Origin of the sequence: Flavobacterium sp. (genome assembly GCF_046293665.1) — a bacterium.
Classification (GTDB): domain Bacteria; phylum Bacteroidota; class Bacteroidia; order Flavobacteriales; family Flavobacteriaceae; genus Flavobacterium.
Genome location: NZ_JBKBOL010000007.1, coordinates 115,343 through 173,013 on the forward strand (window position 1 = coordinate 115,343; position 57,671 = coordinate 173,013).

Annotated in this window: 52 protein-coding genes and 1 pseudogene (1 of these 53 cut by a window edge); 41 read left to right on the forward strand and 12 right to left on the reverse strand. The window is 36.4% G+C overall.

Annotation, left to right across the window (positions count from 1 at the left end; translation table 11 throughout):
- Positions 1-1,154, forward strand: partial view of a S46 family peptidase gene (locus ACK4R1_RS11045; protein ID WP_409686802.1) — the 3' portion only. Its footprint begins 997 nt before the window's first position; the window shows 1,154 of its 2,151 coding nt (coding positions 998-2,151); its start codon lies beyond the left edge, outside the window; its stop codon occupies positions 1,152-1,154.
- A gap of 56 nt (positions 1,155-1,210) precedes the next feature.
- Here the strand turns inward: ACK4R1_RS11045 and ACK4R1_RS11050 are convergent, their stop codons facing one another.
- From ACK4R1_RS11050 to ACK4R1_RS11060, 3 genes are all read right to left on the reverse strand, one after another.
- A complete protein-coding gene (locus ACK4R1_RS11050; protein WP_409686804.1) occupies positions 1,211-7,705 on the reverse strand; it encodes an MG2 domain-containing protein in 6,495 nt (2,164 codons plus the stop codon).
- Between the two features lie 173 nt (positions 7,706-7,878).
- Positions 7,879-13,599 carry a GEVED domain-containing protein gene (locus ACK4R1_RS11055; RefSeq protein WP_409686805.1) on the reverse strand — a complete coding sequence of 1,907 codons (5,721 nt, stop codon included), beginning with the start codon at positions 13,597-13,599 and terminating at the stop codon, positions 7,879-7,881.
- A 263-nt stretch (positions 13,600-13,862) separates the two neighbouring features.
- Positions 13,863-18,890 carry a T9SS type A sorting domain-containing protein gene (locus ACK4R1_RS11060; RefSeq protein ID WP_409686807.1) on the reverse strand — a complete coding sequence of 1,676 codons (5,028 nt, stop codon included), beginning with the start codon at positions 18,888-18,890 and terminating at the stop codon, positions 13,863-13,865.
- Between the two features lie 374 nt (positions 18,891-19,264).
- On the opposite strand from ACK4R1_RS11060, the gene ACK4R1_RS11065 reads away from it, so the two are divergent.
- A complete protein-coding gene (locus ACK4R1_RS11065) occupies positions 19,265-19,963 on the forward strand; it encodes a tetratricopeptide repeat protein (RefSeq protein WP_409686809.1) in 699 nt (232 codons plus the stop codon).
- 4 nt (positions 19,964-19,967) lie between these two features.
- Entirely contained in the window at positions 19,968-21,323 is a 1,356-nt protein-coding gene (murC, locus tag ACK4R1_RS11070) for a UDP-N-acetylmuramate--L-alanine ligase (RefSeq protein WP_409686811.1), read from the forward strand.
- Positions 21,324-21,407: 84 nt separating this feature from the next.
- Here murC and ACK4R1_RS11075 read toward each other — a convergent pair whose 3' ends face one another.
- Positions 21,408-22,022 carry a DUF1287 domain-containing protein gene (locus ACK4R1_RS11075; protein ID WP_409686813.1) on the reverse strand — a complete coding sequence of 205 codons (615 nt, stop codon included), beginning with the start codon at positions 22,020-22,022 and terminating at the stop codon, positions 21,408-21,410.
- Positions 22,023-22,072: 50 nt separating this feature from the next.
- Here ACK4R1_RS11075 and radC point away from each other — a divergent pair, with 50 nt between their 5' ends.
- From radC to ACK4R1_RS11090, 3 genes are read left to right on the forward strand one after another with little or no spacing between them, the layout of a single operon-like run.
- Positions 22,073-22,762, forward strand: a complete 690-nt coding sequence (radC, locus tag ACK4R1_RS11080; protein WP_409686815.1) for a RadC family protein — start codon at positions 22,073-22,075, stop codon at positions 22,760-22,762.
- Position 22,763: 1 nt separating this feature from the next.
- Positions 22,764-23,447: a YjjG family noncanonical pyrimidine nucleotidase gene (locus tag ACK4R1_RS11085; RefSeq protein WP_409686817.1), complete on the forward strand. Its 684-nt coding sequence runs from the start codon at positions 22,764-22,766 to the stop codon at positions 23,445-23,447.
- 1 nt (position 23,448) lies between these two features.
- Positions 23,449-24,198 (forward strand): hypothetical protein, encoded by a 750-nt coding sequence (locus tag ACK4R1_RS11090; protein WP_409686819.1) that lies wholly within the window; start codon positions 23,449-23,451, stop codon positions 24,196-24,198.
- A gap of 40 nt (positions 24,199-24,238) precedes the next feature.
- Here the strand turns inward: ACK4R1_RS11090 and ACK4R1_RS11095 are convergent, their stop codons facing one another.
- Positions 24,239-25,516: a replication-associated recombination protein A gene (locus ACK4R1_RS11095; RefSeq protein WP_409686821.1), complete on the reverse strand. Its 1,278-nt coding sequence runs from the start codon at positions 25,514-25,516 to the stop codon at positions 24,239-24,241.
- Between the two features lie 205 nt (positions 25,517-25,721).
- Here ACK4R1_RS11095 and ACK4R1_RS11100 point away from each other — a divergent pair, with 205 nt between their 5' ends.
- On the forward strand, positions 25,722-26,486 hold the full coding sequence (locus tag ACK4R1_RS11100; protein WP_409686823.1) for a rhomboid family intramembrane serine protease: 765 nt from the start codon (positions 25,722-25,724) through the stop codon (positions 26,484-26,486).
- Positions 26,487-26,601: 115 nt separating this feature from the next.
- Here the strand turns inward: ACK4R1_RS11100 and rlmB are convergent, their stop codons facing one another.
- The 6 genes from rlmB to ACK4R1_RS11130 form a co-directional block, all read right to left on the reverse strand.
- Positions 26,602-27,336 carry a 23S rRNA (guanosine(2251)-2'-O)-methyltransferase RlmB gene (rlmB, locus tag ACK4R1_RS11105; RefSeq protein WP_409686825.1) on the reverse strand — a complete coding sequence of 245 codons (735 nt, stop codon included), beginning with the start codon at positions 27,334-27,336 and terminating at the stop codon, positions 26,602-26,604.
- Positions 27,337-27,397: 61 nt separating this feature from the next.
- Positions 27,398-28,381, reverse strand: a complete 984-nt coding sequence (locus ACK4R1_RS11110) for a hypothetical protein (protein ID WP_409686827.1) — start codon at positions 28,379-28,381, stop codon at positions 27,398-27,400.
- A 10-nt stretch (positions 28,382-28,391) separates the two neighbouring features.
- Positions 28,392-29,249: a hypothetical protein gene (locus ACK4R1_RS11115; protein ID WP_409686829.1), complete on the reverse strand. Its 858-nt coding sequence runs from the start codon at positions 29,247-29,249 to the stop codon at positions 28,392-28,394.
- Positions 29,250-29,254: 5 nt separating this feature from the next.
- Positions 29,255-30,787 (reverse strand): SusD/RagB family nutrient-binding outer membrane lipoprotein, encoded by a 1,533-nt coding sequence (locus tag ACK4R1_RS11120; RefSeq protein WP_409686831.1) that lies wholly within the window; start codon positions 30,785-30,787, stop codon positions 29,255-29,257.
- Positions 30,788-30,799: 12 nt separating this feature from the next.
- Positions 30,800-33,835: a SusC/RagA family TonB-linked outer membrane protein gene (locus ACK4R1_RS11125; protein ID WP_409686833.1), complete on the reverse strand. Its 3,036-nt coding sequence runs from the start codon at positions 33,833-33,835 to the stop codon at positions 30,800-30,802.
- A 96-nt stretch (positions 33,836-33,931) separates the two neighbouring features.
- On the reverse strand, positions 33,932-35,599 hold the full coding sequence (locus ACK4R1_RS11130; protein WP_409686835.1) for a hypothetical protein: 1,668 nt from the start codon (positions 35,597-35,599) through the stop codon (positions 33,932-33,934).
- A 182-nt stretch (positions 35,600-35,781) separates the two neighbouring features.
- Between ACK4R1_RS11130 and rpsL the strand changes: the two genes are divergently transcribed.
- The 34 genes and pseudogenes from rpsL to eno all read left to right on the forward strand — a co-directional run bounded on the left by rpsL (position 35,782) and on the right by eno (position 56,115).
- Positions 35,782-36,165: a 30S ribosomal protein S12 gene (gene rpsL, locus ACK4R1_RS11135; RefSeq protein WP_007136570.1), complete on the forward strand. Its 384-nt coding sequence runs from the start codon at positions 35,782-35,784 to the stop codon at positions 36,163-36,165.
- A 24-nt stretch (positions 36,166-36,189) separates the two neighbouring features.
- Positions 36,190-36,666 (forward strand): 30S ribosomal protein S7, encoded by a 477-nt coding sequence (gene rpsG, locus ACK4R1_RS11140; protein ID WP_121312848.1) that lies wholly within the window; start codon positions 36,190-36,192, stop codon positions 36,664-36,666.
- Positions 36,667-36,676: 10 nt separating this feature from the next.
- Positions 36,677-38,833 carry an elongation factor G gene (gene fusA / locus ACK4R1_RS11145; protein ID WP_409686838.1) on the forward strand — a complete coding sequence of 719 codons (2,157 nt, stop codon included), beginning with the start codon at positions 36,677-36,679 and terminating at the stop codon, positions 38,831-38,833.
- An 11-nt stretch (positions 38,834-38,844) separates the two neighbouring features.
- Positions 38,845-39,150: a 30S ribosomal protein S10 gene (gene rpsJ, locus ACK4R1_RS11150; protein WP_026710316.1), complete on the forward strand. Its 306-nt coding sequence runs from the start codon at positions 38,845-38,847 to the stop codon at positions 39,148-39,150.
- A gap of 98 nt (positions 39,151-39,248) precedes the next feature.
- Positions 39,249-39,866, forward strand: a complete 618-nt coding sequence (gene rplC / locus ACK4R1_RS11155) for a 50S ribosomal protein L3 (RefSeq protein ID WP_409686840.1) — start codon at positions 39,249-39,251, stop codon at positions 39,864-39,866.
- A complete protein-coding gene (gene rplD / locus ACK4R1_RS11160; RefSeq protein ID WP_409686842.1) occupies positions 39,866-40,495 on the forward strand; it encodes a 50S ribosomal protein L4 in 630 nt (209 codons plus the stop codon). The genes rplC and rplD overlap by 1 nt, the downstream gene beginning before the upstream one ends.
- A 6-nt stretch (positions 40,496-40,501) precedes the next feature.
- Positions 40,502-40,792, forward strand: coding sequence for a 50S ribosomal protein L23 (gene rplW, locus ACK4R1_RS11165; RefSeq protein WP_121312852.1), 291 nt, complete (start codon positions 40,502-40,504; stop codon positions 40,790-40,792).
- A 6-nt stretch (positions 40,793-40,798) separates the two neighbouring features.
- A complete protein-coding gene (rplB, locus tag ACK4R1_RS11170) occupies positions 40,799-41,623 on the forward strand; it encodes a 50S ribosomal protein L2 (RefSeq protein WP_284651729.1) in 825 nt (274 codons plus the stop codon).
- 6 nt (positions 41,624-41,629) lie between these two features.
- Entirely contained in the window at positions 41,630-41,908 is a 279-nt protein-coding gene (rpsS, locus tag ACK4R1_RS11175; RefSeq protein ID WP_007136562.1) for a 30S ribosomal protein S19, read from the forward strand.
- A gap of 6 nt (positions 41,909-41,914) precedes the next feature.
- On the forward strand, positions 41,915-42,325 hold the full coding sequence (gene rplV, locus ACK4R1_RS11180; protein WP_121312854.1) for a 50S ribosomal protein L22: 411 nt from the start codon (positions 41,915-41,917) through the stop codon (positions 42,323-42,325).
- A 5-nt stretch (positions 42,326-42,330) separates the two neighbouring features.
- A complete protein-coding gene (rpsC, locus tag ACK4R1_RS11185; protein ID WP_121312855.1) occupies positions 42,331-43,092 on the forward strand; it encodes a 30S ribosomal protein S3 in 762 nt (253 codons plus the stop codon).
- A gap of 18 nt (positions 43,093-43,110) precedes the next feature.
- Positions 43,111-43,536 (forward strand): 50S ribosomal protein L16, encoded by a 426-nt coding sequence (gene rplP / locus ACK4R1_RS11190; protein ID WP_121312856.1) that lies wholly within the window; start codon positions 43,111-43,113, stop codon positions 43,534-43,536.
- Positions 43,537-43,549: 13 nt separating this feature from the next.
- Positions 43,550-43,741 (forward strand): 50S ribosomal protein L29, encoded by a 192-nt coding sequence (gene rpmC, locus ACK4R1_RS11195; protein WP_121315001.1) that lies wholly within the window; start codon positions 43,550-43,552, stop codon positions 43,739-43,741.
- Positions 43,742-43,756: 15 nt separating this feature from the next.
- Entirely contained in the window at positions 43,757-44,017 is a 261-nt protein-coding gene (rpsQ, locus tag ACK4R1_RS11200) for a 30S ribosomal protein S17 (RefSeq protein WP_121312857.1), read from the forward strand.
- Between the two features lie 2 nt (positions 44,018-44,019).
- Entirely contained in the window at positions 44,020-44,388 is a 369-nt protein-coding gene (gene rplN, locus ACK4R1_RS11205) for a 50S ribosomal protein L14 (protein ID WP_007803649.1), read from the forward strand.
- A gap of 12 nt (positions 44,389-44,400) precedes the next feature.
- Complete coding sequence (gene rplX, locus ACK4R1_RS11210; protein WP_409686844.1) at positions 44,401-44,715, forward strand: 50S ribosomal protein L24; 315 nt, start codon at positions 44,401-44,403, stop codon at positions 44,713-44,715.
- A 2-nt stretch (positions 44,716-44,717) separates the two neighbouring features.
- Complete coding sequence (gene rplE / locus ACK4R1_RS11215; RefSeq protein WP_121312859.1) at positions 44,718-45,269, forward strand: 50S ribosomal protein L5; 552 nt, start codon at positions 44,718-44,720, stop codon at positions 45,267-45,269.
- Between the two features lie 3 nt (positions 45,270-45,272).
- Positions 45,273-45,542 carry a 30S ribosomal protein S14 gene (rpsN, locus tag ACK4R1_RS11220; protein ID WP_187661033.1) on the forward strand — a complete coding sequence of 90 codons (270 nt, stop codon included), beginning with the start codon at positions 45,273-45,275 and terminating at the stop codon, positions 45,540-45,542.
- A gap of 104 nt (positions 45,543-45,646) precedes the next feature.
- Entirely contained in the window at positions 45,647-46,045 is a 399-nt protein-coding gene (rpsH, locus tag ACK4R1_RS11225) for a 30S ribosomal protein S8 (RefSeq protein ID WP_187661032.1), read from the forward strand.
- Positions 46,046-46,061: 16 nt separating this feature from the next.
- Positions 46,062-46,604 carry a 50S ribosomal protein L6 gene (rplF, locus tag ACK4R1_RS11230; RefSeq protein WP_409686846.1) on the forward strand — a complete coding sequence of 181 codons (543 nt, stop codon included), beginning with the start codon at positions 46,062-46,064 and terminating at the stop codon, positions 46,602-46,604.
- A gap of 11 nt (positions 46,605-46,615) precedes the next feature.
- A complete protein-coding gene (gene rplR, locus ACK4R1_RS11235; protein ID WP_409686848.1) occupies positions 46,616-46,969 on the forward strand; it encodes a 50S ribosomal protein L18 in 354 nt (117 codons plus the stop codon).
- Positions 46,970-46,972: 3 nt separating this feature from the next.
- Positions 46,973-47,497: a 30S ribosomal protein S5 gene (gene rpsE, locus ACK4R1_RS11240; RefSeq protein ID WP_121312864.1), complete on the forward strand. Its 525-nt coding sequence runs from the start codon at positions 46,973-46,975 to the stop codon at positions 47,495-47,497.
- 12 nt (positions 47,498-47,509) lie between these two features.
- Positions 47,510-47,692, forward strand: coding sequence for a 50S ribosomal protein L30 (gene rpmD / locus ACK4R1_RS11245; protein ID WP_121312865.1), 183 nt, complete (start codon positions 47,510-47,512; stop codon positions 47,690-47,692).
- 12 nt (positions 47,693-47,704) lie between these two features.
- Positions 47,705-48,157 carry a 50S ribosomal protein L15 gene (rplO, locus tag ACK4R1_RS11250; protein ID WP_409686850.1) on the forward strand — a complete coding sequence of 151 codons (453 nt, stop codon included), beginning with the start codon at positions 47,705-47,707 and terminating at the stop codon, positions 48,155-48,157.
- A gap of 11 nt (positions 48,158-48,168) precedes the next feature.
- A complete protein-coding gene (secY, locus tag ACK4R1_RS11255) occupies positions 48,169-49,512 on the forward strand; it encodes a preprotein translocase subunit SecY (protein WP_409686851.1) in 1,344 nt (447 codons plus the stop codon).
- Between the two features lie 5 nt (positions 49,513-49,517).
- A complete protein-coding gene (infA, locus tag ACK4R1_RS11260) occupies positions 49,518-49,733 on the forward strand; it encodes a translation initiation factor IF-1 (protein WP_026714631.1) in 216 nt (71 codons plus the stop codon).
- Positions 49,734-49,819: 86 nt separating this feature from the next.
- Positions 49,820-49,936 (forward strand): type B 50S ribosomal protein L36, encoded by a 117-nt coding sequence (gene ykgO / locus ACK4R1_RS11265; RefSeq protein WP_073370549.1) that lies wholly within the window; start codon positions 49,820-49,822, stop codon positions 49,934-49,936.
- Positions 49,937-49,939: 3 nt separating this feature from the next.
- A complete protein-coding gene (gene rpsM / locus ACK4R1_RS11270) occupies positions 49,940-50,314 on the forward strand; it encodes a 30S ribosomal protein S13 (protein ID WP_171222661.1) in 375 nt (124 codons plus the stop codon).
- An 8-nt stretch (positions 50,315-50,322) separates the two neighbouring features.
- The gene (gene rpsK / locus ACK4R1_RS11275) at positions 50,323-50,706 is read left to right on the forward strand and encodes a 30S ribosomal protein S11 (protein WP_121312869.1); all 384 of its coding nucleotides are present in this window, start codon (positions 50,323-50,325) and stop codon (positions 50,704-50,706) included.
- A 119-nt stretch (positions 50,707-50,825) separates the two neighbouring features.
- Positions 50,826-51,431, forward strand: coding sequence for a 30S ribosomal protein S4 (rpsD, locus tag ACK4R1_RS11280; RefSeq protein WP_176305657.1), 606 nt, complete (start codon positions 50,826-50,828; stop codon positions 51,429-51,431).
- A 23-nt stretch (positions 51,432-51,454) separates the two neighbouring features.
- The gene (locus tag ACK4R1_RS11285) at positions 51,455-52,447 is read left to right on the forward strand and encodes a DNA-directed RNA polymerase subunit alpha (protein ID WP_121312871.1); all 993 of its coding nucleotides are present in this window, start codon (positions 51,455-51,457) and stop codon (positions 52,445-52,447) included.
- 62 nt (positions 52,448-52,509) lie between these two features.
- A pseudogene (rplQ, locus tag ACK4R1_RS11290) lies at positions 52,510-52,983 on the forward strand (50S ribosomal protein L17); the annotation flags it as partial.
- A 481-nt stretch (positions 52,984-53,464) separates the two neighbouring features.
- A complete protein-coding gene (gene carA / locus ACK4R1_RS11295) occupies positions 53,465-54,586 on the forward strand; it encodes a glutamine-hydrolyzing carbamoyl-phosphate synthase small subunit (protein WP_409686854.1) in 1,122 nt (373 codons plus the stop codon).
- A gap of 236 nt (positions 54,587-54,822) precedes the next feature.
- Positions 54,823-56,115, forward strand: a complete 1,293-nt coding sequence (gene eno, locus ACK4R1_RS11300; protein WP_409686856.1) for a phosphopyruvate hydratase — start codon at positions 54,823-54,825, stop codon at positions 56,113-56,115.
- Between the two features lie 85 nt (positions 56,116-56,200).
- On the opposite strand, the gene ACK4R1_RS11305 is transcribed toward eno, so the two are convergent.
- Positions 56,201-57,499 (reverse strand): T9SS type A sorting domain-containing protein, encoded by a 1,299-nt coding sequence (locus ACK4R1_RS11305; protein WP_409686858.1) that lies wholly within the window; start codon positions 57,497-57,499, stop codon positions 56,201-56,203.
- Positions 57,500-57,671 lie beyond the last annotated feature (172 nt).

Consider the following 57,671-nt stretch of genomic DNA (forward strand, 5'->3'; position numbering starts at 1 on the left):
GTCAAGGAATGATTGATGCTTTGACCAAATTTGGTACCGCTAAAACAAAAGCAGCTCAAGAAGCTAAATTCAATACTTGGGCAAACAAACCAGCCAACAAGGCTAAATATGGTAATGTAGTTTCCAATATCAATAAGTTTTACGCTTTGACCAATGAGAAATCAAGACATGATAACTATTTAACACAATTGTTCAGAACTACTTCTTTTGGAACCATCGGAAGAACTTTAGGAAGACAACTTGAGAATTACGTTAAAGCAGATGCAGCTAAACGTGCACAAATGGCTCCGGCTATTGAGGAAATGGCTACTGAAATGTACAAAGAATTACATGTTCCGGCAGAAAGAGATTTATTGGCAGCGCAATTGAAAGTGTATGCTACTAAATCAACCGGTTATGCAATTGCGCCTGCAGTAAAAAAGATTGCTGACGAAAACAACAACGACTTTACAAAATATGTAAATGCGGCTTTCGACATGAGTATTTTTACTTCTCTAGACAGAATTAAAGCATTCTTGGTTATTCCTAGTCAAGGTGTTTTAGAAAATGATCCTTTGTTTGTATTGTCAAATGATATGATTACTCATTTCAACTCAAAATCTGACGAAATCACTAAAGCACAAAATGATTACAGTGCTTCATTCCGATTATTAGTAGAAGGTTTAAGAGAGTCAAAAATTGCTTCTATCAAATATCCTGATGCTAATTCAACGATGCGTTTGACTTACGGAAAAGTACGTTCGTTACCGGCGGATAAACGCAATGATGCTAAAATTAACAACTACACTACGCTTGACGGTCAAGTTAAGAAATACAAAAAAGGTGACCAAGAGTTTGATTTGCCGGTTAAAGTTTTGGAGATGAATAAAGCTAAAAACTACGGTAGATTTGCTGATAAAGACGGAAGTCTTCACGTGAATTTCTTGACGGATAACGATATTACAGGTGGAAATTCAGGTTCACCGGTATTGAATGGTAAAGGCGAATTAATCGGTTTGGCTTTTGACGGAAATATTGAAGCTATGGCCGGTGACGTAATCTTTGATAGTAAATTACAAAGAACCATCAATGTTGATATTCGTTATGTGTTATGGGTAATTGAGAATTTCTCAGGAGCAAAGCACATTGTTGATGAAATGACTTTGATTAAATAATTTCACCTTAGTTTATATATTAAAAAAACGTCCCGAGCAATTGGGACGTTTTTTTTTTATTCAGTTACCTTGATTCTGATACCTTTAGTATGGCTAGTGAATTCAGGCGCGTACATACTTTCTATGGTTGTAATTCCGTTCGAAAAATCGCCTTTGTTGTTTACTCGAATGTCATATTCAATCACATAAGTTCCTTGGTTTACATTATCAAAAAAGAAATGGGTTGCCGCGTCTTTCGTACTTTTATAATAACTGGTTCTTTCCTTCCATTCATATTTAGAAAGTATGTCAACCGGCTCAAAGCAAGAAGCTCTCATATCTTTTAAATGTATGAATTCCATATCTTCTTTGGTTTCAATCACCAACCTTACCGTTACTAAATCGCCAATTTTCAAAGGATTTTTGGAAGTGATTTTTTCCAATTGTTTCCCTTCATTTGTGTTTTTCTTTAGGTACAATTCTTTTGTAACGGACATTACGCTTTTATCACTCGATTTTATTTGATCTAAATCTTCAAAATATTGCCAATAAATACCACCGTAATTGGGTACTTTCGAATTATTTTCAAAAGAAACATTTGCCATATCATTATTGATTTCATCAGCTTTCCAATTCATTTTTACATAACCGGTTTCAGCTTCTTTTTCGTTTTCTGTTAGTTTTGTGGTTAGGATTTTATTATTGCCAATTTTTATTTTGGTATTGTCTTTTACCGATAACCAATCACTTCCTTGGTATAATAATGCATAGATTGCTTCAGTAGTAGCTTTGGTGGTTTCCCAATTTTTGGTTTGTTTGTTTTTCAAAAGCCAAACCTTCATTGCCTCAACGGATTTATTGTCATTAGTGATTTCGGCGAATGCTTCAATTAATAACGCTTGGGTTTCTATTGGTGATTGGTACCAATACCAACCGGTTTTATTTTCAATCCAATACATCCCTGAATCTTCATTTGCGACTGATGTTTCTTTCAGGCTTTCGATGATTTTTTTGGCCGTAGTTTTATCTCCGAATCGATTTAAGACCATTGCGGCTAGTGCTTTGTTATGAATGGAATAAGTTCGCCAATCTGTTTTTATACTTTGCAACTGTTTGGTTGAGATAGCTTTAATTTTTTCGTTTATCGGATTACTTTCTAAATAAAATGTTCTCATGTATAAATAATGTAAATCGGCATATTGTGTATTCCAAATTTTATAATCTTTTGAAATATTATTGTTATCCAAGTATTTATTGTCTAAATAATTAATGGCTTTTTTTGTAATTCCGGTGAAGCTATCGATGGTTTCTTTTTTAATCTTTAACTTTTGAAGATGTCCTAATCCACTGAGGATGTGTCTTGTAATGTATTCGTTTTCATTTCCGCCATCAAACCAAGCAAAGCCACCGGAAGGTTTTTGTTTTTCTTTTATTTTATGGAGGATGGCTTCTTCATTGGATTTGGTTTTCTCTAAATCGAAAAGTACAGCCATATTTTTTCGCTTTTCTTCTTCACTTTGGGCATCATTCATCCATGGTGTTTCGGCTAAAAGTAACGATTTTAACTCTTCGTTTTGTTCCAATTTAGAAATTGGTTTTCCTGATTTTCTCCATTGTTCAAAAACGTTGGCTATTTTTGGATTGTTATTGATAACCTCTGAGGCCAAGACATTGGCATAATATTTAGAAAATAATTGTTCGGCACAATCATGTTCATATTCCATCAAATAAGGTAAAGATTGAATAGCAATCCAAGTTGGATTACTCGTGTATTCCAAAGTAAACAAATGGTGGCGCAATGTAGCGGAAGTGTTGTTTTTTAAATTAGTCAACACATATTCTTTCTTACTGTTTTCTCTGACCCAAACCGGAATCGTTTCGGTCACTAAAATGTTATTCGTCAATACCGGCAAAATACTTTCTTCACCATCAGAATAATTCCCTGCTTTGGCAATTACTTTGTATTGTAATCCTTGTAAACCTTGCGGGACTGTTATCTTCAAACTCACAACACTATTGCCGGAAGGCGTAATGGTAAAGTTGCGAATAGCATCAATATTCTTTGTTTTGGTATCGATGTTTTCCATAGTTGTAGCATCAAAGAGTTGTAAAATGGCCATGCCGGTTTTGAGTTCGGGAGTTAGATTAGCCACTTTTGCCGAAATAACGATAGTGTCATTTTCTCTAAAAAATCTTGGCATATTAGGGAAAACCATTAATTCTTTTTGGGTTACCACACTTTTTTCTAAATAGCCTGTAAGTGCTTTTTTATTGTGTGCTAATAAGCGAAGTTTCCATTCTGTTAGTTCTTCAGGCGCATTGAATTTAAAACTTATTTTCCCTTCTTTATCGGTTCGAATTTGAGGAAAGAAAAAAGCGGTTTCGTTTCTGTTGGTTCGGGTTTTAACTTGGGTTAACTCTTCTATAGCTTTTAGGGTACTGATAATAATTACACCATTGCTTCCTCTATTGCCGTAAATGCTTGTCGCAGCAGCGTCTTTAAGTACTTTGGCATCTGCAATGTCATTCGGATTTAATTTTAAAAATGCATCTCTTGAGATTGGAACACCATCTACCACATATAATGGTTCTGAATTTGAAGTAATTGCACCAACACCTCTTATTATAATACTAGTTCCGCTTCCTGGTGAACCTGTTCCTGTGGTTATGTTTAAACCGGCTATTTGACCTTGTAATGTTTGAATAAATGAGGCATTTGGTCGGTTTTCAATAGTTTCAGAATTAACCGTAGCTTGCGCGACTATCGTTGATGATTTAGTAGTGTTTCTATATGCTTCTACTACTACTTGATCTAATTTTACACCGCCATCTATCAAGTTTACATTTATTTCATTGGTGTTTACAACTGCAATTCTATTATTATAACCTGTAAAAGAAATAATGAGTACTTCGCCAACGGCAGCTTCAATTTCGTAATAGCCATCAAAGTCAGCTTGGGTACTTCTGTTAGTTCCTTTTATAACTATGTTCGCTCCGGGTAACGGTCCGGTTCTATCCGAAACTATTCCGGTTATTAGTTTGGAATTGGTTGGTTTTATTGCTTTTTTGGTAATTTGCTTTTGGTATTCCTTGAGAACACTTGGATTGTTGGTATTGTTTATGTCAAAACCGAACCACATTAGTTGGGTACTTTCATTTTGATATTCGAATCTTTTATTGTTTTGATTCTGATAGTTTATTTGAAAATATTGCATCCCGTTGCTAAGCTCTGTTTTGCCATAGTAATTATGAGATATTCTCTCATTATTTTTCAAGGTATTCCATTGGGTAGTTTTAAATTGGTCTAATGAAGCATCATACATAGAAGCCAAGACTTCAGCTTCTAATTTAGCATTGTTTTCTTTGATTTTGAAAGACCAATTTTCCTCATTTCCCGGTTCTAATTTATTTCTGAAGCTTTCGATTTCGAAACTAATTTTGGGAACATCTTCTTTAAGTACAATTATTTTATCTGTTCTAAAATATTGATTTTCAAATACATTTTCAACGGTGAGTTTAAATCCTTTGCGCACATAATTTGCAATTGGGATTCTAATTTCTTGTTGGTGGTTTTTCACCATAATATCATTTTCGTATATGAGACTGTCTTGAAAATGGGCACTAAGCGAAAGATTCAATTCCGGTAAAGCGGTTTTAATCAATATTTTGGCAAAGCCATCTTTTATCGGATTTTCGTTGACTTGTTCGATTGTTACCAAACTGTTTTCTGGAACATTATTAGTTTTCTTTTGGAAAAGTTGAAAATCAGTTGAGGTTTCAATCGGATTATTGAATTGATCACTGGCTGAAAAAACTACTTTGTAATGCCCTGATTTATAATTAGAAATAAAATTTAATGGCAGCGTTTTTTCCTTTGCAGTGTTGATTTTTTTTGTGTAAACTAATAATCCATTGATGTTACTCTCAGTTGCTTCTTCATTATTTTCATATGGGAACAGTTTTTCAAAATCTGAATCAGAAATAGATTTTATTTCCGGTTGATTGAAAACTCTTTTTTTGAATTTATTAAGGAATGCTTTCTGATAATATATTTTTATTTCTCCTTCTACGGGAATGAATTGATTATTGAGGTTAGTACTGTTTATCAACATGTTTCCTTTTTCATTGGAGTTCAAGATGGAAGGTATCAATACTTCTAATTTTAAAGTGTGATAACCTACTTTAACAATGGTATTTGCTGAGTGAGTTTCTCCATTATTATCAGTTACATCGGCTGTGATTACATAGTTAAACGTTGGCAGATTCTCTCTGGGATAATCTTTAGCCGGAATGGCATCGAATTCAATATTAAATTTACCATCAGCATCGGTTTTTGTTTCCGATGAAACTAGTGTTTCTTCATCATTTGACCAATCATCTCTCCAATTGTTAAACGATTTTCTTTCAACTGTATAAGTTACTTTAGCGTCGGATATTTTACTTCCTGCAAAGGCTTTCGCTATTCCTACAACTTTTATTTTTTGGTTTACGGTATAAGTTTCTGTAACGGGTTCAAATTTGGTTTCAAACTTAGGGCGTTTGTATTCTTCTACACTAAAATACGTATAAGAGTCATTCATTTCTCCATTGTCCCAAATAGGATGCTCTTCCAATATGGTATTGTAAAGCGCGTCTTTTTCGTAATCATCTGGTTCTTCAATACTTAGATTGTATTGTCCGGTTATGCCATTTTTTGGCAGTACAAATTCGCCAACAAAAGATCCAAATTCATTAGTAGTTAGTTCAAATGATTTGAGTTCGTCTCCATTGGCATCTTCTACAATGACTTTTAGTAAAAAATTGGGCAATATTTTTTGTTCATTATGCAACGTTTGTGTCGCAATGCCTTTGAAATAAACTGTTTGACCCGGACGATATATTGCTCTATCGAGATAGAAATTTACTTTGGCTTCAATTTCAGAGTCGTAATCTGAATAATATTGTCTAATATAGTTGCCGAGTACCTGAATTGTGTCATTTAGATGGATTACTGCAATTTTTTTATCTTGAAACTTATAGTCTTTCTTTTGATGGTCAAGTTTAAAAAAGGCAATTCCCTTTTCGTTTGTTTTTAAATCGAAATAATCACTTTTTATTTGACAATCGACAATTGGTTGGCCTGTTTTTCTGTGGATAGTTTGAAAATACAGTTTATTTTCTTTTTGGTAACTCAACAGTGTTGAATTAGTTACGGTGATTTTTTTGTAGATTGATTTCGATTTTATTTCGCTCAAGTCTTCAACTAAAACAATATAATTTCCCAATTCTAGTTCGGGAAAAAGAACCTCTGTGCTGTAGTTGAAATAATCCTTTTGGTTTGGTAAATAATATTTCTTAGAGATGTTTTTTTTGCTCTTGGATTTGTGATTTTTTACTATACTATCATTAGTCAAATCGGCATGGAAAATTTTGCTGTTTACTTTGTAAAATGAGATCTGTATTGAATCTACATTTTTGAAATGAATTTGTGCTCTCGTTTTTTCTTTCTCGTAAGTATATTGCAACATGTTTAGGTCAAGCTCTTTCGAGATTATCCAATTTTTTTGCTGAATTCCTTTTTTGACTGCATTTGATTTGTTTGGAATAGCTATGATACTATCCAAGATACTTAAAGCTTTAGCGTTGTAATTTTTAAAATCCTTTTTTGAAGCTGAATTTTTATATAGTATAGCTTTCTCAAGTTGGATTTTTTGGGTTAGATGGTTGTCTTTTGATTGTTTTTGTAAATTGTCAAGTCTCTTTAAAAGTTCATGGTCTTTCTTAATTATATATTTGTTGCAAAATAATAGACGATCTAATTCGAGTTCAGATGGAGTTGTTTTTAGATTTGCTTTTTGATATAACTCGAGTACTTTTGTTACAGACGGACTTTTTATATTGGTTAGTTTTAACGAATTAAATTCTTCGTTATTTCCCAATAAATTCATATTGTAATTCGAGAATTGGAAATCTTGCATTTCCCAGTGGTTGATTTTTTGAATATAGTAATCAATATTCGCCCGTATTAAATAGTCATATAATGTAGTGTTGTTGAATTTTTCTATTTGGAAGTAATCAAAAATAGGATCATATTGTTTTAAGGGTGTATTTTTTAATATTTCAACTTCTTTTAAAGTATTAGTGTAGGCACTGTTTATTTGACTTTCAAAATCATTTAAACTCCAAGTGATAAAATCTCTAATTTCAATAGTGTCTCGTTTAGTTCGGCTATAGATTTTATTTTGATTTTTGTCTAGATATGATTTTAAACATCGTGCATAAATTAAATTAAGGATTGCTTTTGAAGCAATTGGAGCTTTGGTAATTCTGTCTTGAAGATTGAGAATTATTTTTCTTTGAGCATCTTCTTCCAAAGTCAGCATGTATTTTGAAGAATAGAAAAATGTTTTTATAAGTTGCACTTCGTTTTTAGTGCTATTAGCTTTAGATTGAATTTTTGTTACAATTTCGTTGGCGGATTTTATTTTTCCTTCATTTTCAAGTTGGATTACCTTGTCCCAGTTTTTGTCAAAGTTTTGAGTGAAGCCAAATGAAAAAATAAAGAATAGAATGGTAGTGTATATATATTTCATAAAATTTTTTTTCTTTATTGTATAGAGTGACAAAACTTAAGAAAGGTTGGAAAACTTTTAAAGATTTTCTAAAGTACTATTTTTTAAAAGATTTTAGCTAAAATTTGTCATGATTGCAAATAAAAAACGTCCCGAGCAATTGGGACGTTTTTTTTATGGGTTAAATGAGTGTTTTAATGAATCAATTTCTTTTTCACTACTATATCATTCTCGAGTTTGATTTCAGCTATATAAATGCCATTAGGATAATTGAAACTGTCTGAGAGTTGTTTTGATGCATTCGACAGATTGTAGTGATTGATTAATTTTCCTGAAATGTCAAAAATCTTAACAGATTCAATAAATTCACTCGAGGTCACTTTGATAGTATTATTAGAAATTGTTGCAAAAGTATTACTGTTGTCCGGATTGTTTACGTTTAAGGCATTGGTAACATATACTATTTCAAATCTATTTTCAAAAGTACCAGCAACCGAATTAAAGGTGTATGGACTTTGTTTGATATTATGGTCAATAGAAAGTAAATTGTCTCTCAAGTAAATGGTTTGATCTCCTAAAAACAATCCGTCTAATTCATCCACTGCAATTGAATACATACCCGGATTAGTGATTTTGTAGCCTAAAGGAACTACATCGTTTTCATCAAATGGTAATGCTCTTCCTTGGATTGCCAAGCTTTTATCATTTAAAATAGAATAGAGGTTTATCTCGTTGTTTGTAAAGCTTACACCATCATAATAGGTGTCGAAACCATTTGTAGCTTCTGCCTTATAATTAACCATCATCTGTCGGAATGTATTGTCGCTGTATAGGTTTAGCCAGATTCTGTTGTTTTCAGAACTATTTTCAGAATCAGTAGTGAAGTTGGAGGTTCTGAAAAACTGGTTATTATCATTCATTACCCGCATGCTGTTGTTGAATGTAATGTTACCATCAGCATAAACTTGAGCAAAGAAACCTTGCCCTGCTGCAATTTTTCCATTTGGTTTTAAACTTGCATTAGAAGGGTCTGTTGAAGGAGCTGTTCCAACACCTCCTGAAAGATTCCAACTAGCGTAATCCAAAACATTATAAGGACCAAGTCCGTTATACAATGTAATTGATGTCCAAAAGAATAAAGTTCCTCCTAATTCTGAATTGCTTTCAGGAAGACTTGTTGGTGATATACCATATTTTAAAAATTTCTCTCCGTCAATAGCGCTTGGATACGGATTTGAAAGTAAAACGGTGTTACCGGCAACAGTTGAGCTTGCGTCAAAACTATCAACAGGTACGGTTACTGCCCCATTTCCCGGAGTGCCTTGAAATACAAAATCTATAGTTCCTGTACCGGTACTAAAAGGAGCAATATTACTTACTCTGGTAATGAAACCTTGTCCGGGAACAACAGAAGATAAACTCATCCACGCACCAGTTGAAGTGCCGGATTGCCATCTGTATTTCAAATCAAATTGGCTTGGGATTTGACTAAAGATGTTTTCTGCGACAGGCGTACCCCAATAAACATAACCCCATCGTGTCATTGGACGTGTTGTTCGCGTCATTTTTATAAATCCGTTATTGATGGCGGTGTCATTAATTTGGATTAAACTAGCACTGTTTTTTATGTCAAATAGTCCTCCGGTTTTAACAAGAACTTCATCGGTTATGGTGATGTTGTTGTTAGATTCGATGGTCAAATTTCCTCCGCTTTTCACAGTTATGTTTTTACCATAAGCTTCATAATTTGTTCCGGAAATGATTGGGTCATGAGGCGTGTCGGGAATGATGATACAGTTGCTGGAGTCGGGTTTCCCCAATGGCATCCAATTTTCATCGTCATCCCAAAGACTGTCTGTTCCATTCCAAATTTTGGTTTTATTTGTTACTGTAATAACTTGAGAAGTTAAACACCCATTGTCTAAAATAGCATTTACACTGAAATTAAAACTGGCAAGTTCTAATTGCGCTAAAGTTGGTTTTACATAAATTACAGGTGCAGTTGTCAAAGGATCATAAGCAATGGTACAGGCAGCATCTGTAAATGCCGGAATAGTGGTGTCCCAATTTAAATTGACATTCGGTCTATTACCAAACAATTTAATATCATCTACAGCTATTCCATCACACCAGTTGTTATTGTAATATCTTACCCTAACCTTAAGTTGATTCACTCCAATGTAAGCAGATAAGTCATAAGTTAAAGTTTCAAATCTTGTTCCGATTCCAACGTCTTCAGTAAAGCGCTTTATTTCAATCCAACTAGAACCGTTATTAGTAGAAACATCAATTGTAGCATATTCATCTGTCGGATAAGCACCATCAATAAAATATCTAGAATAGAACAATCTCAAACTTAAAGTTAAGCTGGTGAAATTCACTGTACTCACAGTTGATGAAGCAATTTGATTGTGTACATACGGTATTGCGTTAGCAAAGTCTGAAGTAGCCATGGCAAATCCATTACCAGTAACGCCAGATGAAACCGCAGGATACCAAGTGTTCACTCCTGAAATGGCTGTTGGGATATAAGTGCTTGTTCTGTTTTGCCATTGCGTATCAGCATTACGAACACTCGATGTGATATTGGTGTTGGTGAAAGTGCCTAATCCTGAATTGAACATTTCATTAATCAAATGTACTTCTTCTACATCTCCGGTGGCTGATAATTCAACACCAACGTCTTCACCGCAAGAAGTTGGATTAACGGGTAAATAAGTAAGAGTAGGAATCGGACTCACAATTGCTGTTACAGCTGTTCTGGTCAGCGATTCACATCCATTGTATGCCGTTACATAATAAGTTGTCGTAGCGCTTAAAGATGGAGTTGTCCAAATTCCAGTTGCTGTTGTGGCCACTAATGTTGCTCCTGTTGGTGTGGTGTACCATCTGAATTCAGATACCGTAGGTACAACTACAGCACTGGTAGTTTCGAGATTAACAGTTCCCGGTCCACAAGTTCTTCCGTCAGTTATAGAAGTAATTGCAGCATTACAACTGGCTACTACCGTGAACAAGTAATCTTCCGTTTCACCTCCGTTATTGAGGTTTCCACATGGTGTAAAAGTTGTTGATCCTAAGCCGCCATTGAGATCGACACGAATACGAATTCTGTAATTGCCTAATGCTTGACCGGAAGGAATAATGAATCCGAAAGTGGTTGAACCTGTTGAGATGGTTCCTGAATTATAGACCATCTCCGTTGTGTTGTCAAAAGTTCCGTCTTTATTCCAATCTACCCAAGCCTTCATAAAGGAAGAGTAGGTGGCTTGAACAGAAACATTAACACCATATCCTTGGGCTTGACGACATAAATTCGTCAAGTTTGTAAAATCCTGATAACCTAGTGGAGTTGATGAATAAGTTGAATAGTTCGAAACATCATTCAATGTTCCAATAAAACTAACTTCAGTTAAATAATTGTCATCTTCTCTACCGTTGGATACAGATGGAGTACAATAATTTGATATTATAGTCGCAATTGATCCATTTAAAGGAGTTGTTGTATTGTAAGCTGGGCCACCGGTACAAGACGAATTATAGGCAAAAACAAAAATATAATAGGTTGTGGTAGCTGATAATCCTGACGCCAAAAATGTCACATTAGAGTCATTATCAACAACGGTATTTCCGACACCAACGGTTCCTCCAATAGAATATGATGTACCATTGACTGGAGTTGGCGTAGTCCCGGTAGTGTTTATAACAACTAAATAATTATTCGGAGCCGGACTCGGGGCGGTGAAGCTACCATTTATTGTAGTTCCTGTAGAATTTAAAATTAAGGAAGAAGGTTGTGAAGTAGGAGCAACACAAACAATAGGGTCTATAATGGTAATAGTGTAATCCTCGGTTTCGCCAAAAGTTCCATTCATTGTACAACTTGATGATGAAGTGATATTAGTTTGTCTACCATATCTAATTCTCATTCTGGTTGAACCTAATGCGGCACCTGCCGGGATTGCGACTGCGATGGTGTTAATCGAGTTAGCGATAACGCCATTCCCAAAAGTAAAGTATTCCGTAGCATCAAAAACTTGGTTTTGATTGAAGTCAATCCATGCAGCTAATCCGTGTTTTTTATTTCCAATACCTGTTCCTACACTTAAATTGTAGGTGTTTCCGCGAGTTACAGTAGTCGTTTGTGCTCCTGTTGGAGGATAATTAGTATATCCGGCTGAAGAGCAAGTTGTATTATTGACTAAAGTGTTCAAAGTTACATTGGCAATATAATCTCCGTTGGTAGTACAGTTTAAGTTGCCGGTAGGGATACAATAATTTGTAGACAAAGTTGTTGTGTTTCCGTTTAATGGCGTTGTGTTTAAATACAAAGGACCACCGGTACAAGAGGAGTTAAAAGAGAATACAAAGAAGTGATACTGGGTGCTGATTGTCAGTCCTGTAGCGGTAAATGTAGTGTCGTTGTCAATGTCTACTACAGTATTTCCAGCGCCAACAGTTCCTCCAATAGTATAAGTAGTTCCATTTACTGGTGTTGGAATTGTTCCGGAAGTATTTCTAATAACCAAATAACTATTAGGCGCAGGAGAAGCTGCCGTAAATGTTCCTAAAACTGAGGTTCCGCCCGGAGTTAAAATCAGATTAGTTGCTTGTGCAGTTGGCGTACTACAAGGTAAAATTGCTTGTACATTAATTTTATAATCCTGAGCATCAGTTAGACTATTTGTGTTACACGGAGTTGCTGCACCTTCTGCATTAAAAGCCAGTTCGACTCTTAGTCTCGACAAATCAACTACGGCTGTTCCGGGAACAGTAAATGTGTTGGAGACAGTAACGCTTTGTGCAGCAGCAACGGTCGAAGTTGTTGATAAAACGGTTTCAGTTGCAATATCGAAAACACCATTTAAATTCCAATCAATCCAAGCCGAGATGTTCTTTTGCGAAGTTGTTTGGTTCCAAATAGTAACGCTGATTGTATAGGAGTTGGATTGAATTAAATTAGTTGAAATACTTGGATAATAGTTGATATAACCATTCCAAGCAGTATTGTTTTGATTGATGGTGTTTAGAGTAACATTGCTGATATAAGAGGTTGCAGGAGTATTTCCTCCAACAGAACAATAAGTCAAACAGCTTGAGCCATAGGCGGTAGTAATGATAACATCATCAAAAGAATTATCACATGAGCCATTTGAAATAGTCCATCTCAGTGTGGCTGATGTTCCCAAAGCCAATCCTGTTACACCAGAAGTTGGAGAGTTTGGGGTTGTAATTGTAGCCGTACCTGTTACAACTGACCAAGTTCCGGTTCCAACAGCAGGAGTGTTTCCTGATAAAGTTGTAGAAGTTGTGCAAGCTGTTAAAGTTTGATCGGTTCCGGCATAAGCTGATGATGGGGCCGTTCCGGTAGTGGATGTTAGGGTGTTTGTAACAGTTGTACCATTTACTAATCCTAGTATTGCACCGTGAGTTACTCCAACTCTTGTCGTGTTTCTGGTGATATCTCCTGTACTTGCTGTGTTTGTAGCCCTTACTTGAATGCCACTAATCGTCATAGCGTCTGTTCTGTTTGTTCCTGAAACACTGTATGTTATTGTGATCATACTAGCGGTTACTGAAATAGCGGCAGCACTTATGTTTCTTCCACCGACAAATGCGACTGTTCCGGTTCCTGCCAGAAATTCGAAATTTGTTGGCGCAACTAAGTCGATTACATGGTTGGTAGCGGCAGAGAAATTTCCATTGGCAGCTTCGGTTACAACAATGTCACCAAGGACTTTATAGCCTGAAGGGTAACCTGAACAAACGCTTATTGATAAGTTCGGTTTAGTGATGACTACTTGAGAATAACTTTCATAACTTGTGGTTAGTAACAGAAATAAAAAAAAGCTTTTTTTGACTACTGTGAATACTTTTAAGTAACAAGTAAATATTGTTTTGTAATTGTTTTTCATAAACTAGTTCGATTTTCATTTAACAATTTAATTTTGACAATCAAATATAGTGAAATTAGCCTGTAATTCATTGTTTTTTAGTTAATATGTTAGTAAATATTTAGTTTTTAAACAATTTTAATGTATTGTTATTATTTTTAGTATTATACTGCTTTTTCATGAATAATTGTCAGGTATCCATGCTTTTTTAAAGCAATTCTGAAAAAACTAAAGCACTTTGAAAAAGCGCTTTAGCGATAATTTATATAAATAAGAATTGACTTTTAGTTTTTCACAATTTTCTGGCTAAAATTTTTGTTAGAATTATCGCTGATTTTAACGATATATGTTCCGCTTGCTATATTAATAATAGGTATCTTTATCTCTTGTTGGTTGTTGTTTTCAATAGGATAAGTTGAAATTAATTGCCCTAATAAGTTGAAAAGGGTTACTGATTTTAAATTCAAATTTAAATCGGTATTTTTAATATTAAGACTACTGTCATTGTTGGTGAAATAGATAATAGGATTGTTTTCTATTGGTGTATTTACTCCTAAAGTTTGTCCGGAAAAGCGCAATGAAAATCGGTTATTGTATTCGCCAATTGGCAAAGAAATAACAAAGTCATTATTGCGGAGATTATGATCAATTCCTGTTTCATTGTCATGGATATAAATAGCCGTTGATTCTGAAATGTTTTCTAATTCAGCAATTTTTATCCTGCTTAATCCTTCAATAGAGGTTTTGATTCCTATAGGGATTATTTGTTCAGCATTAAAATTTGGGACTGCTTGAATAGTGAATTTCCCATTACTTATATTCCAGTATAAATCATCAGAATTTAAATCAATCATCGCTGCATCATAACCAATATCAAACGCATTGGTTGAATTTTGATCAACTCCAACTAAAATTTGTCGGTATAATTGATTTGGAGCCTCAAATAGTAATCTTATTTTCTGTCTTTCGTCATTAACGGAGTCTACATTTTCTGAACCATTCTGAGTTCTGAAAAACTGAGAGTCTGCTACCGATTCTGCTTTGAAAGCACGTTGGCTGTTTTTAAAAGTAATAGTTCCTCCGGTCACAGGCGTGCTTAAACCTGGATTGTTTCCGGTCAAATCCGTAGTGGTGCCTGTTCCTATGAAAAAACCTTGGGCTACAGGAATGTATTTTTTTGGAGTTTTTGTTCCATTTGCACCGTTATTAGCCGTCAGAGGATCATTTGATAATGCAACAACGCCTCCCATCAAAGTATAAGTGGCATATCCACCAACATATTGACCTAAAATATGAGTTTGTCCTCCAAAGTGATCCCAGAAATACAACGCTCCGTTAAAAACATTGGTTGCGGCTCTTCCATCTCCATCTTTAATATTGTCTTTGATAAATTCGTCAGCATCCAAGGCAGAAGGATAAGGGTTTCCAACCAAATAAGATTGATTCAAACTAATGTTTAAACCTATGTTTCCATTATTTGGTTTGCCTACGAAAACATAATTCTGTTCCGCCGAAGCCGAACCTAATCCGGTTACTCCTTTCATAGTGAAACCTTCACCAGGATTTGCAGTTCCGGTACTTCCCAGATGTTGCCATCCGGCATAAACTGTACTAATGCTTGTAAATTTATAAATCCAACCGGTACTTAATTTGGCCGGAAAAGTTAAGGCACCGTCTGCAAAATTAACATCCGCACCATAGTTCAAAGCACTTGGGTTAAAAGGATTTACGGCAGCATCTGAACCATCTCTTAGTACACCGCTAATGGAATAGTTTGTGCCATTTGTAGTAACGGGCGATGACCAGTAATTGTAATGATAACTACTTTGTGTTCCTTGTTGGTCTTTTAAAATTTTACCGGTTCCACTCGATGGATTGGCAGTTGTGCCATTCTGTACTATTTGTGCTTCGCCGGTTAAGCGCAAATCACCATTTAATAATGACAGATGATTTTGAACAGTTAATTCAAAATGATTAACCAAACTGATTCCTCGGGCACTATTAGAATTGTTAAGCGTTAAATTGTAAAATGTTTCGTTGGTTTTTATACCGGTATTTATAGTTTGAACCTGATTAACTGTTGCGCTATTAAAAGTTACTGTTCCCATTCCCGGTGTAAATGTTCCGCTGTTTCTCCAATCTCTACTAACGTATAAATTGGAGTTGGTAGCCATTGTTAATGATGCTGTATTGGCTATGATAACATCTTGTGCTCTGGCAATATTACTATACAAAGCAGCAAAACTAGAGGTTGAAGGATCAATAAGTGGCATTCTCACGGCACCGGCCGGAATTTGAGCATTGACAGTAGCCGATGGCATTCCGCCAGCCCAGTTTTTACAATCAAACCAATCTGTACTTTCAGCTCCTGTCCATAATCCCGGGGTTCCATTTAGAACGGTAACTACGGCTGATCCGGTCATTCCGGCTGCATTTGCTGTACATCTTGAGTCACTTAAAGCAGTGATTGTAAATGTTCGATTTGTGGTTATCCCATTAACATTAAAAACATACGGATTAGTATTGATGTTGTTTACCGTTGTAGTTGTTGATCCATTGCTGTAAGTTATACTCCAAGGAGCAACACCTGTTAAAGCAATACTAAAAGTTGCCGGACTACCTGAACAAATGGTTTGATTCGGACCAATATTTGCTGTTGGTCTTTGATTTACATTTACGGTGATATAAGTGGTTCCTTCAGGGCCATAACTGGTACAACCATTTAAAAATGAAGTAACCGCATAAGTTGTAGTAACTGTTGGAGTTACATTTACAGATGAAGTATTGCTAATTACTTGACCGGTAATCGAATCAACCCATTGTGTAGTAAGATTAGAAGGCGTTTCCGGGATTAAGATATTGTCAATAGCCCATGAACTGTTAGCGGTTCCATTATATACAAATCGGATTCTTAAATTAGGTTGCCCGATATAGCTACTTAAATCAATAGTTTGATTCGGAAAGGCATTATAAGGAGTTCTGGTGCTTGCTCCAGTAAAAGAAGCCAAAACAACAGTATAAGTAGTTCCACCATCTAAAGACAACTCAATAGAAACAGAAGCTCCGGTTTGCAAATTGAATGCATGATTAAAGCTTAAACTTGCTGAGCTCAATCCAAAAGTATTAAAAATCGGTGTTTGCATAATGGAGTTAAAATTTCCATTAGCTATAGCAAATTTTCCAATCGAAGTATAGTTAATTCCTGAATAAGTTCCGCCATTAGTTGCACTCAGTCTGAAAGGTCCTTCTGCAGTATTACTTCCACCGGCATTCAAACAGTTTCCACAACCATCTACCAACCAATTATCAGGGTTGGCATTGCTAAAAGTTCCGCCATTGGCTAAATAAGAACTGGTTGAAAATCCGCTTTCAGAATACAATACTGAAGAACCGCCAACACAAATAGTTTGTGGAGTTGCTGTCACAGGAGTAGGTCTAATATTTGGAATAACATCAATTAAAGCAATATAAGAATAAGCCAAATTACAAGAAACACCATTCTGAACTACTGCTCTAAAAAAGGTTGTTTGAGTAATATTACTGTAAGTAAGAGCAGTAGTCGTATTCGTAATTGGTGTCCATGTAGTACCGCCATTGGTAGTAGATTCCCAACGAACAACATCTCCGGTATGACCACTTAAATAAACAGTTCCGGAACCAAAATGACATACAGTTGTTGTTCTAACAACCGGACTAACATTTGGTAATGAAATGGAAGCAGTTCCACCAACACTCTGACTGTTTACATTAATTGCAGCTTGATTAGTAGTTAAATCAGTATCGCATCCATTACTAATTACACAATAATAATCCGTAGCCGAATCTGCCGGAGTAATCAGATTAAAAATCAGATTAGAAGAGTTTACACCTGAAATAGTGCCGCCATTAATTAAAGCAGTTGGTCCTTTGTACCATTGGTAGTTTAAAAGATCACCATTGACTATAACTGAGATTGAGGCTGAACCATTTTCACAAATATTTTGAGATGGATTTGGTTGTGTTTCTATAAACATTTGTTGAGGAATGCTTATCGGGCTTGTAGTGTTGAAACAAGTTGTGTTGTTGTCTGTAAACGTGAAAGTTACAGAGCCGGAGCTCAAACCGGTTATTGTTCCCGAATTATCTATACTGGCTTTTGTAACATCATTGCTAATCCATGAACCGCCTGAATTGGGCAATAATTGAGCAGTGCTTCCTATGCATATTTGGCTAGGACCACTAACTGTTGGAGCAGTATTTACAGTTATGTTTATAGAAGTGGAAGATGAGCAACCGTTTGCATCAGTTAAAGTATAGGAAATTATAGTGTTACCCGAAGCTATTCCTGTTACAACTCCGGAAGCATTTACAGTAGCGATATTGGTTGATCCTGAACTCCAACTTCCTCCCAAACTTGTATTGGATAGCATTGTTGTGGCTCCCGGACAAACGGTTGTGTTTCCGGTTATTGGGTCAACAATAGGAAGTGGATTAACTGTAAATGTGCCTAAACTGATTCCTGTTCCTTGAGTAGTGGTTAAGGAGATTGTTCCTGAAGTAGCTCCGGCCGGTAAAGATGCAGTTACTTGTGTATTGCTGTTTTGAATAAAAGTGGCATTCGTTCCGTTAAAACTTACAACGGTGGTACCGGCAATATGATTTCCGGTAATTACTACAGAGGCATTAGAGCCTATACAAGCGCTAGAGGGAGAAAAACCAATCATGGTGTAATGAACAGTTATCCTTATATAATCAACAGTAGCAGTTAAACTATTATTGGCATTTACAGAAAGTACAGCACCAAAATTGGCAGCGTTAATTTCAGCAGGCGTCCAAGTGCTACCCCAAGTGTCTGTAGCAGATCCATAAGTAGCGATAGTTAATGAAGTTGTATAAGCAGTAGTCGTAGCTTTGTCAACACCAACAATCACTCCGTTTTTTACTAAATAAACATCATTATCTCTTGTAACTCTACCACCAGTTGTACTACTAGTGCTTCTTCTAATATTTACTACAATTCCATTTATGATAGCGCTTGTTGGAATAGCAAAGCCATAATTGCTACCTAAAAGATAATCGGTATTTGCTGCACCACTAAAAATAGCTGTGGCATAATTAGTATCTCCAGTATTAGTGATGTTACCTGAATTTGTCCAATCAACATTGGCACCGGGGATAAAAGTCCCAGAACTCGGATTGTTTGGGCCGGCAGTTTGCGCTGTTGAAGATTGGCTTCCTAAAAGTAAAAGCACAACTAGAAGTAGGATGTATTTTTTTGAAAAAAATAATTCTAGTGAAAATCTATTCTCTCTTTGTATGTAGTTTTTTTTCATAGGGCGATGAATTTTAAACTTTGTTAATACTGATACAAATTTAAAGTGCCTACTTTCAGATGGTTATCTTTTTAGTTGTATTGCTTCAAAAATCGATTAACTACCACTTTTCGAGTGTTTTTATGAATTTTACAAAGGTATATGGTCAAAAAACACGCTTGTAAGTTGTTTAAAAACAGGATTTTACGATATTTTAAAGATGCACTTTATCGTGTTTTTTTGCTGTTGAAAGATAGTTTTAACAGAAATGGATCTGTGGTACTCAGGCTTAATGGTTTTCATCAGAGTATTCTTTTAGTTTAATATGTTAATTCAGATCGGGCAGATGTTATAAAATACCTATATTTGTTACTCTATAAAACCGAAAGTGTTTAATGAAACTTATTCTTAAAATCATCTTTTTACTTCCACTAATGGGCTTTTCACAATCCGATTTTGAAAAAGCAGAGAAATTGTTTCACCAGTCGAAGCATGCTTTAGCCAAACCCATCTTTGAGAATATTCTAAAAGAAAAACCAAGTGATTTAAAAACTTTAGAGTATTTAGGTGACATTGAAGGCGCCAGTAAAGCATGGACTAATGCCATGTTTTATTATGACAAATTGAGGAAACTCAAGCCATCTGAAGCCAATTATCATTACAAATACGGTGGCTGTCTTGGGATGAAAGCCAAAGAATCTAATAAATTCAAAGCTTTGGGAATGATTGATGACATCAAATCATCTTTTGAAAAAGCCATTCAACTCAATCCTAATCATATAGAAGCGCGCTGGGCATTAATTGAATTGTATTTAGAATTACCCGGAATAGTAGGAGGAAGTGAAAAAAAAGCACACAAATATTCAGACGAGTTATTCAAAATTTCTCTCGTAGATGGCTATTTGTCCAAAGGACGCATAGCAGAATATTTTAATCGATACAAAGAAGCCGAAAGTAATTATAAAAAAGCCATTGAAATTGGCGGTTCTAAAACTTCTTATCAAAAATTGGCTAATTTGTACAAAAACAAAATGAACCAGCCCGAAAAAGCCAAATTAGTCTTAGAAACCTATCAAGAAAAAAACAAGTCATAAAAACATGCGAACTCATTTTATAGCTATTGGTGGCGCAGCCATGCACAATTTAGCCTTGGCTTTACACAACAAAGGATATCAAGTTACCGGAAGCGATGATGCTATTTTTGAACCTTCCAAATCAAGATTACATAAGAAAGGATTGTTACCTGCCGAAATGGGTTGGTTTCCCGAAAAAATCACAACCGATATCGAAGCCATTATTTTAGGAATGCACGCCAAAGCAGACAATCCTGAATTGTTGAAAGCACAAGAACTCGGACTCAAAATTTATTCCTATCCCGAATTTTTATACGAACAATCCAAAAATAAAACCCGAGTGGTCATTGGTGGTTCACACGGGAAAACGACCATTACTTCCATGATTTTGCACGTGATGCATTTTCACAATATCGAAGTCGATTACATGGTCGGTGCCCAATTAGAAGGTTTTGATACCATGGTTCATCTCACGCATGACAATGATTTTATCGTTTTAGAAGGCGATGAATATTTGTCGTCACCCATCGACAGAAGACCAAAATTTCATTTGTACCAACCTAATATAGCCTTGCTTTCCGGCATTGCATGGGATCATATCAATGTATTTCCAACGTTTGAAAACTACGTAGAGCAATTTGAAATTTTTGTCAACCAAATTACCAAAGGCGGCATTCTAGTCTATAACGAAGAAGACGAAACTGTTAAAAAAGTAGCTGAAGAAAGTACCAATACCATTCGAAGATTGCCTTATCAAACGCCAAGCTATACCGTAAAAGACGGAACAACTTTATTAGATACGCCTGAAGGACCAATGCCAATTGAAGTTTTTGGAGCACACAATCTCAATAATTTAGCTGGCGCCAAATGGATTTGCCAAAATATGGGTGTAGACGAAGCCGATTTCTACGAAGCCATTGCCAGTTTCAAAGGCGCATCCAAACGTTTGGAAAAAATTGCCGAAAGCAAAGGCAAAGTAGCCTACAAAGATTTCGCCCATTCGCCAAGTAAAGTATCCGCAACAACCAAAGCGGTTAAATCGCAATATCCGGATAGAAAATTAGTAGCGTGTTTAGAATTGCATACTTACAGTAGTTTGAACGCCGAATTCCTAAAAGAATACGAAGGCGCATTAGATGCAGCTGATGTTGCCGTGGTTTTTTATTCTCCCGATGCCGTTAAAATCAAACAATTAGAGGAAGTAACTTATGACCAAATCGCCCAATCGTTCAAACGAGATGATTTAATTATTTATACCAATCCAGCGGAGTTCAAAGACTTTTTGTTCTCCTATGATTTGAACAATTCAGCGTTGCTGTTAATGAGTTCAGGAAATTATGGCGGATTGAACTTTGATGAGGTGAAAAATTTAATTTCTTAATTTGAAAATTAAGTTTATCATTTTCAAATCTTCACCCGAGGGCAAAGCCTGAACTGAACGAAGTTAAATTGACTAATCTTCAAATCAGTTTCCGTATTTAAAATGCCCAACAATTTCATAACTAAACAAGCAATCTTCTAAAACTTGTCCGCCACCAACATTATGCACTATCATCGGATTGCCGTCCGGTGATTTTTTATGGGTTATGATGCCAATGTGCGGCAATTTTCCGTTTATCATCCAAGTGACCATTTCACCGGTTTTGTAATCGTCAGGATTTTGGGTAACCGGTAGTTTTTTGCCTTTTCGAGTAAAGAATGTTTCCAGATTTGGTACTCTTCGGTGGTCAATATTGGTGTCCGTTTTCTTTAAACCCCATTTGGTCGGATATTTAGAAAAGTTGGCTTTCATATCTTCATGCACTTCTTTTTGCAAATCAATCCCTAATTTTCGATAAGCCCGAATCACAACATCGGTGCAAACTCCGGTTTTGGCAGGAACATCGCCATTCGGGTATTTTATAGCAACATAAGTTGGTGTGTAAATAATATTCGGGTCAATAATTGAAATCGCAGCCACTGCTAGTTTTTCTTCAAATGAGTTGGGCTTTGCTTCAATAACACCATTATTGATATCATTATTTTTTTGTCCACAAGTTAAAAATGTAAGTAAAATTAGCGAAAAATAAAAAGTTTTCATACTTTTAGTGTTTAAATAACTAACGATAAATCTTTTATTTTAGTATTGCGTTGGAACAAAATTTCTCTATAAAGAATTGGGCTGAAGACGATAAGCCACGCGAAAAGCTCATGCTCAAAGGCAAAGCAGTTTTAAGTGACGCCGAGTTGATTGCCATTCTCATTGGTTCCGGAAGTCGGAATGAAAGCGCTGTTTCATTAAGTAAAAGAATTTTATCGAGTGTAAATAACAACCTCAATGCTTTGGGAAAATTGTCACAGAAACAGTTAATGGAATTCAAAGGAATAGGCGAGGCAAAGGCTGTTTCCATTGCAGCAGCGTTAGAATTAGGCAGAAGGAGAAGAGCAGAAGAAACGGTAGACTTGCAAAAAATTACTTCTAGCAAAGCGGTTTTCGACATTATGCAACCCATCATTGGCGAATTGTTGCACGAAGAATTTTGGGTGTTGTATTTAAATAATTCCAATAAAGTGATTTATAAAGCACAATTGTCAAAAGGCGGAATCACAGGTACTGTAGTCGATGTGCGTTTAATTTTCAAAATGGCTTTGGAGCACAATGCGACAGCAATAATTTTATCCCATAATCATCCTTCGGGTAAACTATTGGCTAGTGATGCCGACCGAGATATCACTAAAAAACTTAAATTTGCCGGAGAGCAATTGGATATCAAAGTGCTCGACCATATTATCATTACCGAAAACGGCTATTTGAGCTTTCAAGACGAAGGCATTTTTTAAAATGAAACACATCACCGATATTTTTTTTGACCTTGATCATACGCTTTGGGATTTTGACAGAAACTCTGTTTTGGCCTTTGACAAGATTTTTAAAGTACATCATCCATCTATTAATACAGACGAATTTATAGAAATTTACGCACCCATAAACCAAGCGTGTTGGAAGTTGTACCAAGTAGATAAAATTACGCATGAAGAATTGCGTTACCAACGATTAAAGCAATCTTTTGACGCCATGAGTTATGCTATTTCAGATGAAGCTATCGATAAAATTTCACATGATTATATTGCTTTTTTACCCGACAATAATCAGCTGTTTGAAGGCGCTATTGAAGTCTTAGATTATTTATCACCGAAATATAATTTGCATATTATTACCAATGGTTTTGCTGAGGTTCAGTATAAAAAAATAAACAATTCCGGATTGGGAAATTATTTTAAAACGATAACCAATTCAGAAATGGCCGGCGTCAAAAAACCACACCGAAACATATTTGAATTTGCCCTATCTTTGGCCAAAACCAATAAAGAAAATGCCATTATGATTGGCGATTGCATCGATGCTGATGTCAGAGGAGCCATTGATTTCGGAATGCAAGCCATTTTGTTTGATGAGAAAAACTTCCATAACATACCCGAAGTACTTACCATCAATCGTTTAGTGGAATTAAAAAATATTTTGTAATATGAAAAAAATAGTATTGTCCCTGATTTTGTTGTTGTCTTTTGCCTCTTACTCGCAAAACATCAATGATTATCAATATGTAATAGTGCCAATAAAGTTCGAATTTTTAAAAGAAAATGATCGTTACCGATTGAACACGACGACAAAATTTTTACTGCAGAAATATAAATTCAAATCTTATTTGTCAAACGAAGAATTACCTGTTGAAATAGCCAATAGCCGATGTGCTTTACTTTATGCTTCTTTGGCAGAAGACAATACTATGTTTGTAACCAAAGTAAAAGTAGTCTTGAAAGATTGCTATGATAGGGTTGTATTCGAGACAGCATTTGGTACGAGCCGAACTAAAGAATATTTTGCCGCCTACAATGAAGCCTTAAGAGAAGCTTTCAAGTCATTTGATCAACTGAATTACCAATACAATGACAGTCAGCCTAAAGAAAAAAGCTTAGGAAAAATTGACGAACCGGCTGAAGTTAGAACTGCTTCAGAAAAGGCTATTCCGGCAACTGAACCCACAAAAGTTTTGGTTTCCGGACAATTGTATGCTCAGCCTATTGCCAACGGATTTCAATTGATTAATACAGAACCTAAAGTGATGTATAAAATTTATAATACTTCTCTAAAAGATTATTTCATCGCCTCAAAAGGAAGTCAACAAGGGGTTTTCTTTGCAAAAGATGGCAGTTGGTTTTTCGAATATTATCAAAACGATAAATTGATGTCGGAAAGAGTAGAAGTAAAGTTTTAGTATTGAACTGAAAACTGCGACTGCGACTTAAAACTATCAATTAATACCCATACTTATCTTTCCAGCGATTCTTTAAAAAAGTACGCATTTCGTTTTCACGGGCATTGTTGCCGGGTTTGTAGAAATTGGTATTTTTAATTTCATCCGGTAAGTATTCTTGTTCCGAAAAATTATTGGCGTAATTATGTGAATATTGGTATTCTTCGCCATAACCCAATTCTTTCATCAATTTAGTCGGGGCATTGCGCAAATGAATCGGTACCGATAAATCGCCGGTTTGTTTTACCAAAGCTTGGGCTTCGCCAATGGCCATATAACTAGCATTGCTTTTTGGTGATGTGGCTAAATAAATCGCACACTGACTCAAAATAATTCGGCTTTCCGGATTGCCAATAGTCGAAACGGCCTGAAACGTATTGTTGGCCATGATAAAAGCTGTCGGGTTCGCATTGCCGATATCTTCACTGGATAAAATCAACATGCGTCGGGCAATGAATTTTACATCTTCGCCACCTTCAATCATTCGGGCCAACCAATAAACTGCACCGTTTGGATCACTGCCACGAATCGATTTGATAAAGGCCGAAACAATATCGTAATGTTGCTCGCCGGTTTTGTCGTAAAGTACCGTGTTTTGCTGAACCAATTCTAAAACTTTGTCATTGGTAATCGTAATTTGGCCTTCAGGGCTGGCGTTTACCACGAGTTCAAAAATATTTAATAGTTTGCGTCCGTCACCGCCGGAAAGTCGCAATAAAGCTTCCGTTTCTTTTAATTTTATTTTTTTAGCCGAAATGATTTGGTCTTCTTTCATCGCACGGTTGAGCAAAGCCAACAAATCTTCTTTAGAAAACGGATTCAAAACATACACCTGACAACGTGACAACAAAGCGGGAATGACTTCAAAACTCGGATTTTCAGTCGTGGCACCGATTAAAGTCACCCAACCTTTTTCGACCGCAGCCAATAAAGAATCTTGTTGCGACTTGCTGAAACGGTGAATCTCATCAATAAACAATATGGGGTTTTTGGCGGTGAATAAACCACCACTGGTTTTGGCTTTTTCAATCACATCGCGGATGTCTTTTACGCCACTGTTAATGGCACTCAATTCATAAAAAGGACGATTGCTTTGTTTGGCTATGATTTGGGCTAAAGTCGTTTTTCCGGTTCCGGGCGAACCCCAAAAAATCATTGACGGAATCACACCACGGGCAATTTGTTGGGTCAACGAACCATTGTCGCCCACCAAATGCAATTGGCTGATGTACTCTTCTAAACGTTGCGGTCTGATGCGTTCGGCAAGTGGTGCTTCCATTTTTAATTTTAAAATGTGTCAATTTGAAGATTTGAAAATGGTCAGGATTTTCAAGTCGGGAATAGTGCAAATTTAATTATATTAGATTGTTATTTTGATAATTTTCAAATTATCTCATCTTCAAATTTTCAAATTTGTATGACAAATTAGCACTACTTTTATTTTGGCTGTGTTTTTGACAACAAGTATGTTTTAAAATAAAACCATGAACGATTACCACCATTTTAAGTTTACGCCATCGGTTTGGATAGTGCCAAGCTTTTTACTGATTTTGATTTGGTCGGTTTTCTTTTTTGAAAACAGTTTTAACATTGATTTGACTTCACACGGAATTTTGCCAAGGACTTTTTCGGGTTTGCAAGGCGTTTTGTTTAGTCCGTTTTTGCATGGTGATTTGAATCACATTGCCAATAATTCTATTCCGTTGTTTATCTTGACTACAGCATTAATTTATTTCTATCGCGATGTTTCACTGAAGGTTTTGTGTTACGGGATTTTGCTTTCAGGGATTATTACTTGGATTATAGGTAGAAACTCTTTTCACATTGGAGCCAGCAGTTTGATTTATGTGTTGGTGTCCTTTATTTTCTTCAAAGGCATGATGACACAATATTACCGATTGATGGCTTTGTCATTAACAGTGGTAATGTTGTATGGCGGAATGATATGGTATGTTTTTCCCGAAGTAGATAAGCAAATTTCTTGGGAAGGTCATTTGGCCGGATTAATCACCGGTTTTGCTTTCGCTGTTATTTTTAAAACTCCCGATTACAAAAAGACGATTCAATATGACTGGGAAAAACCTGAATTCAATCCGGAGGAAGATATGTTTATGAAGCATTTTGATGACAACGGAAACTTCGTAAATACACCAAAACCAGAAGAAATTGAAGAAGAAATTCCGGCATCAACCATCAATTATATTTATCACTTTAAAGAAGCGACAGACGATAACAAATCAATCGAATAATTTACCGTTTAGCCCCGATAGTAATGGAAATAAAAAATGTCCCGAATAGGGACATTTTTTATTGTATTGAATAGCGGGAAAATGGTTAGCTGATTAATCCCAAGCCATTCGCTCCTTACTGTCTTTGTCTTACGGTTTCATACAAAAACGCGCCACAAGCCACAGAAACGTTCAAGGAGCCGATAGTTCCGAACATGGGTAATTTGGCTTTCTCATCTACAATTTTCAAGACTGATGGATTGATGCCTCGGTCTTCGCTGCCCATGATGATGGCTACGGGTTGGTTTAAGTCAATGCTATAAATATTGTCTTCTGTTTTTTCGGTAGCGGCTACGGTTTTGATACCACTGCCTTGTAAGTAAAAAATAGCATCTTTGATGTGGTCCACTTTGCAGATGGGCACATTGAAAACGGCTCCGGCAGAAGTTTTTACGGTATCGCCATTGACTGGTGCAGAACCTGTTTTTTGGACAATGATTCCGTCAACGCCGGTGCATTCTGCAGTTCTGATGATGGCGCCGAAGTTACGGGCATCGCTTAGTTGGTCGAGAATTAAAAATAGTGGCGTTTTGCCGCTTTCGACAACACTGTCCACTAAAGTTTCTAACTTCACGAAAGTGATTGGAGCAATCGTGGCTACTGCGCCTTGGTGGTTGTTGGGTGTTAATCGGTTTAATTTTTCCACGGGAACGTAGGAGAAATTGATGCTGTGTTTTTTCATGGCTTTCATGAGTTCCTGCATCAATTCGCTTTGCGCATCGCTTTGGATAAATACTTTGTCGATTTCTTTTCCTGCGCTGATGGCTTCGATAATGGCTCTGATTCCGAAGATTTGGTTTTCTTTTTCCATGGCGCAAAGATATAAAAAAACCACCAGCGAAAACTGGTGGTTTTGAAAGCGTTTTAAAACTTTATCTTCGACTCTTTTGTCTAGAGCTTTTGATGTGGTTTGATTGTTTGCCTTGAAACACGGTATCTCCATCGCTATTTGTAATGGTATAAATGGACCCAGCCTTAATAATCGTATATTCAACGGCCGCGTTTGGATTACCATCATCTAAACCACCGTCTTGCATCGGGAAGAAACCGGAAAGATCGTAAGTTTGGTTAAAAGCCGTTCCCGGTTTAACAAATTGAATATTTGCCGGGATGTTGACATTTTCCAAATATCCGGCGGTTGTCCAAAGACTTGCATATAAATAATAAGTTCCATCAGCTAAATCTGCAGTACTTAGAATCAAGCCTTCCGGGCAGTTGGTATAACTGAAATCTAACAAATCAAAGTCTGAGCTGTATAATTCCAAATCTAAATCCAAATCGCAATTGTCAATTTCTTCACCACCTGATTGGAAAGTTCCGCCCCAATCTAATCTAACATGTAAGTCATTAGAAACGGAGTTGGTGATGGTGATGTCAAAAAACAAATTATCAACTGTTCCGAGTAGTGTTCTGTTTGATATTACTTGAAGTTTTAGTGTTTCAGTTTGTTCTCCTAAGTCATCAAAAATGGTTGCGATATTTACACTGTATTCAGTAGTATAGGCAGGGATTTCAAAAATATAGCCAACCGGTCCGCCATTTTCTTCAATAGCAACACAATCCGGATCGTTGCTTCTACAGCCCGGAATGACATAGTCAAGTTGATCCGTAGCAGTACTTTCATCATTTATCATAACAAGCCTATACTGTATGGGTTTGTTTATGGCTTTATCTAGTTTAAAAGACAGGACAGCATCTTGACCTTCAGCAACGGTAATAGCGGTTGGTCCATCTGCAGTTAAAACAGGTTTAACTTTGCTTCCTAAATCTTCTACATCATCATTACAAGCAATAAATAGCGCTGTTAGGCAAAGTATTGCTAAGATGTTATATTTATAATTTGATATTTTTTTCATAAAATAATTATTAAAGTTTTGTATAAACAGCCGTGAAATACCTACGATTTGGTGCTGCTGAGAAACCTCTGATAGAATAATTCATGGTGATTGATACTACCTCTCCGGTTACCGGGTCTAATGTAACAGCGCCTGCGTTGGCATCTCCTTCCACCAAGTTTGTGTAGAAATCTCCTAAATATTGTTCATCGATTACAATAGATTGACAAACATCTTTAAAAATGAAGCCATTTCTAGGTGCGCCATCATCAGTTAAATCGAAATAAGGTCCGGTTGTTGAAGTTACATATTCACCCAGCGATAATTGGGTTATTACTTCGTTTGGAAAATTGAAAACGGCACCGTTATCTTGTCTCGTAACTGTTAAAGAGTACATTCCGGCTAAATCGGATTCACATTTGGCAATTGTTATGGTTATGGTTCTTTTATTGTCAGCTATTACGGCATTAGAACTTAAAGGTTGACCAAGACTAACCACAATAGTTTTCGGGACATTTCCCGGAAGTACTGCAGGATTTACGGTGAATGGTAATTGAATAAAATCAGCACCTGCCGGTAAAGAAATGGTGTTTCCGGTTATGTTTACAGTATAATCAGTACCGGCGATTGCCGTGCTGGATGGATCGATAGTAAAAGGGATAACTATATCTTCCTCGGACGGAGTACCATTGCTACCACCTAATAAATTAATTGGTTCAGCAATTTGAACCGGGTCTACATCATTGTCTGTGTAAATGTAAGAACCTTGTGCGTTTCTAAAGCCTACGATGTGTGGACCGTTACTGTTATTTTCTGCATCATCCTCAACACATGATTGTAAGGACACCAACGATAGTATCGTTAAAACGATCAATTTTATTTTTTTCATATCTTTTATTGTTGATTCCAAAATATTTTACTTGTGAAAGCCTGAGATTCGCTTTGCTGCGGAACATTTGCAGTATTTCCTGAAATTTCAGAGCTTGGATATAATAATCTTATTGGTCTTGATGTTCCTGGTGCAACAGTAGACAAAGGAACATGACTTGGGAAACCTGTTCTGGTATTTTCAATCCATGTTTCTCCACCATTTATTCCGTTTAAAGCAATCCATTTTTGATTGATTATGGCTTCAATTTGATTGCCTCCGGAAGCATTCCATCCTACTAAGTTAATAGATTGATTGTAATAAGCGCTGGCTTGAGCACTACTTAACCCTAAAAGTTTGTATGACTCAGTTATTCCGCTTTCGTATAGGTTTTTTGCCGTCCCGTTTAAATAGCCTCTTTGAACAGCTTCAGCTTGAAGAAAAAGACTTTCGGCGGCTGTAAATACGATACCGTCTTGAGAAGAATTGACCAATAATCCCGGGCCAACGTGAGATACAGGGTAATTAGTACTTGTGTTTAAAACATCACCTTGTTGGTGGCCGTTATAAGTTCCTGGGCCAGCTGATGTTGCAGAGTAGATTCTTCCTAATCTTGCATCGTTTGTGGCTTGTAAATAGTTGATGGTATATTTGGTTGCTCCCGTAGAAGACCAATTGTTTTTAAAAGCATCATTGGTATTTAGGAACGTTGAGGCAAATCCGTTTTGTTGATTGGCCGTTGGGTTATAACCCGGATTGATTTTAACATTATCATTAGGGCCTAAAAATTCGGCATTGCTACTTTGTAATTCGGCCATTTTTGCAGTAATGTAAGTTGATGAAGCCGCTCTGCCCGATTCTCTTAAGAGTATTCTAAGTTTAAGTGTATTGGCAAACTTTTTCCACATGTTCATATCACCGTTTAGCATAACATCGTTTGCGCCAGGATTTAAAGTTCCTGAAGGTGCATTGTCAATTAACTCAAGCGCTTCATCCAGCTGGACAATTAGATCTCTATATATGGTTTGAGCATCATCGTAAACAGGAGTTAAGTTATTTCCTCTAAGATGTGCTTCAGAGTATGGGATGTCACCATACAAGTCAACTAAATATTGAAAATAGAAAGACTTCAGTATTTTGGCAATAGCTTTATAATTGTCATATCCAGGTCGTGTAGTATTTTGTATAAAAGTAAAGTTGGAAGTTCTTAAATACAAGTTTTCAAATATTCCTGCATAGAAATCTGAAGTAACATTATAAGTATGTTCGTTAAAATAGTAGCTTGAATTTGAAGCGCCGACATCTCTGGTCCAATTGTTCATCATTAGATTACCCAATTGATTCATGTTGTCTTGTACAAAATTCGGATTGTTATTGTTAACGTAACCTGCTAAAATATTGTAAGTATACACTTGTGAGGCTGCTAAAACAATCTCGGGGTTTACATTTTCAGCAGAAGGATTATTCGGATCTTCATTGACATCCAAAAAATTATCGCAGGAGTATAATACTGAGAGAAGCAGAAAACCACTCAATATTTTTGTTTTTATATTTTTCATTTTAAATTTTATTTAAAAGGTTATGTTGATGTTAAAACCGTATGTTCTTGTTGGAGGTGCTTGTGCTCCTGTGCTTAAACCAACATTATTTCCGGTTGTAAACGAGAATTCGGGATCAGTGTAATTTCTGTTTTGTTTTGGCAAAATCATAAATACATTTCTGGCGTTTAAACCTATTGATATGCCGTCAACTTTCAGGTTTTGAATCATTTTTTGGCTGAAAGTGTACGAAAGGGCAATCTCTCTACATTTGAATGCAGTAGCATCTAAAACAAAGTTCTCGTCAATTTCTCTATAAATTCCGGTAAAGTAATCTTGTCCACCGGAAGTTGTTACGCCTGTATTTTGAGTGTAAACTCCTGGGGCGGTTTCAATTACGGAATTAGGGAAAATGAAAGGTTCTCTTCCGTTTTGAGCTGTTACAATATCCGATCCGTTTTGAATCAAGCCATCTTTAACCCCGGCATAAAAAACGTGACCTGTTCTGTAGTCAAATACGCCCGTAAGTTTTAAGTTTTTGTATCTGATGTTTGTGGTAAGGCCTAAAATATAATCCGGAGTGGTTTTTCCAAGTTTTACATTGGTTGCTTTTAATGGGTCTCCGGTAGCGGCATCGATTACTACGTTCCCGTTGTTGTCTCTCAAATAACCTGTTCCAACTATCATTGGGAATTGTTCTCCTTTTATAGCTGCAATTCCGGCAGTTCCTATATAACCGCCAACGGCTACTTGGTCAGAATTTGGTGTTACTTTAGTCACTTCAGTCTTTGGCGCACTATAACCAAATCTGAAATCCCATGTAAAATCTTCAGTTTTAACAGGTGTTACACCCAAATCAAATTCGATACCTTGAGAAACAGTTTCACCAATATTTATAGTTGCAGAAGCTGCACCTGAAGTCGTTGATGGAGAGGTTTGTAAAATTTGGTTTTTGTTATCTGAGTAATAGTAACTAGCATCAAAAGTAATTCTTCTTTTAAAGAATTCTAAGTTGACATTGAACTCTCTTGAAAGATTAAATTCGTTTTCTAAATTAGCATCTGCTAAACTAATAGTTTGACCAAAAGAGTTAATGGTTGAATAAGGGAATCCTACAGCAGCGGCACTTACAAAACGATCATTGATGTCGTATGGTCCAACAATGGCATTTCCAACTTTAACATAACTGGCAGATAGTTTGGCAAAAGTTAATGCTTTACCACCAAAGCCAGGGAAAGCTTTTGTTGGGATGAAAGAAACACCTCCGCTGTAGTAAAAGAATGGGTCATTGATCACTGATGTCCAGTCTTTTCTTGCGGTTAAGTTGAAGAATAGGTAATCTTTATAGCCCAAATCGACATTGGCAAAATAAGCAAAAGTTCTTTCTCTTGATTTAAAATCTGATGGTATGGCATTTCCTGTAATGTTTGACATATTGTACAAACCAGGAATCACCAGTTTTTCGCCTCTTACCGATAAAGCATTGATTTCTGAATTCGTTATGTTGTTACCTACATTGGCTTTTAGTGTGATGTCTTTTGTCAATTCATAATCAAAGTTCAGTAAAACATCAGAATAAAGTGTTCTGGTATTGGTATTTCCAACTTCATATGAGGAAACATAATCAAATGGAGAATCCCAATACACCACATCTGTTTTATAACCGTTAAAAAATTCGACTCTATTAAATGAGGTACTTCTGTAGCTGGCTCTGTAAGTAAGATCGATATTTTTGTTGAACTTGTAATTCAGTTCGCCAACTCCTTCAAAGGTTTGTCCTTTATTGGAGATTCTTTCATTTTTCAACTTCCAGTATGGACTTAATTCCCAGTAAGTCCAGTGTGTTGCATTGTCAGGATTGTTGAAGAGCTGAACAGGAACGTTAACCGGAACCTGAACTAAAGCTCCGTAAATTGAGCCCTCAACGCCACCGGCAGTATTTTGGTTACTGGTGGTATAAGTTACATTTCCATTTAAACTCCATTTACCGGCTACTTTACCGGTACTTAGATAGAAGTTGTTTTTAGTGAATTTGTCTCCCGGGATAATACCTTCTGTTTTTTGATTTCCGACAGAGAAATTGATATAACCATTTTCATCACCTGAGGATATAGCAACAGAATTTAATATTGTACTTCCGTCAGTAAAGAAAGGTTTGTAATTGTCTTTGATGAAGGAATAAGGCAACATAATTTGCTCTAAACCCGTTGGTTGTAGCGATCCGTCTAATTCAGCACCCCAGTTGGTGTTTTCTGTAAAATCTTGAGCGCCTTGGTAACCTTGCCCGAATCTGCTTTGCAGTTTTGGAAACATAGAGGCTTCTTCAACAGTATATGTTGTATTTAAGGTGATTTTGAATTTTTCGTTTTCTTTTGTTCCTTTTTTGGTAGTTACAATAATAACTCCATTGGAACCTCTTGAACCATAAAGTGCTGCACCATTAGACCCTTTCATAATATTGACAGATTCAATGATTTCCGGGTTTAATTCGGCAAATGCACCTGCGGTTGATATAACACCATTGATTACAATTAACGCTTCGTTATTTCCGGTAATAGACCTGAAACCACGAAGTTGAATGCGAGTGTCAGGGTTGACACCGTTATTGACAGTGTTAATTTGTAAACCGGATACTTTTCCAACCAATCCAACAGCGGCATTTGTTGCTTTTGCCTGATTTAATTCGTCTGATTTAACCAGTTGGGTTGCAGTAGTGATTTCATCCGGTTTTCTTTTGATTCCTAATGCGGTGACAACAACACCTTCTAGCTCAAAAGCATCGTCTTCCATTTTAACATTCATAGTAGTTGATGAAGCGAAAACTTCTTTAGTCTTTAATCCGATAAAACTAAAGACTAGTATTTGATCTGGTGCTGCTTTGATAGAGAATTTACCATCAAAGTCTGTTTGTGTCCCGAGCGTTGTTCCTTTTACAAGAACATTAACACCTGGAGTTGGAAAGCCACTATTATCGGTTACAATACCATTAACAGTCCTTTCTTGTGCAAAAGAAATTTGCACCAATAACGCTATGAAAAGCGTTAAGAATCCATTTAACTTTGTTTTCATTATTTAATTTGGTTATAATTAGTTACTACCAAAAGTCAACAAAAAATATTAAAAATCCTAATTAATAAATAAATTATACAGACAAGTTTTATTTGATTAAAAATTGGCTTTAAAGCTAATATGGACTATCGAGTTTGAGAGTTTTATGGCTTGATTGTTCGTGCTTCCGTTGGCATAAATAATATTAAATAACCCGTTTTTAGACCAAAGACCAAAGCCGAAACCAATCCCTAAAAGATTTTCATCGGTGTCTATGGTGTTGTCCTTTAAATAGCCATAGTCAATAATTGAGTGAATATAAAGCGTTGGTGCAAGGACGTAGCGGTATTCAGTCAGTAAAGAAGTGAAAGTGTTGCCTTGTAAGCTGTTTTCGTTAAAACCACGAATGGAGTTTATTCCGCCAAATCGTGACAGTTCATTTACGATGTAATTTTTGCTTTGCAAATAAAAATTTTGCGATTTAAGATTGATAATGTTTTTTGGGTTCAAGTATAAGTTATGTTTGAGGTTTAAGCTTCCGAAAATTTGATTGTCTGAAATCAATTTGGCGTCTCTTTTTCCTGTGCCTAATTTTAGGTTAAAATTTGTTTTTTCCGGAAAAAGGAAATCGTCATTTTTAAAATCAGCAAATTCTAACGCTGTGGTAAGGAAAGAATTATTGAAGTCACTCAAATTGGCAGTGTTCGCATTTTGAATATCACTGGATTCGGTAGATTGATAACCCAGATACAATCGGGTGTTGTAATTAAAGTAATAACCAAGTTCTATGTTGGTTCGTGTGTTTTGAAAAGTACTATCTTGTTTGAAAATATTTAACTCTGTTTTGAGCCCAATAGGGCTTTTAAAAAGATAGGGTAGTTCTAAGCCAAAATTGAATGTTTTTTGGTCTTGACCATCGCTTTTCCAGTACAATGAGAATTTTTCACCCGAGTTTAAAATATTCTGCAACACTAAATCTACATAACCGCTCAGAACTAGTTTGCTTTCTTCATCGTTGGTGAAACCTATATAGCCATCAAAAGTGTTTGGTTTTGCTTTTTCTAAATACACATAAACTTTAGTAGAATCCTTGGTGAATAAAATTTCAGGATACTTACTTTGTTTGACAAATCGAAATTTTTCAAAATCGTTGTAAAGTTTGTCCAGATTTTTTTGATTGAAAACTTTATTGCGATAAAGCCGAAGGATATTTTTTTTATGACTTTCCGGAAATTTATCATAGCCGTTAATGACAATGCCATTGAGTTGTCTTTGTGTTTCTTTTTTAATCAATAAATCGGCAATGATATTATCTCCTTTGCTTTGGATATTGTCGAGTTTGACTTTGGCCATCGAAAATCCATTGCCTTCTAGTTTTTTTAAAGTGCTGTTCAAAAAGCTTTCTGTTTCTTCGTAAGGAATAGTTAGCGTATCGTTTTTCAACGAGTAAAAAGAGGGAATGTTTTCTCGATTTTTTATACCTATATATATGCGTGCATAATTTATCCTTTTGCCGAGGTCATATTTGTAACAAAATGTAGAGTCGTTAAGCTTGATGATTTCTGAAAACTGACTTTCAGTATATCCTTTTTTAGTGAGCTTTTCGTAAAATAAATTGTTTTCGGTTGTAATTGATTTTACGTTTTCGTGTTTTTTGATGTAACCGATACTGTCGATTGTTTTGTTTTCGACCTCATTTTGCCCGATGATTTTCAGATAGAAATTTTGTGCCGAAGTATTCGAGCTGACGATAATCAATAAGGCTATAAGTGAAACTTTTTTCAACAGTTGTTATTGTTTGTTTCAAAATAACGCAAAAAAACTCTTTTTATTACTGATAATTGATTGGAAAAACAATCTGTTTGAAAATTAATTAATTATGATTTGTTTCATTAAAAATAATTACTACATTTGCAACCCCTAAAAAAGCGGGATTTTAATAAATAAAGAAATTTTAGTATTTAATTATGCCAACAATTCAACAATTAGTAAGAACAGGAAGAACTCAAATCACTAAGAAGAGTAAATCGGTTGCTTTAGATTCTTGTCCTCAAAGAAGAGGTGTTTGTACGCGTGTTTACACTACTACTCCAAAAAAACCAAACTCAGCCATGCGTAAAGTTGCGCGTGTACGTTTGACTAATGGAAATGAAGTGAATGCTTACATCCCAGGAGAAGGACATAATCTACAAGAGCACTCGATAGTATTAGTGCGAGGCGGAAGGGTAAAAGATTTACCAGGAGTTAGATACCACATTGTGCGTGGTGCGCTTGATACCTCAGGTGTAGCAGGAAGAACACAAAGAAGATCTAAGTACGGTGCTAAACGCCCAAAAGAAGCTAAAAAGTAATTTTAAAACTTTTAAAGAAAAGACATGAGAAAAAGAGCGGCAAAGAAAAGACCACTTTTACCGGATCCTAAATTTAACGATCAGTTAGTAACACGTTTCGTGAACAACTTGATGTGGGATGGTAAGAAATCAACAGCTTTCAAAGTATTCTATGATGCAATGGATATCGTAGAAGCAAAAAAGAACAATGATGAGAAAGCATCATTAGAAGTTTGGAAAGATGCTTTAACCAATGTTATGCCTCACGTAGAAGTACGTAGTCGTAGAGTAGGTGGAGCTACCTTCCAAATTCCAATGCAAATCAGACCGGACAGAAAAATTTCTATGGCTATGAAGTGGATGATACTTTATGCCAGAAGAAGAAACGAAAAGTCGATGGCTGGTAAATTAGCTTCTGAAATCTTAGCTGCGGCTAAAGAAGAAGGTGCTGCTGTTAAAAAGAGAATGGATACTCACAAAATGGCAGAAGCAAACAAAGCATTCTCTCACTTTAGATTTTAATATTTAAGAAATGGCTAGAGATTTAAAATTTACAAGAAACATCGGAATTGCGGCTCACATTGATGCTGGTAAAACAACAACAACGGAGCGTATATTATTCTATACCGGAAAGTCACACAAAATTGGTGAAGTGCACGATGGTGCTGCAACAATGGACTGGATGGCACAAGAGCAAGAAAGAGGTATTACTATTACTTCGGCAGCTACCACTTGTGAGTGGAGTTTTCCAACAGAACAAGGTAAACCTTTACCAAATTCTCAAGATTACCACTTTAATATTATTGATACTCCAGGACACGTTGACTTTACTGTAGAGGTAAACCGTTCATTGCGTGTATTGGATGGACTGGTTTTCTTATTTTCTGCAGTTGACGGTGTTGAGCCTCAATCAGAAACTAACTGGAGATTAGCTGATCAATATAGAGTTCCACGTATGGGATTCGTAAACAAAATGGACCGTCAAGGTTCTAACTTCTTAAGCGTTTGTCAACAAGTTAGAGACATGTTAAAATCTAACGCTGTTGCGATTACTTTGCCAATCGGTGAGGAAAACGACTTTAAAGGAGTGGTTGATTTAGTAAAAAACCAAGCGATTGTTTGGCATGATGCAACTCAAGGGGCAACTTTTGATATTGTTGACATTCCTGCTGATATGGTGGCTGAAGTTAAAGAATACAGAGATATCCTTATCGAAGCAGTAGCTGATTATGATGAAAACTTGCTTGATAAATACATGGAAGATCCGGATTCTATCACTGAAGACGAAATCAACACGGCTTTAAGAGCTGCTACAATCGACATGGCTATTATTCCTATGATTGCTGGTTCTTCTTTCAAAAACAAAGGAGTTCAATTCATGTTGGATGCGGTATGTAAATATTTACCATCTCCTTTAGATAAAGAAGGTATTGAAGGAATTCACCCTGATGATGCTGAATTATTAGAAGAAGATCAAAAGAAAATTATACGTCGTCCTGATGTAAAGGAGCCGTTCGCAGCCTTAGCATTTAAAATTGCTACTGACCCTTATGTTGGTCGTTTGGCTTTTTTCCGTGCTTATTCAGGTCGTTTAGATGCTGGTTCATACATCTTGAACACGCGTTCTGGAAACAAAGAAAGAATTTCTCGTATCTACCAAATGCACGCTAACAAGCAAAACCCAATCGAGTACATCGAAGCAGGTGATATTGGAGCAGCAGTTGGATTTAAAGATATCAAGACCGGAGATACTATGTGTGACGAAAAGCACCCAATCATTCTTGAGTCAATGAAATTCCCAGCACCGGTAATTGGTATCGCTATCGAGCCAAAAACTAAAGCTGACGTTGATAAAATGGGTATGGCTTTGGCTAAATTGGCTGAAGAAGATCCAACGTTTACTGTAAGAACAGATGAAGCTTCAGGTCAAACGATTATTTCAGGTATGGGTGAGTTGCACTTAGACATCCTTGTAGATCGTATGAAACGTGAATTCAAAGTTGAAGTAAACCAAGGTGAGCCTCAAGTAGAGTACAAAGAAGCTTTCACAAAATCTGCTCAACACAGAGAAACCTATAAAAAACAATCTGGAGGTCGTGGTAAATTCGGTGATATCGTATTTAGATTAGAGCCTGCTGATGAAGTTGACGGAAAAGTGCCTGTTGGATTACAGTTCGTTAACGAAGTAAAAGGTGGAAACGTTCCTAAAGAATATATTCCTTCTGTAGAGAAAGGTTTCAGGGAAGCTATGAAAACTGGTCCATTAGCTGGATACCAAGTAGATAGTTTAAAAGTAACTTTATTGGATGGATCTTTCCACCCGGTAGATTCTGATGCGCTTTCTTTCGAGTTGGCTGCTAAAATGGGATACAAAGAAGTAGCAAAAGCTGCCGGAGCTGTAATCCTTGAGCCAATCATGAAAATGGAAGTTATTACTCCAGAAGAAAACATGGGAGATATCGTTGGTGATATCAACCGTCGTAGAGGTCAAGTAAATGATATGGGTGACAGAAATGGCGCTAAAACTATCAAAGCTAATGTGCCATTATCTGAAATGTTTGGTTATGTAACTACATTGAGAACATTATCTTCAGGTAGAGCAACTTCTACAATGGAATTCTCTCACTACGAGCAAACTCCTTCTAACATTTCTGAAGAAGTAATCAAAAAAGCAAAAGGTAACGCTTAATTCTTATCAAGATGAGTCAAAAAATTAGAATAAAATTGAAGTCTTACGATCACATGTTGGTTGATAAATCAGCAGAGAAAATCGTAAAAACTGTGAAAAGCACAGGTGCTGTTGTAACAGGTCCTATTCCGTTACCTACACACAAAAAAATATTTACTGTATTGCGTTCTCCACACGTTAACAAAAAAGCGAGAGAGCAGTTTGAAGTAAGTTCATACAAAAGATTACTAGACATCTATAGTTCTTCTTCGAAAACTATCGATGCTTTAATGAAACTTGAATTGCCAAGTGGAGTTGAAGTAGAAATCAAAGTATAAGTAAACAGTTTTCTGAAATGAGTATCAGGAGTAAATGTATTTCTGATACTTATTTCTTTATTAAAAGTAAATAAGTATTAATTAATAATTAGTTTAATATGTCTGGGTTAATTGGAAGAAAAATCGGCATGACTAGCATTTTCGATGAAAACGGGAAAAACATTCCTTGTACAGTAATCGAAGCTGGACCTTGTGTCGTTACCCAAGTCAGAACCAATGAGGTTGACGGGTATGCAGCTCTTCAACTTGGTTTCGATGACAAATCAGAAAAACACGCTACTAAAGCTGACTTAGGTCACTTTAAAAAAGCGGGAACTTCTGCAAAAAAGAAAGTCGTTGAATTCCAAGGGTTTGAAGAAAATTACAAATTAGGTGATAATATTACCGTGGAAGTATTCAGCGAAGGAGAATTTGTTGATGTACAAGGTGTATCAAAAGGAAAAGGTTTCCAAGGGGTTGTAAAACGTCACGGTTTTGGTGGTGTTGGACAAGCTACTCACGGACAACACAACCGTTTGAGAGCGCCAGGTTCTGTAGGAGCATCTTCTTATCCATCACGTGTATTCAAAGGAATGCGTATGGCGGGAAGAATGGGAGGTGATAATGTAAAAGTACAAAATCTTAGAGTTTTAAAAGTAGTAGCTGAAAAGAACCTACTTGTTGTTAAAGGAGCTATTCCTGGATGCAAAAACTCTTACGTAATCATTCAGAAGTAATGGAAGTAAAAGTTATAGATATCAACGGAAAAGATACTGGAAGAAAAGTTCAACTTTCTGATGCAGTATTCGGCATTGAGCCAAATAATCACGCAGTATATCTTGATGTTAAGCAATACTTAGCAAATCAAAGACAAGGAACGCACAAAGCAAAAGAAAGAGCTGAAGTAGCGGGAAGTACTCGTAAGATTAAAAAACAAAAAGGAACAGGTACTGCTCGTGCAGGATCTAAAAAGAGTCCATTGTTCAAAGGTGGAGGAACAGTATTCGGTCCAAGGCCAAGAAGCTATTCTTTCAAATTGAACAAAACTGTAAAAAGATTGGCTAGAAAATCTGCCTTCTCTTTGAAAGTTAAAGAATCAAATTTATTAGTTGTGGAAGACTTTAATTTTGAAACACCAAACACTAAAAATTTCATCAACGTTTTGAAAGCTTTAGGGTTAGAAAACAAAAAATCTTTGTTTGTGTTGGGTGATTCAAATAAAAATGTATATTTGTCGTCACGCAATTTAAAGGCATCTAGCGTAGTAACTAACTCAGAATTAAGTACTTACGAGATTTTAAATGCGAATAATTTAGTTCTTTTAGAAGGATCTTTAGAAGGAATTGAAGAAAATTTAAGCAAATAATAGACCATGAGTATTATAATTAAGCCTATCATAACTGAAAAAATCACCAAAGAAGGTGAGGTTTTCAACCGTTTTGGTTTTGTTGTTGATAAAAAAGCAAACAAAGTTCAAATTAAGAAAGCTGTAGAAGCTGCTTACGGAATTTCTGTTGTTTCTGTTAACACGATGAACTATAGAGCTGATAGAACTACTAAATATACAAAAAGTGGTTTGATTAGCGGAAAAACGAACAGCTACAAGAAAGCTGTCGTACAAGTAAAAGAAGGAGAAACAATAGATTTTTATAATAATATCTAATAGAAAATGTCAGTTAGAAAATTAAAACCTATTACCCCTGGTCAGCGTTTTAGAGTTGTGAATGGTTTTGACGCCATCACGACTGATAAGCCGGAGCGTTCATTGATCGCACCGATAAAAAACTCAGGTGGTAGAAATAGTCAAGGAAAAATGACCATGCGTTACACAGGCGGTGGTCACAAACAAAGGTATCGTATCATTGATTTCAAAAGAACTAAAGTGGGTATTCCTGCTACAGTGAAATCAATCGAGTATGATCCAAACAGAACTGCTTTTATTGCATTATTGTGGTATGCTGATGGAGAGAAAACGTATATCGTTGCTCAAAACGGATTACAAGTAGGACAAACCGTTGTGTCTGGTGAAGGTGCAGCTCCTGAAATCGGAAATACTTTGCCTTTGAGCAAAATTCCTTTAGGAACTGTAATTTCTTGTATTGAATTACGCCCGGGACAAGGAGCTACTATTGCTAGAAGCGCTGGAACTTTTGCTCAATTAATGGCAAGAGATGGTAAATATGCAACAATCAAAATGCCTTCAGGTGAAACAAGATTAATCTTGTTGACTTGTTCCGCTACGATTGGAGCAGTATCTAACTCAGACCACCAATTAATTGTATCTGGTAAAGCAGGTAGAAGCAGATGGTTAGGTAGAAGACCAAGAACAAGACCGGTAGCAATGAACCCTGTTGATCACCCAATGGGTGGTGGTGAAGGACGTTCTTCTGGAGGTCACCCACGTTCTAGAAAAGGTCTTCCTGCTAAAGGTTATAGAACTCGTTCTAAAGTTAACCCGAGTAACAAGTATATTGTAGAACGCAGAAAGAAATAATAAGACATGGCACGTTCATTAAAAAAAGGACCTTTTGTACACTATAAATTAGATAAGAAAGTTCAAGAAAATATTGCTGGTGGAAATAAAGGTGTGGTTAAGACTTGGTCTAGAGCATCTATGATTACTCCGGATTTCGTTGGACAAACTATCGCAGTTCACAATGGTCGCCAATTCGTTCCGGTTTATGTAACTGAGAACATGGTAGGACACAAATTAGGGGAGTTTTCACCAACCAGATCTTTTAGAGGTCACGCTGGAGCAAAAAATAAAGGTAAAAAATAAGAAGCAATGGGAGTTCGTAAAAGAGAAACAGCAGATGCGAGAAAAGAGGCTAATAAGTCTATTGCTTTCGCGAAATTGAATAACTGCCCTACTTCACCTAGAAAAATGCGCTTAGTAGCAGACTTGGTAAGAGGTCAGAAAGTGGAAAGAGCCTTAAATATTTTAAGATTTAGCTCAAAAGAAGCTTCAAGAAAATTAGAGAAATTAGTATTATCAGCTATCAATAACTGGGAGCAGAAAAATGCTGACGGAAACGTTTCAGAAGCAGGCTTATTTATAAAAGAAATCCGTGTTGACGGTGGAATGATGTTGAAAAGACTTCGTCCGGCGCCACAAGGTAGAGCACACAGAATTAGAAAACGTTCAAACCACGTGACAATCGTGTTAGGAGCTAATGATAACACACAAGCAAATTAATTAAGATGGGACAAAAGACAAATCCAATAGGAAACAGACTTGGTATCATCAGAGGATGGGATTCAAACTGGTATGGTGGAAATGATTACGGTGACAAAATCGCTGAGGATTATAAAATCAGAAAGTATATCCATGCTCGTTTATCAAAAGCTAGTGTATCAAAAGTAATCATCGAGAGAACTTTGAAACTTGTAACCGTTACTATCACAACTGCCCGTCCTGGTATCATTATCGGAAAAGGTGGTCAAGAGGTAGACAAGTTGAAAGAAGAACTTAAGAAAGTTACTGACAAAGAGGTTCAAATCAACATCTTTGAAATTAAAAGACCTGAGTTAGATGCGTATTTAGTTGGAACTAGTATTGCACGTCAAATCGAAAGCCGTATTTCGTACAGAAGAGCTATTAAAATGGCTATCGCAGCAGCAATGCGTATGAATGCAGAAGGTATTAAAGTTTTGATTTCTGGTCGTTTGAACGGTGCTGAAATGGCACGTTCTGAGCAATTCAAAGAAGGTAGAATTCCTCTATCAACTTTCAGAGCCGATATTGATTATGCTTTGGCTGAAGCACATACTACTTATGGTAGAATGGGTATCAAAGTATGGATCATGAAAGGTGAAGTTTACGGAAAACGTGATTTATCTCCACTTGTTGGAATGGATAAAAAACAAGCTTCTGGTGGAAAAGGTGGCGATTCTTCTAAAGGAGGAGACAGAAAGCCTTTCAACAAAGACAGAAAACCTGGCGGAGACCGTAAAAGAAAGTAAATTTTAAACTAAAGAAAAATGTTACAGCCTAAAAGAACAAAATACCGTAAGGTACAGAAGGGTAGAATGAAAGGCGTTTCTCAAAGAGGACACGAGCTTTCTAATGGAATGTTTGGAATTAAATCAGTACATGAAAATGGAATGTTCTTAACTTCACGTCAAATCGAAGCGGCACGTATTGCAGCCACTCGTTTTATGAAAAGAGAAGGACAGTTATGGATTAAAATATTTCCAGATAAACCGATCACCAAAAAACCTCTAGAGGTACGTATGGGTAAAGGTAAAGGAGCAGTCGAGTATTGGGCTGCTGTTGTAAAACCAGGAAAAATTATGTTTGAAGTTGGTGGCGTGCCATTAGCTGTTGCAAAAGAGGCGTTACGTCTTGCTGCTCAAAAACTTCCTGTAAAAACTAAGTTTGTCGTTGCTAGAGATTTCGAAGCATAATCTAAAATTAATTATGAAACAATCAGAAATTATAAATCTATCCGCAGCTGAGTTGCAAGAAAAACTTAGTCAATTAAGAAAAGCGTATTCAGACCTAAAATCAGCACACGCTATTTCTCCAATTGCCAATCCACTTCAAATTAGAAGTGCTAGAAGAGCGGTTGCTAGAGTAGCAACAGAGCTAACTAAAAGAGAGTTACAATAATTGTATTCTGCTAAAATGGAAGATAAAAGAAATTTAAGAAAAGAAAGAATTGGTGTTGTTACGTCAAACAAAATGGACAAGTCTATTGTTGTGGCACAAGTAACCAGAGTAAAACACCCATTATACGGTAAGTTCGTGTTAAAAACTAAAAAGTTTCATGCACACGACGAAACAAATGACTGTAACATTGGTGACACAGTAAAGATCATGGAAACAAGACCTTTATCTAAAACCAAATGTTGGAGACTAGTTGAAATCATTGAAAGAGCTAAGTAATTATGGTACAACAAGAATCGAGATTAAAAGTAGCAGATAACACAGGAGCAAAAGAAGTTTTGACTATCCGTGTTTTAGGAGGAACGAAACGTCGTTATGCCTCTGTTGGAGATAAAATTGTAGTGTCAATAAAAGACGCAACACCAAACGGAAACGTGAAAAAAGGTGCTGTATCTACTGCAGTTGTTGTACGTACCAAAAAAGAAGTGAGAAGAGCCGATGGTTCTTATATCCGTTTTGATGACAATGCTTGTGTTCTTTTGAATGCGGCAGGTGAGATGAGAGGAACACGTGTTTTTGGTCCGGTTGCGAGAGAACTTCGTGAAAAACAATTCATGAAAATTGTATCATTAGCACCAGAAGTGCTTTAATTCGTTAGTAAAATGATAAAGCTAAAAATAAAATCAGGAGACTTAGTAACTGTTATCGCCGGTGACCACAAAGGTACCGAAGGTAAAGTTGTTAGTGTTGACCGTGAGAAAAACAAAGCAATCGTTGAAGGGGTAAACATGGTTTCGAAACATACAAAACCAAGTGCTAAAAACCCTCAAGGAGGAATTGTTAAGAAAGAAGCTCCTATCCATATTTCAAACTTGGCTTTGGTAGATCCAAAATCTAAAAAAGCAACTAAAGTGGGAATCAAGACAGAAGGAGATAAGAAAGTGAGATTTTCAAAAAAATCTAATCAAGTATTATAGTTATGGCATATACACCTAGACTTAAGCAAGAATATAAGGACAGAGTAATTGCTGCCCTTAAAGAAGAATTCGGTTATAAAAACGTAATGCAAGTTCCTAAATTGGAAAAAATCGTTTTAAGCCGTGGCGTTGGAGCAGCAGTATCTGATAAAAAATTAGTTGACTATGCAGTTGACGAATTGACAAAAGTAACTGGACAAAAAGCAGTATCTACAATTTCTAAGAAAGACGTTGCGTCTTTCAAATTGAGAAAAGGTATGCCAATTGGTGCCAAAGTAACTCTTAGAGGAGAAAGAATGTATGAGTTTTTAGACAGACTTATCACATCATCTTTACCACGTGTAAGAGATTTTAGCGGTATCAAAGCTACTGGTTTTGACGGAAGAGGAAATTACAACCTTGGTGTTACTGAACAAATCATTTTCCCTGAAATTGATATTGATAAAGTAAACAAGATCTCAGGTTTGGATATTACATTCGTAACTTCTGCCAACACAGATAAAGAAGCAAAGTCATTATTGGCTGAATTAGGTTTACCTTTTAAAAAGAATTAAGACATGGCTAAAGAATCAATGAAAGCCCGTGAGGTGAAAAGAGAAAAAACGGTAGCAAAGTACGCTGAGAAAAGAAAAGCTTTATTAGAAGCAAAAGATTACGAAGGCTTACAAAAATTACCAAAAAATGCTTCACCGGTTCGTATGCACAATCGTTGCAAATTAACAGGTAGACCAAGAGGATATATGCGTCAGTTTGGTATTTCGCGTGTAACATTCCGTGAAATGGCCAATAACGGATTAATTCCGGGAGTTAAAAAAGCTTCTTGGTAATCTCGCAATAAGTTATTACTTTTGCAAACCAAAAAATAATTTTAATTGGTTAAAGGTTCATTGGGCGAGTGCCTCTTGAAAACCATAACCGCAAATTTATACATATGTATACAGATCCAATTGCAGATTATCTTACGAGAGTTAGAAATGCAGTGATGGCTAACCACAAAGTGGTTGAAATCCCGGCTTCGAACTTGAAAAAAGAAATCACAAAGATTTTATTCGATCAAGGATATATCTTAAGTTACAAATTTGAAGACAGTACTGTTCAAGGTACTATCAAAATCGCTTTGAAGTATGATAAAGATACTAAAGAGTCTGTAATCAAAGATATCCAAAGAATTAGTAAACCAGGTTTACGTAAATATGCCGGTGCATCAAAGTTGCCTCGAATCCTTAACGGATTAGGAATTGCTATCGTTTCCACTTCAAAAGGTTTAATGACCGGGAAACAAGCCAAGCAATTAAATGTTGGTGGAGAAGTAATTTGTTACGTATACTAATTAAAACAGTTAAACAATGTCAAGAATAGGTAAAAATCCAATTTCGATTCCTGCTGGTGTAACTGTTGAAGTTAGTGAAACAGTAATTACAGTTAAAGGAAAATTAGGTCAACTTACACAAGAGTACGCAGACGTAACAGTAAAAGTTGAAGAAGGTCAACTAGTAGTAGAAAGACCATCTGATAGTAAAGATCATAGAGCAAAACACGGATTATACAGATCATTAATCAACAACATGATTGTGGGTGTATCTGAAGGTTTTACCAAAGAGTTAGAATTGGTTGGAGTAGGTTATAGAGCTTCAAATCAAGGACAAAAATTAGACTTAGCCTTAGGTTTCTCTCATAATATCGTTTTAGAAGTTGCTCCAGAAGTAAAATTAGAAACGATTTCTGAAAAAGGGAAAAACCCAATCGTGAAGTTAACATCTTTCGACAAACAATTAGTAGGTCAAATCGCTGCGAAAATCAGAGGTTTCCGTAAACCAGAGCCTTACAAAGGTAAAGGAGTTAAGTTTGTTGGTGAAGTATTAAGAAGAAAAGCAGGTAAATCAGCGTAAAAATTAGCATTATGTCATTAACAAAAACTGAAAGAAGACAAAGAATTAAATTCAGAATCAGAAAGATTGTTAGCGGTACTGCTGCTAGACCAAGATTATCTGTATTCAGAAGTAATAAAGAAATCTACGCACAACTTATCGATGATGTGAATGGAGTTACTTTATTGGCTGCTTCATCAAAAGATAAAGGAGTAGATATTAAAGGTACAAACGTAGAAGTTGCTGCTGCAGTTGGAAAACTTGCCGCAGAGAAAGCGTTAAAAGCCGGGATTACTGAAGTGACTTTCGATAGAGGAGGTTATTTGTACCACGGTCGTATTAAATCATTAGCAGAAGGCGCAAGAGCGGCTGGACTTAAATTCTAATATATTATGTCTAAATACAAAAATGTAGAATTAGTAAAACCTAGCGGTCTTGAATTAAAAGATCGTCTGGTAAGTGTAAATCGTGTTACCAAAGTAACAAAAGGAGGTAGAGCTTTCGGCTTTTCTGCTATTGTTGTTGTAGGTGATGAAAACGGTGTTGTTGGACATGGTTTAGGAAAATCTAAAGACGTTTCTGAAGCTATTGCTAAAGCAGTAGAAGATGCAAAGAAAAACTTAGTTAGAATTCCTTTAAGTGGTCAATCTGTACCTCACGAACAAAAAGGAAAATTTGGTGGAGCAGCAGTATTTTTGATGCCTGCATCTCACGGTACCGGAGTAATCGCTGGTGGAGCTGTTCGTTCAGTTTTGGAGTCGGTTGGTATCCACGATGTATTGTCAAAATCACAAGGTTCATCAAACCCTCACAACGTGGTAAAAGCAACTTTTGATGCTTTATTACAAATGAGAAGTGCCGTTACCGTTGCAAAACAAAGAGGTATTTCTTTAGAAAAAGTTTTTAAAGGTTAATTCAAGGAAATTATGGCTAAATTATTAGTAAAACAAGTTAGAAGCAAAATCAATTGTCCTCTTACACAAAAAAGAGGATTAGAGGCTTTAGGTCTTCGTAAAATGGGACAGGTTGTGGAGCATGATTCAAATCCAGCTATCCTTGGAATGATAAATAAAGTTAAACACTTAGTTTCCGTAGAGGAAGTTAAATAACAAATCATAGTTATGAATTTAAGTAACTTACAACCTGCTGAAGGTTCTACACACAATCAAAACAAAAGATTAGGTAGAGGAGAAGGTTCTGGTAAAGGTGGCACTGCTGCAAGAGGTCACAAAGGAGCAAAGTCTCGTTCTGGTTATTCTAAAAAGATTGGTTTTGAAGGTGGGCAAATGCCACTTCAAAGACGTGTGCCTAAGTTTGGTTTCACAAACATCAACCGTAAAGAATATCAAGGGGTTAACCTTGATGCACTTCAGTTATTAGTAGATAACGGAACTGTTACCGATACTGTAGATTTCTCAGTATTAGTAGAAAACCGTTTGGCTACTAAAAATGAATTGGTTAAGATTTTAGGAAGAGGAGAATTAAAAGCAAAATTAAAAGTAACTGCTCACAAATTTACTGCTACTGCTAAAGCGGCTATTGAAGCTGCTGGTGGTGAGGCTGTAACCTTATAATTATCAGAACAATGAAGAAATTTTTTGAATCATTAAATAATGTTTGGAAAATAGAAGAACTAAGAAACAGAATAGTGTTTACACTAGGTCTGTTATTGGTTTACAGATTTGGAGCGCATGTTACTCTTCCGGGAATTGATGCTACACAATTAGAAAACTTAGCTGGACAAACCGATAAAGGTATTGGATCAATACTGGATATGTTCACCGGTGGCGCTTTCTCAAAAGCATCTGTTTTTGCGTTGGGTATTATGCCTTACATCTCAGCTTCAATTGTTGTTCAATTAATGGGTATTGCCATTCCTTACTTGCAAAAATTGCAAAAAGATGGCGAAAGTGGCAGAAAAAGATTGAATCAAATTACAAGATGGTTAACCATCTTAATTACCTTGGTACAAGGTCCAGGTTATATCTATAACTTATACACTACTTTACCTCCGGGTGCATTCCTTTTAGGATTTGATTCATTCCAATTTTTGTTCTCTTCAGTATTAATTCTGACTACTGGTACAATATTCGCTATGTGGTTAGGTGAAAAAATTACAGATAAAGGTATTGGTAACGGTATTTCCCTATTAATTATGGTAGGAATCCTTGCCAGATTGCCGCAAGCTTTATTTCAAGAGTTTACTTCTAAAGTGACCAACAATAACGGTGGCCCAATGTTATTAGTTCTTGAAATCATCGTTTGGTTATTGGTAATCATTGCTTGTGTTTTATTAGTAATGGCTGTTAGAAGAATTCCGGTACAATACGCTCGTCGTACAACTGCCGGTGATTTCGAACAAGATTCAATAGCTGGTAACAGACAGTGGATTCCTTTAAAATTGAACTCTGCCGGAGTTATGCCAATCATTTTCGCACAAGCTATCATGTTTATCCCTGCAGCTGTAGCTGGATTATCAAATTCTGAAACGTCTCAGTCTATTGCAGGTACATTTAGTAATATGTTCGGTTTTTGGTACAACTTAGTTTTTGCATTGTTGATTTTAATATTCACTTTCTTCTACACTGCAATTACAGTTCCTACAAACAAAATGGCCGATGATTTAAAAAGAAGCGGTGGTTTTATCCCTGGGGTTAAACCTGGTGTTGAAACAGCCGATTTCTTAGACAGAATCATGTCTCTAATAACATTCCCTGGTTCATTATTTTTAGCATTAATTGCTGTGTTCCCGGCGATTGTTGTTAGTCTTGATGTTCAACAATCATGGGCTATGTTCTATGGCGGTACTTCATTGATCATTATGGTTGGTGTAGCTATCGATACTATTCAACAAATAAATTCTTATTTATTGAATAAGCACTATGACGGATTGATGAAAAGTGGTAAAAATAGAAAAGCAGTAGCTTAATTTTTATGGCAAAGCAATCAGCAATAGAACAAGACGGATCAATAATTGAAGCATTGTCAAATGCAATGTTCCGTGTAGAATTAGAAAACGGACACGTTGTAATTGCTCATATCTCCGGAAAAATGCGTATGCATTACATCAAATTGTTACCTGGTGACAAAGTGAAACTGGAAATGAGTCCTTACGATTTGTCAAAAGCAAGAATTACTTATAGATATTAAAAAGCAGTAAGCAATAAGCAACAAGCAATAAGCAATAAAAACTTAATGCCTAAAGCCTAAAGCCTAATGCCTAAAGCAAATTTACAATGAAAGTAAGAGCATCAGTTAAAAAAAGAAGTGCCGAGTGCAAAATTGTACGAAGAAAAGGCAGATTATACGTAATCAACAAAAAGAATCCTAGATTTAAACAAAGACAAGGATAAGTTATGGCAAGAATAGCAGGGGTAGACATCCCAAAAAACAAAAGAGGAGTTATCGCTTTAACTTACATCTTCGGAGTAGGTAGAAGTAGAGCTATTGAGATTTTAGAAAAAGCTCAAGTTAGCCAAGATAAAAAAGTTCAAGATTGGAATGATGACGAAATCGGTGGAATCCGTGACGCGGTATCATACTACAAAATTGAAGGTGAACTTCGCTCAGAAGTTTCATTACACATTAAACGTTTAATGGATATTGGATGTTATAGAGGTATCCGTCACAGATCTGGTCTTCCGTTAAGAGGACAAAGAACTAAGAACAACTCTAGAACAAGAAAAGGTAAAAGAAAAACTGTTGCTAACAAGAAAAAAGCAACTAAATAATAAGTAATATGGCTAAAGCAACTGCAAAAAAACGTAAAGTTATCGTTGAATCAACGGGTGAAGCTCATATTAATGCAACCTTTAATAACATCATCATTTCGTTAACCAACAAAAAAGGTGAAGTTATCTCTTGGTCTTCAGCTGGTAAAATGGGCTTTAGAGGTTCTAAAAAGAACACTCCATACGCAGCTCAAATGGCAGCAGAAGATTGTGGAAAGGTGGCTTTAGAAGCGGGTCTTAAAAAAGTAAAAGTTTATGTAAAAGGACCGGGTAACGGACGTGAGTCTGCTATCAGATCTATTCATAATTCAGGAATTGAAGTTACTGAAATCATCGATGTAACTCCAATGCCACACAACGGATGTCGTCCTCCTAAAAGACGTAGAGTATAATTTTTACTGAATTTATTTCAGTATCTAATTAAACAATTAATAAGTATAATCAAGATTGGCGAATAGATTATCGAAGGATGTGACCTGAATTCATAATCTCAATCTTAAAACAATTTAAAATGGCAAGATATACTGGTCCACAAACTAGAATTGCTCGTAAATTTGGCGAAGCAATATTCGGAGAAGACAAATCCTTCGAAAAAAGAAATTATCCTCCTGGACAACACGGGATGGCTAAAAAAAGAGGTAAAAAATCTGAGTACGCTGTTCAGTTAATGGAAAAGCAAAAAGCTAAATACTCTTACGGTATTTTAGAAAAACAATTCAGAAACCTTTTCGAAAAAGCAGCAGCTTCTAAAGGTGTAACAGGTGAAATCCTATTACAATTATGCGAAGCTCGTTTAGATAACGTTGTATTCAGAATGGGAATTGCACCTTCAAGAAGAGCGGCAAGACAAATCGTTTCTCACCGTCACATCACTGTAAACGGAGAATTAGTAAACATCCCTTCTTACCACCTAAAACCAGGTGACAAAGTTGCTGTTCGTGAAAAATCTAAATCTGTTGAAGCTATTGAGCGTTCATTAGCCAATTCTTCTCATGTATATGAGTGGATTACTTGGAATAATGATACTAAAGAAGGAACTTTCGTTTCTGTTCCTCAAAGACTTCAAATCCCAGAAAACATTAAAGAGCAATTAATCGTAGAGTTGTACAACAAATAATAATTGACAATAGTCTAAATTATATGGCAATATTTAATTTTCAGAAGCCCGATAAAGTTATCATGATCGATTCAACCGATTTTGAAGGTAAGTTTGAATTCAGACCTTTAGAACCGGGATACGGATTGACCGTTGGTAATGCACTTAGAAGAGTTTTACTTTCTGCGTTAGAAGGTTATGCCATTACTTCGGTTCGTATCGAAGGAGTTGAGCATGAGTTTTCAACCATTTCAGGAGTTGTTGAAGATGTTACTGAAATTATCCTTAATCTAAAACAAGTACGTTTCAAACGTCAGATCGAAGATGTAGATAATGAAACAGTTTCTATCTCAATCTCAGGAAAAGACCAAATTACAGCAGGTGATTTTCAAAAATTCATCTCCGGTTTCCAGGTGTTAAACCCGGAGTTGGTAATTTGTAACTTGGATAGCAAAGTTAACCTAAACATGGAATTAACGATCGAAAAAGGTCGTGGTTATGTTCCTGCTGAGGAGAACAAAAAACAAAACGCAGCCATTGGTACTATTTTTACAGACTCTATTTTTACTCCGGTAAAAAACGTAAAATATGCCATTGAAAACTTCCGTGTGGAGCAAAAAACAGATTATGAAAAATTAGTTTTCGAAATCAAAACTGATGGTTCAATCAATCCAAAAGATGCTTTAACAGAAGCTGCCAAAGTTTTAATTCACCACTTTATGTTATTCTCTGATGAGAGAATTACTCTTGAAGCTGATGAAATTGCACAAACAGAATCTTACGACGAAGAATCATTACACATGAGACAGTTATTGAAAACCAAATTGGTTGATATGGACTTGTCAGTAAGAGCCTTAAACTGTTTGAAAGCAGCCGAAGTTGACACCCTTGGAGATCTTGTATCTTTCAACAAAAACGACTTGATGAAGTTCCGTAATTTTGGTAAAAAATCGCTAACCGAGTTAGACGAATTAGTAGCCAATAAAAATTTAACCTTCGGAATGGATTTAGGTAAATACAAATTAGATAAAGAATAAATTACTTCATATTTTGCGCTCCCTAGAGGATTGAAGCAAGATGAAGGTTAAAAAAACACGTCATGAGACACGGAAAAAAAGTAAATCACTTAAGCAGACAGACCGGACATAGAAAATCTATGTTGGCTAACATGGCTTGTTCTCTTATCGAGCACAAACGTATTAACACTACTGTCGCTAAAGCTAAAGCGCTTAAACAATTTGTTGAGCCACTAGTAACAAAATCAAAAGAAGATACTACGCACAACAGACGTATCGTTTTCGCTTACTTACGTAACAAATATGCGGTAACTGAATTGTTCAGAGACGTAGCTGCGAAAGTTGGAGACCGTCCGGGTGGATATACTCGTATCATCAAAATGGGTAACCGTTTGGGAGATAACGCTGATATGGCCATGATCGAGTTAGTAGATTTCAACGAACTATACAACGGAGGTAAAAAAGAAGAGAAAAAAGCGAAAAGCCGTCGTGGTGGAAAAGCTAAATCAACTTCTACTGCAGCTCCGGAAAAAGTGGAAGCTCCAGTGGTGGAAGCAGCTCCTGCACCAGTGGTGGAAGAAGTTGTTGAAGCTCCGGTTGCAGAAGTGGTGGAAGCTCCGATTGTTGAGGAAACTCCAATCGCTGAAGCAGAAGCTCCTGCAGCAGAAGAAACTCCGGAAGCTCCGGCTGATGAAGAATCTAAAGAAGAGCAAGCCTAATGGTTGCCCACTCTTAAATATAAAGGATAAACGTTTTGTTTATCCTTTTTTTTTGGATTTTTGGGAGCAGAGCTTCCACGTTCTTTTACATATTTAGTCCCGCTATCCGCGCTACACGGTAGCTAGCTTCTATCGGGGCTAGATGACAAAAACAGAATGTTTATAAACTTTTACAATTCCGTTTTATTATCACAGTACAATAAATTAATTTTGTTGATTATTAGGCAATAGGCAATACTTTATGTCTTAGCGTCTTTGCGAGAAATTTATATAACAAGCAAAACCAACAACTTACAACTTACAACACACAACTTACAACATGAAGTACACAACACGACCACAAGCCCTCTTACTACTAGCAGACGGCACCATCTTTTACGGAAAATCAATCGGAATCTCCGGTAAAACCTTTGGCGAAGTTTGTTTCAACACCGGAATGACCGGTTACCAAGAAATCTTCACTGATCCGTCTTATTTCGGACAAATCATGGTGGCCACCAATCCGCACATTGGTAATTACGGTGTGAACGCCAACGAAGTAGAAGCCGATAAAATCATGATCTCAGGACTGGTTTGTAAAAACTTCAGCTTTACCCATTCGCGCCCCGATTCTGAAAGTAATCTTTACGACTATTTCGAAAAAGAAAACTTAATCTGCATCTCCGACGTGGATACCAGAGCTCTAGTAAGCTATATCCGTGACAACGGAGCCCAAAATGCCGTAATCTGCACCGACGGAACGCCTACAGAAGAATTGAAAAAATTACTAGCCAACGTGCCCGACATGAAAGGTTTGGAATTGGCCTCAACAGTATCTGTAACCGAACCGTACTTTTTCGGGGACGAAAAAGCTACATATAAAATCGCAGCTCTCGACTTAGGTATCAAAAGAAATATCTTAAGAAACCTAGCCAAAAGAGATTGCTTTATCAAAGTATTTCCATACAACACTAGTTTTGAAGAATTAAAAGCCTTCAATGCCGATGGTTATTTCCTATCCAACGGACCAGGTGATCCGGAGCCTTTAGAAGGTGTGATCGAAACGGCCAAACAAATGATAGCTTCAGATAAACCTGTTTTCGGAATCTGTTTGGGACATCAGATTATTGGTTTGGCTAATGGTGTGTCAACTTACAAGATGTTCAACGGCCACAGAGGAATCAACCATCCTGTCATGAATGTCTTGACCGGAAAAGGAGAAATTACCTCGCAAAACCACGGATTTGCAGTCAACAGAGAAGAACTGGAAAACCACGCCGATTTAGAAATCACGCATTACCACATCAACGACAATACTGTAGCCGGAATGCGAATGAAATCAAAGAACTGTTTTTCGGTACAATACCATCCGGAAGCCAGTCCGGGTCCGCATGATTCAAGCTATTTGTTTGATGAGTTTATCGCCAATATCAGCAAAGCCAAAAGTTTACAAACGGTTTAAGGATTCTTTCCTAGCCCCGATTGAAGAAGTTGCCGTGCAACTCGTAAAGCGGGAACATGGACGGCAAACGTGCCCAAGCCATTCGCTCCAACTTTTCAACTGCACTCGATGAGACAAAAGTGACAATACTAAAACGTTTGCGTTAATAACATTCGGTTTAATTGTCAAATTCCTAAAAAAAGATGGAATATATTTGTAATTCAACATTTAAAATTCAACATTTAAAATAAAAAATAATGAGTATTATTATCAAAGTTCACGCAAGACAAATCCTTGACTCCAGAGGAAATCCAACTATTGAAGTAGATGTAGTAACCGAAAACGGCGTTTTAGGTCGTGCCGCAGTACCAAGTGGTGCTTCAACCGGAGAGCACGAAGCGGTAGAATTAAGAGATGGCGGAAAAGCCTATATGGGAAAAGGGGTTTTGAAAGCCGTAAAAAATGTAAATGATACCATCGCACCGGAATTAATGGGTGTTTCTGTTTTCGAACAAAACCATATCGACCAATTAATGATTGAATTGGATGCTACACCAAACAAATCAAACCTTGGTGCTAATGCTATTTTAGGGGTTTCTTTAGCGGTAGCCAAAGCAGCAGCAAACGAATTAGGTTTGCCGTTATACCGTTACGTTGGAGGTGTTTCTGCCAATACGTTACCGGTGCCAATGATGAACATCATCAACGGTGGTTCGCATTCTGATGCGCCAATTGCGTTCCAAGAGTTTATGATTATGCCGGTAAAAGCGCAAAACTTTACCCACGCCATGCAAATGGGAACAGAGATTTTTCACAATTTGAAAAAAGTATTACACGATAGACATTTATCAACTGCCGTAGGTGACGAAGGTGGTTTTGCACCAAACCTTGCCGGCGGAACAGAAGATGCTTTGGATACGATTAAAAAAGCAGTTGAAAATGCCGGGTATAAATTTGGTGACGAAATCATGATTGCCTTAGATTGTGCCGCTTCTGAATTTTATGTTGACGGAAAATACGATTACACAAAATTCGAAGGCGCAACAGGAAAAATTAGAACATCCAAAGAACAAGCAGAATATTTAGCGTCATTAGCTGAGAACTATCCAATTATTTCTATTGAAGATGGTATGTACGAAAACGATTGGGAAGGTTGGAAATACTTAACCGAATTAATCGGAAACAAAACCCAATTGGTAGGTGACGATTTATTTGTAACCAATGTAGAGCGTTTGTCTCGTGGAATTAATGAAGGAATTGCGAATTCCATCTTAGTAAAAGTAAACCAAATCGGTACTTTGACTGAAACGATTGCAGCAGTAAACATGGCGCACAATGCCGGTTATACATCAGTAATGTCACACCGTTCAGGCGAAACAGAAGACAACACTATTGCGGATTTAGCGGTAGCATTAAATTGTGGTCAAATCAAAACCGGTTCGGCTTCACGTTCAGATCGTATGGCGAAATACAACCAGTTATTGCGTATCGAAGAAGAATTAGGCGATACTGCTTACTTCCCCGGTTTAAGAGCTTTTAAGCAAAAATAATATTGTTGATTATAAATGAAAAAGGCATCTCAATCGAGATGCCTTTTTTCCTGCGTATTATTAACTTATAAATAAATGAAAACTCTTATTCTATAATCAACTTTTTAATAGCAAATTGATTATTCTCTGTATAAACTTTTACCAAATACATACCGCTTGATAAATTATCAATATTGATTGTCTCAATAAAAGAAGTTTCCATTACCTTGTTTCCTAAGATAGAATAAAACTCAATTTTAGATACCGGTAATAAATTGGATTCCACATTCAAAATACTTTTTGCAGGATTCGGATACAATTTAATTGAGCTATTCAATTCAGTTTCATCAAGACTAAGTTGACAAGCGTTCCCGACAGTATAATCAAAATATCTAGTTACAACCAAACCGCCTGCGTAAGCAAATTTACAGGCATAACTAACCGTTGAACCAACAGTTAAACCGGTAATTGTTTTAGAAAAAATTAGTCCGGAAATATTGTCCATTGGTGTTTCTCCAAAAGGTGTTTGTTGCCACAAGTAAGCGATTACGCCAACTTTATCCGTATCAAGCATTTCAAAAGTAAAAGTAACGTCAGTTCCATTGGTGACAAAATTATAGTTGTATCCGGTAGTAAAGGTACCTTGTTGTGCCTCGGCAGTAGTTCCGGAACACTGCGTATTGGTGTTTGCCAATGTGGTCGCTTGCAGTACAATCGGATTATTTGCGGCATTGTTTCCAGATAAATCACTTGCGGAAACACTAAAGGAATACGCTGTCTCTGGTGTTAACCCATTAATTATTAACGATTTTTGAATTCCTGAAACACCTGTAGTTGATGTCGAGTTGGCACCATAAGTTACATTATAAATAACAGATCCCGAATTGTCAGTAGCATTCAATAGTAATTGTACAGACGATGATGTAATAGTTCCTACAGAAGCGGTGAAATTTGTTGGAGCTTCAGTATCAGTTCCACCTCCACCACAAGTATCACCAACCACATAACTAATATATTTTGTAACCGAAAGACCTCCGGCATAAGCAAATTTACAAGCGTAGGTGATGGTCGACCCAACTGTTTGACCAGTAAGAGTTGAAGTAAAAATAAGCCCTGATGTATTGGTCATTGGCGTTTCGCCAAAAGGTGTTTGTTGCCACAAATAAGCTATTACGCCTACTTTATCAGTGTCTAATAGTTCAAAGGTAATAATAACGTTGTTACCAACAGTTTCAAATGTTGCTGTGTATCCGATAGTGAACGCTCCCAATCCGGGTTGTGCTTCATTAGAAGTTTGTGAACAAGCCGAAGTTTCTGGCGTTACTTTGGCACTAACATATTGTGATGAAATCATCGCAATCAAAAGTGTTAGTAGTGAAATGGTTTTTTTGTAATTTTTACTCATAAGTTTTGATTTTTTGCTAAATTAAGTTATTCTTTTTTAGGATATCAATAATGCGATGCTATACAAACTATACAAGTTTTATTTTTCATATCGAAAACAAATTAATCGGCCTATACTTCAACCATACAAGTAATGATTTTTTAGGAATGAAAATTAGCCAAAACCGGATTAT

Coding starts and splice junctions, on each gene's coding strand:
- ACK4R1_RS11050 (WP_409686804.1), bottom strand. CDS start 7,705: ATGAAATATATATACACTACCATTCTATTCTTTATTTTTTCATTTGGC.
- ACK4R1_RS11055 (WP_409686805.1), bottom strand. CDS start 13,599: ATGAAAAACAATTACAAAACAATATTTACTTGTTACTTAAAAGTATTC.
- ACK4R1_RS11060 (WP_409686807.1), bottom strand. CDS start 18,890: ATGAAAAAAAACTACATACAAAGAGAGAATAGATTTTCACTAGAATTA.
- ACK4R1_RS11065 (WP_409686809.1), top strand. CDS start 19,265: ATGAAACTTATTCTTAAAATCATCTTTTTACTTCCACTAATGGGCTTT.
- murC (WP_409686811.1), top strand. CDS start 19,968: ATGCGAACTCATTTTATAGCTATTGGTGGCGCAGCCATGCACAATTTA.
- ACK4R1_RS11075 (WP_409686813.1), bottom strand. CDS start 22,022: ATGAAAACTTTTTATTTTTCGCTAATTTTACTTACATTTTTAACTTGT.
- ACK4R1_RS11085 (WP_409686817.1), top strand. CDS start 22,764: ATGAAACACATCACCGATATTTTTTTTGACCTTGATCATACGCTTTGG.
- ACK4R1_RS11090 (WP_409686819.1), top strand. CDS start 23,449: ATGAAAAAAATAGTATTGTCCCTGATTTTGTTGTTGTCTTTTGCCTCT.
- ACK4R1_RS11095 (WP_409686821.1), bottom strand. CDS start 25,516: ATGGAAGCACCACTTGCCGAACGCATCAGACCGCAACGTTTAGAAGAG.
- ACK4R1_RS11100 (WP_409686823.1), top strand. CDS start 25,722: ATGAACGATTACCACCATTTTAAGTTTACGCCATCGGTTTGGATAGTG.
- rlmB (WP_409686825.1), bottom strand. CDS start 27,336: ATGGAAAAAGAAAACCAAATCTTCGGAATCAGAGCCATTATCGAAGCC.
- ACK4R1_RS11110 (WP_409686827.1), bottom strand. CDS start 28,381: ATGAAAAAAATATCAAATTATAAATATAACATCTTAGCAATACTTTGC.
- ACK4R1_RS11115 (WP_409686829.1), bottom strand. CDS start 29,249: ATGAAAAAAATAAAATTGATCGTTTTAACGATACTATCGTTGGTGTCC.
- ACK4R1_RS11120 (WP_409686831.1), bottom strand. CDS start 30,787: ATGAAAAATATAAAAACAAAAATATTGAGTGGTTTTCTGCTTCTCTCA.
- ACK4R1_RS11125 (WP_409686833.1), bottom strand. CDS start 33,835: ATGAAAACAAAGTTAAATGGATTCTTAACGCTTTTCATAGCGTTATTG.
- rpsL (WP_007136570.1), top strand. CDS start 35,782: ATGCCAACAATTCAACAATTAGTAAGAACAGGAAGAACTCAAATCACT.
- rpsG (WP_121312848.1), top strand. CDS start 36,190: ATGAGAAAAAGAGCGGCAAAGAAAAGACCACTTTTACCGGATCCTAAA.
- fusA (WP_409686838.1), top strand. CDS start 36,677: ATGGCTAGAGATTTAAAATTTACAAGAAACATCGGAATTGCGGCTCAC.
- rpsJ (WP_026710316.1), top strand. CDS start 38,845: ATGAGTCAAAAAATTAGAATAAAATTGAAGTCTTACGATCACATGTTG.
- rplC (WP_409686840.1), top strand. CDS start 39,249: ATGTCTGGGTTAATTGGAAGAAAAATCGGCATGACTAGCATTTTCGAT.
- rplD (WP_409686842.1), top strand. CDS start 39,866: ATGGAAGTAAAAGTTATAGATATCAACGGAAAAGATACTGGAAGAAAA.
- rplW (WP_121312852.1), top strand. CDS start 40,502: ATGAGTATTATAATTAAGCCTATCATAACTGAAAAAATCACCAAAGAA.
- rplB (WP_284651729.1), top strand. CDS start 40,799: ATGTCAGTTAGAAAATTAAAACCTATTACCCCTGGTCAGCGTTTTAGA.
- rpsS (WP_007136562.1), top strand. CDS start 41,630: ATGGCACGTTCATTAAAAAAAGGACCTTTTGTACACTATAAATTAGAT.
- rplV (WP_121312854.1), top strand. CDS start 41,915: ATGGGAGTTCGTAAAAGAGAAACAGCAGATGCGAGAAAAGAGGCTAAT.
- rpsC (WP_121312855.1), top strand. CDS start 42,331: ATGGGACAAAAGACAAATCCAATAGGAAACAGACTTGGTATCATCAGA.
- rplP (WP_121312856.1), top strand. CDS start 43,111: ATGTTACAGCCTAAAAGAACAAAATACCGTAAGGTACAGAAGGGTAGA.
- rpmC (WP_121315001.1), top strand. CDS start 43,550: ATGAAACAATCAGAAATTATAAATCTATCCGCAGCTGAGTTGCAAGAA.
- rpsQ (WP_121312857.1), top strand. CDS start 43,757: ATGGAAGATAAAAGAAATTTAAGAAAAGAAAGAATTGGTGTTGTTACG.
- rplN (WP_007803649.1), top strand. CDS start 44,020: ATGGTACAACAAGAATCGAGATTAAAAGTAGCAGATAACACAGGAGCA.
- rplX (WP_409686844.1), top strand. CDS start 44,401: ATGATAAAGCTAAAAATAAAATCAGGAGACTTAGTAACTGTTATCGCC.
- rplE (WP_121312859.1), top strand. CDS start 44,718: ATGGCATATACACCTAGACTTAAGCAAGAATATAAGGACAGAGTAATT.
- rpsN (WP_187661033.1), top strand. CDS start 45,273: ATGGCTAAAGAATCAATGAAAGCCCGTGAGGTGAAAAGAGAAAAAACG.
- rpsH (WP_187661032.1), top strand. CDS start 45,647: ATGTATACAGATCCAATTGCAGATTATCTTACGAGAGTTAGAAATGCA.
- rplF (WP_409686846.1), top strand. CDS start 46,062: ATGTCAAGAATAGGTAAAAATCCAATTTCGATTCCTGCTGGTGTAACT.
- rplR (WP_409686848.1), top strand. CDS start 46,616: ATGTCATTAACAAAAACTGAAAGAAGACAAAGAATTAAATTCAGAATC.
- rpmD (WP_121312865.1), top strand. CDS start 47,510: ATGGCTAAATTATTAGTAAAACAAGTTAGAAGCAAAATCAATTGTCCT.
- rplO (WP_409686850.1), top strand. CDS start 47,705: ATGAATTTAAGTAACTTACAACCTGCTGAAGGTTCTACACACAATCAA.
- secY (WP_409686851.1), top strand. CDS start 48,169: ATGAAGAAATTTTTTGAATCATTAAATAATGTTTGGAAAATAGAAGAA.
- infA (WP_026714631.1), top strand. CDS start 49,518: ATGGCAAAGCAATCAGCAATAGAACAAGACGGATCAATAATTGAAGCA.
- ykgO (WP_073370549.1), top strand. CDS start 49,820: ATGAAAGTAAGAGCATCAGTTAAAAAAAGAAGTGCCGAGTGCAAAATT.
- rpsM (WP_171222661.1), top strand. CDS start 49,940: ATGGCAAGAATAGCAGGGGTAGACATCCCAAAAAACAAAAGAGGAGTT.
- rpsK (WP_121312869.1), top strand. CDS start 50,323: ATGGCTAAAGCAACTGCAAAAAAACGTAAAGTTATCGTTGAATCAACG.
- rpsD (WP_176305657.1), top strand. CDS start 50,826: ATGGCAAGATATACTGGTCCACAAACTAGAATTGCTCGTAAATTTGGC.
- ACK4R1_RS11285 (WP_121312871.1), top strand. CDS start 51,455: ATGGCAATATTTAATTTTCAGAAGCCCGATAAAGTTATCATGATCGAT.
- carA (WP_409686854.1), top strand. CDS start 53,465: ATGAAGTACACAACACGACCACAAGCCCTCTTACTACTAGCAGACGGC.
- eno (WP_409686856.1), top strand. CDS start 54,823: ATGAGTATTATTATCAAAGTTCACGCAAGACAAATCCTTGACTCCAGA.
- ACK4R1_RS11305 (WP_409686858.1), bottom strand. CDS start 57,499: ATGAGTAAAAATTACAAAAAAACCATTTCACTACTAACACTTTTGATT.